Raw genomic sequence first — 57,379 nt, forward strand, 5'->3', positions numbered from 1 at the left:
CACAGCCCATGGTGACATTATCGGCACGCACAGGGTGCGGGTGACGCATATACGTGCGTGCGGCGGTCGAGCAGGCGAGTTGCCGCGCGGCCAGCGGGATAGGTTTCGTTAATCTCCGCCAGACGCTACGACCCGCCGGCGGATGGTGTTCGCCTGCTGGCAGGCCCCTCTCCTACCTGGGGATGGCGGTCGTCAACCGGTCCGCCGCCCAGATCTTCGGTGTGGATCCGCCACCGCACGACGCTCCGAGACCCTTCTCGCCGGCCGCTCCTGACGGGTCAGGTCTGTGATCGAAGCGGCAGCGTCTCCTGCTGTGAGACTACTCACCAGGAGCGGGCTCCGCGTCCGGCAGGCCGTCGAGGACTGGGTGCACCAGCGCCTGCTCATGGGGCTGGCCCGTTCGAGCTACCTCGATGCGAAACCAGGCCGCCAGCGCGAGGTTCGCCCCATTATTGCTGAGGCACTCGCCGCGTACCCGGTTCGACGCCGAGGACCCAATGAGCGGTCTGGGGAGCGACGCCACAGAATGGGTCGTGGGCGCCCGGACCTGCGAGCCGTAGAGGCCGAATGGTGGTGACGAGGACCATACGAGGACGCCAACCATTACCCTGATGTCGTGTCCTGTATCGTCACCCGTCTCATGGTGGCAGCCTCCGCTGCTTACCTCCTCTGAGGCCTCGTGCACGACGAGTTAGTGACGTGGCTCGTCGTCGCGGTGTCCGTCATAGCCGTCCTCGCGTGGTCCCAACCGCATGGAGCTGGCTGGCGCCTGGGCAGCCAATGCGGGCCTGCATGTGGGAAGCGCAAGCGGACGGGCTCGTCAGCGCACCGGCCGGTTCTAACGTTCGTGGATATGCCGACGGGCAGAACAGAACTCTCTCTTGACCCTACCGAGGAGGAAAACCGATGAACACGACAACAAGTCCAGCCAGGGTGGCGTTCTTGATCTTGAGTGATGATCCTGCCAGGGTGCTTCCTGGCTTGGTGATGGCGGCGCGGATGAAAGCGAATCGTGGTGCGGACGTGCGCGTCCTCTTCTTCGGGCCTGGTGTGAAGCTGGCAGCTAGTGGGACGGCCGATGAGCAGCTCGACGCCCTCCGTGCGGCTGGTATCGGGGCGAAGGCCTGCTCGGCCAACGTCGAGCAGTACGGAGTGGCCGCCGAAATTGCGACGCGCCCACTGGAGCTGCTCGCCGCAGGAGCAGAGGTCGAGGAGTACGCTCGCCAGGGCTATACGGTGCTCAGTTTCTGATCTTCTGTCAGGGGTTTCGGCACCGCCGAGCGCAACCCGTTGAGCCCGTCAGGCGGCCCCTTCGGCGCTGGCCGCTGCCTTTCCAGGCGACGAAGCCATCAGCAACTTCCCTCCACCCCGAGATGCTGGGCGCGGTCAGACGGCGGCCAAACACCGGAGGGCCGCGGTCAAGGCGGCAACCGAGCTGAAACCTGACACCATCCTCCTCGACCTGTCACTCCCGGACACCGCAGGGAAGACATTCTCGCCGACCTGTTCCGAGCGTCCCCCGGCGCAAAGATCGTCATCTTGTCGAACAACTCGAGGATCGCAGGGCCCGACTTGGTGGCCGAGGGAGCAACCGGCTTCATCGAAAGGGACTCGCGCCATCAGCGCTCGTAGAGCAACTCTCCACCGTGTTGCAGAGACCCCTCACCCTCACCGCTGCCCTCCCGGAATTTTGAGGGACACGCCAGGGTCAACCGGCGCTTCGGTTCCGCAAATCCGGGCTCAGATAACATCGAGCTCTTGGTGCATCCCGTCGGCGTAGTGGTTGGGGAAGTTGCAGATCAGTTCGTAGTGGCCGGGCGGGAGAGTGATGGTCACCCAACTGACGGTACCGGCGGTGATGCCTGCGCCAGTCCCGTTCGTGCAGCTGTTAGACGCTTCGCCGAGGCTCCCTGTCTCGCTGACCTTGCCGTCCCCGCCTGGCACGCGCAGGCCGGCCGTAGCACCAGCGGCAAGTGGGAGGATCACCAGCTCGTGGGTGCGCCAGCCTACGTTGGACGCAACGAGCGTGATCTGTCCTGCAGCGACGATATCCGGCGTGGCGTGCAACATCATCAGTGCCCCCCTTGGAGCGGTGCCGCCCATCATTTGGGTCATGCCCATGTCAGCCAAGGTCACGTCAACTCGTTTCCCCGGCAGCGACGGGGGGGTCGAACAGCTCAGGCGGCGGAAGTGGTAGCCCCCGGGGCCGGAGGACATCCCGGTAGCAGCAGGAGAGGGACCTGAGCTGCCGCCCATCATCCCGGCGCTGGCCGAGTAGCCGACCGAGCCGCAGCCGGCCGCCGCGAGCATACCGATGAGCGCTCCGGCGAGCGCAGCCCTCCTGTCCCAAGCCGAATATGTGATCACCTGAACACTTCACCACCCTGCGAGCTTGTTCAAGCAGAGCACAAGGTCACATAGTCGCCGGGAGCTCGATCCGACCGGCGCCTATCTCGGTCACCTGGGCGCCGCCCTCGACTACCGGGACTGGCACCGCTTCGCCGTCCTCGTCATCGACGACGCCCGGCCCGGCACGGCGGCGCCCCGTGACGTCATCGCCAACTACAAGGACCAGGAGATTGGCGTTGCGGACGCGTCGAGCGTGGTTCTGGCTGACCGGTATCGGACGCGTACGATCGCCAGCCTGGATCACCGGCACTTCGACACTCTTGGGTCGCTCGATGGCGGCTACTTCGAGGTGCTCCCGCGGGTGGGTTGACGGGGCCCCCGGCGCCCCTCACCGGGACGGGGTTCTCGGGACTCGGCGGTCGAGGTCATGCGCCGAGTGGGGCCGCCCAGGCGGCTGCATAGAGCAGACGCCGTGACCGGCGGCTTCGTCGCGTCTGAGACCGAGGGTCACACGATGGTCCTAAACCCCCGCCACCAAGTAGGGGCATTTTTCGCGCCTCTTTGCATATGCACAAGCCGCTGACCAGCATGTTTGGGTCGGCGGCCTGTGGTTTATGGGGTGAGTTTGTGGGGTCCTACTCAACTCCCGCATAGGGCAAAAAGGCGGCGCGCCAGGGCACGGGCGGGCCGGCACGCTGCGGTTTCGTGCATCGAGGTGGGCAGCCTTCGAGTGCTGCACAGGGCATGCACTAGGCAGCGCCATGCAGCTGCCCTACTCAATGGCGCTCGGAGTCCTCGGCACCTCAGGGGCGCTGATCGTGCTGCTGGCCGGCGATCGGGCGCCCCTGGCCCGCTGTCGCTGTCGCTGTTCCGCCGTCGACCGAACGCCTCCTCAGCACCTGACCGGGGCCGTTCGACTCCGCCCCGTAGCGGGATCGGCGACCGGCACGGTGGGCGCCGCGCCACCGCGGCTCTAGGTGCGTGATCGTGGTACGTGGCCGGTGGGCGGCTGGCCCTTGCTCCACCCTCGCGTGGGATGGGCAAGAGCGTCCGGTCCCCCGGCTGCGAGCGGCCCGGTGAGGTAGCGCTGGACGCTGCCGGCGAGGTCGGCGACGAGGGACTCGGGGTCCTCGCTGGCGATCGGCTCCAGCCTGAGCACGTATCGGCACAGGGCCACACCTAGCAGTTGGGCGCCGACCAGCCCTGCTCGGCGTTCACCATCGGGGCCGCCCGCCACCGCGCTGACGGCGGGCACGGCCTGGGTCCTGAAGATCTCCCGCATGCGCTCGGCGCCCCCCTCGTGGGTGGTGGCGGTCCGGAGCAGCACCACCAAGGCGTCGTCGGCTCGCCCGCCCTCCCACAGCGAGACGAAGTGGCGGGCGAGGACCTCGCCCAGACGCCCTGGTTCGACCCCATCCAGGTCCGGCAGGCGCAGGTCGATGTCGGCGGCCGCGGCGAACAGCCCCTCCTTCGAGCCGTAGTAGCGCATCACCATCGAGGCGTCGATCCCCGCGTCTGCGGCGACGGCCCTGACCGTCGTGCGCTCGTAGCCCTCGGCTGCGAAGCGGGCCCGCGCCGCGTCGAGGATCGCCTGGCGGCTGCGCTCGGAGCGGGCCCCGGGCCTCGGCCAGGGGCCAGGGGCCGATGTCGGGGCGGTGGGCGCACTACTGGCCATGGCGATCACCATACCTCACCGTGCGTTGGCCAACCAGTGTTGACTCCGATCCCATCGAGCCGTATCCTGGTCAACGGCCGTTGGCATTCGTCCTCGGCGGAAAGGAGCCGAAATGCAACCTCGCCGGATCCTTGGAGCAGCGGTCCTCGGCGCGGCACTGGTGTCGGGGTGCTTCGCGCTGTCCTTCGTCGGCGCCCTGCATGATCCGAGGCCCCACCACCTGCCCGTGGCGGTGGTCGCCCCCGCACCGGTGCGCCACCTGCTCGCCGCCGGGCTGGGCGCGCACGCCCCCGGCGCCTTCTCACTGCGCTACTACCGCTCGGCCTCCGCGGCGCGCTCTGCGGTGCGCGACCGAGCGGTGGACGCGGCTTTCGTGGCCAGTCCAAGCGGGGCGCGCCTGTACGTGGCCGGCGCGGCCGGCCAGGGTCCCCGCCAGGTCATCCAAGGCGCATTCGGGGCGCTCGCCGGCGCGTCTCATCTCTCCGTGTCCACCCAGGATCTCGTTCCCCTCGGCGCTGGCGACCCCCTCGGGCTGTCGACGTTCCTGATGGTCCTCGGGATCGTTATCCCAAGCGTCGGCGCGGGCGCGGTGGTGGGCCTCGCTGCGGGCCGGGCCGGCACCGGCCAACAGGCCCTGGCGCTCGTCGCTGCCGCAGTGGGGGTGGGCTCGGTGGTCACCTCGGTGGTAGACGGCTGGCTCGGCGCGCTGGTCGGACACCCCCTGGCACTGTGGGGCCTAGCGATGCTCGCCTCCCTCGCGGTGTCATCGGCGACCGCAGGACTGGCCCGGGCCCTCGGGCCCCCCGGCGCCGCGCTCGGGGCGCTCGTGGTCGTGGTCGTTGGGATGCCCGCCACCGGCGGCCCCGCGGGCCTCGGGGGCTTCTTGCCGGCCTTGTTCCGCCCGCTGCGCCACGCCCTGCCACCAGGAGCCGCGCTCGAAGCGCTCCACGGCGCCCAGTACTTCTCCGGCCACTCGGTTGCCGGGGCGGCGTGGGTCCTCGCCGCCTGGACCGCCGGTGGCCTGGCGTTGCTCGCCGGCGCTTCCGCGGTCCACCACCGCCTTGCGGTGAGCGCTGCGGGGAAGGGCTCCGAGCGCCCAGTGAGCGTGGTGCGCGATGACTCCGGCACGGTCGGCTGACGGCTTCGGCCGGCAACACGCGCCAGCGGTCGCGCCGCACGTCGAGACAGCTGGTCGATCCTTCCCAGCTCCCTGTCTCCGCCAAGCTGGACCCGTCGCATCCACTGTCGTTCATCGGCTGACTGGACAGGATGCCCTGGCTCTCGGGCAGCCGGTTTACGGGCCAGCGGCGCTGGCGGTCCTCCTCTTCACATACGCAGCGCGTGGTGTCTCGCCGGTCGGTCGATCGGGTGAGGCATGACCGACCACAGATCGGACCCGAAGGCGATCAGCACACGATCGTTCGCCGACATGTCTGACCGTTGGCGTCCACCTCATCGCCTCGTCGGTCTGGTCGGGGGGCGCTGGACTCTGGCGGTGCTCGCCGAGCTCTCCGATCGCGGGCGGCGCTACCAGGATCTTCATGACTCGCTGGAGGGGATCTCGCACAAGGTGCTTACCGACACGCTGCGACGCGCCGAGCGCGATGGCCTGATCGGCCGTACCCTCGATCCTGGGCGGGTCGACACCTCGACGCTCTACGAGCTCACCGCTCTTGGCCGATCCCTCGACGAGCCGCTCGCCGCCCTTGGGCAGTGGGTGGACGCGAAGTGGGACCTCGTCGATGCGGCCCGCCACCGCTGGGATGTCAAGGCGGACGGTCGGTGAATGGCCACCCTTGTACTCTCTTTCCGGTTCCGGCGGGCACTTCGAGGTGAGCCAGCTCTCGTTGAAGTGCCTTTTGGATCGGGTGTATGGCTGGTAGTGGAGGAGACAACCCCTCATCCACGGTGTGGGGATCATGCTCCTGTGGAGGTCATCGCCCATGCGACTTGGTCGACGAAGTGGTCACTCGAAGATTCTCGCCGTCGGCGTGAGCCTGTCGGTCCTGTTGTCGGCTTGCGGCACCGCCCATCCCTCGGCTGGATCAAGGTCGCGTGCCAAGGCGACCACCTCGTCGACCACTTCAGCGATCTCGACGACGCTCGACCCCACCTCCATCGCTGTCCTTTCCGCCTACCGGGCGGCATCGGGAGCGTTCGAGCAGGCTCTCGCGACAGCGAACCCCGCAGATCCGGCACTTGCGACGACCATGGTCGACCCGCAGCTCCAATCTGTGAAGGCGAACCTGCTCGCCGACCAGCGTCAGGGGATCGTCGGGCGGGGATCGGTGACCCTGCACCCGAAGGTTGTCGCGCTTTCTGGCTCTACCGCAACGGTGATCGATTGCGCCTACAGCACGACTGAGCTCGTGTACAAGGCGACCGGTAAGCCGGTGCCGCCGGTGACGCCGCCGGAGAACGACGGGATCCGAGCCACGCTCGACCTGACCGGCGGCTCGTGGAAGCTTGCCAAGCAGACCGTGACGGAGGGGTCATGCGCGCCGGGCTCATGATCGCCACCACGGCCGCAGTCGCCGCGACGATCCTGGTCGTTGGCGCAGAGCCGGCGTGGGCGGGCGACGGATATGGCCAGGACAACTATTCGAACGCGCAGGTGTCGGGCGGGCAGTTGACGGTGCAGGCCGGCGTGACCGAGTGGACCCCGCCGTCGAGCTCCTCCTGGGCGACTCGGGCCCAGCCCGATCCGCCGGCGGACAAGCCGAACCCGAACCAGCCCTACGGATGCACCTACACCGCCGACCCGCAGGCCCAGCAGACCCTCGGCGCCGGGGGGCCGACGCCGGGCCAGTGGATCATCCCGGTGTGCGCGGGGCCGGGGGTGATCGACCCGATGCCGCCGTTTTGGGTTTCCGGTGCGAAGCCGGTTGCGGTCACCGTGCAGGTCGCGCCGATCGTGGTGGCGGAGCAGGCCGCGAAGACTCTCCCGCTTTCGTCGCCGGTGATCGAGATGGCCCCGCCCGACGGCGCCTCCCAGCTGGTGCGCGTCGCGACCTGGCTGTGGGTGAACCCGGCTGGCTGGCGGCCGGTGAGCGCGTCGGCGACGGCGGGGGCGGTGACGACGACGGCAACCGCGACGCCGACGAAGGTGGTCTGGGTGATGGGCGACGGCTCCACGGTCACCTGCGACGGTCCCGGCACGCCGTATGACCCGTCGGCGCCGAACGCGTCGTCGAGCTGCTCGTACACGTGGACGACCGCCGGCACCTACACGGTGACGGCGACGACCTACTGGTCGGTGACGTGGAGCGCGGCGGGGGCGGCGGGCGGAGGGACTCTCGGCGTCCAGGCCGGACCGCCGGCCCGGGTGACGGTGCATGTCGTCCAGTCCCAGGCGATCAACACGGCGAGCAGCGGAGGCGGCTGAGGAAAGGCAGGCCCATGGCGATCACGACGTCTCGACCCTCGACCAACGGCCGCCCTGCGGCCGGCGGCGCCAGCACTGGGGGAAAGCCGGGCCGCCGCCTTGGTGGCGGTCCCCGAGGGGGCTCGGGTCGCCGGCGCCAGATGCCGCTGGTCGTGGTGGGGGTGCTGCTGGTGGTCGGCTGCGCCCTCGGGTTCGCCGACGCGTCGCTGAGCCTGGCGAGCCACCAAGACGTCCTCGCTGTCGCGCAGCCGGTCGCAGTCGGCCAGGTCCTGACTGCCGGAGACCTGCGGTCGGTGCGGGTGTCGACTGGCGCCGGGCTGGCGGTGGTGCCGGCAGGAGAGGAGGCGGGCGTGGTGGGCCGGCCGGTCGCGGTGCCCCTGGTGGCGGGGGCGCTGCTCGTCCCCGGCGACATCGGTACCGTCTCCCCGGCGGCCTCGGGTGCGGACGTCGTCGCGGTCGCGCTGAAGGCGGGGCTGTTCCCCCCTGACCTCGCCCAGGGCGACCGGGTGCAGATCGTCCCGGTGGTCACCTCCGCGTCGAGCACCCCGACAGTGTCGGGAGGCCCGGTCGACGCCACGGTGCTCGGTGTCCAGGCGGCTGTCGCCTCCTCGAACGCGGACACGGTGTTCTCGTTGCAGGTGGCATCGAGCGAGGCGGACGGGATGGCCTCGCTCGCGGCGGCGGGCGACGCGAGCCTGGTCCAGGTCGGGGCGGGAAGCTGACCATGGGTGCCGTCGTACTTGGGTCGGTCCGCTCGTGCGGCACGACGACTGCGGCGGTCGCGTTGGCGGCCACCTGGCCGGCGGGGCGCCGCGTTGTGGTAATAGAGCTCGACCCTGCCGGCGGCTCATTGGCGGCCGCGTCGGGGTGGGCGGGGGAACCGAGCCTGGTGACGCTCGCTGCTGCCGCCCGGCGCGACTCCGACCCGGAGGCGATCTGGGCGCACTGCCACCAGCTGCCTGGCGGCGTCGCGGTGCTGGCGGCACCGGCGTCGGCCAGCCAGGTCCGCAGCTCGGCGGGGATGCTGCGCGGGCTGTTGGACCGGCTCGGCGAGCTCGACGCGGACGTGCTGGTCGACGCCGGCCGCATCGACCCCGGCCGCGTCGACTCCGCCACGGCCCTGCCTGGGGTTGTCGGCGGTGCGGGGCGGGTCGTGCTCACCGTCCGGCCCAGGCTCGCCGACCTGCAGTCCCTCGCCACCTTCGTCGAGACCCGTGTCGACCCGGACAGCCGGCTGCGGGCGAGCCTCGCGTTGGTGTTGGTCGGCGACGGCCCCTATCCCGACGCCGAGATCACGGAGGCGCTCGGCGTCGACGTGCTCGGACGGATCCCCTGGGACCCCCAGGCCGCCGAGCTGCTGACCGCGGTGTCGGCGTCGGACCGGCGGCTTCGGCTCTCCCCGCTGGTGCGTGCGGCCCGGAGCCTCGCCGAGACCCTCGTGGACGAGACGGCACCGGATCTGGTGCCCGAGGGCGGCCTCGACCAGACGCCGCCACCATCCGGCGCCACGCGAACCCGATTGCTGCGGCGGTTCCGGGCGCCCGCAGCTGTTGCGACCGCGGGCACCAGCGACGGGAACGCCGCCGCCTGGGACGCCGCCGCCTGGGACGGCGTACGCACCAATGGCAGCTCGCCCGGTGGGGAGGTGGCGCGGTGACCACCGAGCACCAGTCGCTGGGCCATCTGCTCGCAGCCGGGGGAGGCGCTGGTGGCCCGGCGGCTGACCGGGACCTGGTGGAGGGCCTGCGAGCCGACGTACTCGCCGCGCTGACCGAGCGCACCGCGGCCCGCCAGGCGGCCGGAGGCCTACCACTCGGTCCGGCCGACGAGCAGGCGCTGGGTCGCCAGCTGATCGCCGAGGCCCTGGAGCGCCGGGCCCGCCAAGCGCTGTCGGCCGGGGACACGGTGATGTCCGGGGTCGGCGAGGACCGCCTCGCCCGGGCAGTCTTCGACGCGCTGTTCCGCCTGAACCGCCTGCAGCGCCTGCTGGACGACCCGGGGATCGAGAACATCAACGCGAACGGCTGTGATGTGGTGTGGGTCCGCTACGCCGACGGACGCCGGGAGCAGGCGGAACCGATCGCGGAGTCCGACGCCGAGCTGGAGGACATGCTGCGCACCGCGGCAGCCCGCGTCGGGATCGGCGAGCGGCGCTTCGACCGGGGATCGCCCCGGATCTCGCTGCAGCTGCCCGACGGCTCCCGGCTGTTCGCGTTGATGGCGGTGGCGGCCCGGCCGTGCGTATCGATCCGCCGGCACCGCTACCTGAAGGTCACCTTGGACGACCTGATCGCGACCGGCACCGTCGACATCGCGCTTCGCGAGTTCCTCCGGGCGCTGATGGCGGCGAAGAAGTCCTGCATCATCTGCGGGGGGACCGGGGCAGGCAAGACCACCCTCCTTCGGGCGATGGCAGCCGACATCCCGGCCTCGGAGCGGCTGATCACCATCGAGGACTCCTTGGAGCTCGGCCTGGACCGCTACCCCGACCTGCACCCGGACTGCATCGCCTTGGAATCCCGGGAGGCGAACCTCGAAGGCCAGGGCGGGGTCAGCCTGGCGGAGCTGGTGCGCTGGGCGCTTCGCATGTCACCTGACCGGGTGATCGTCGGCGAGGCCCGAGGCGATGAGGTCCTCGCTCTACTCAACGCCATGAGCCAGGGCACTGACGGGTCGATGGCCACCCTGCACGCCTCGTCGTCGCGGGGTGCGTTCTCCAAGCTCGCCACCTACGCCATCCAAGCCCCCGAACGCCTCCCCTTGGAGGCGACGAACCTGCTCGTCGCTAACGCCGTGCACTTCGTCATCCACCTCGCACGCGACGGTGAGCGCCGGGTGGTCTCCTCGATCCGGGAGGTGACCGGGGCGGAGGGCCCGATGGTCGCCTCGAACGAGGTCTTCCGGCCCGACCACAGCCGTCGGGCGGTGCCGGGCGCCCCCCTTCGCAATGACACCCTCGACCAGCTGGTAGCGGTCGGTTTCGACCCTGGCCTGCTGGAACGGCCGGAGGGGTGGTGGGAGCAGTGACCGCCCTCGCCGGGCTTCTCGGGGCCGGCGTCGGGCTGGGGCTGGTGCTGGTCTGGGCCGGCTGGCACGGTGTCAGCCTTCCCCGCCGGACTAGAGCGTCGGCGGGTCCGAGGGCCGAGCGGGCGACGTTGCGCCTCGGCCTCGCCGCTGGTGCTGCGGTGCTCGTCGGGGCGGCGACGGGCTGGCCGGTCGGGGCGCTCCTGGCCGGGCTGGCCGGGTGGGGGCTGCCGGGCCTGCTCGCGGGACCGAAGGGACGTGCCGGGGGGCTGGCCCGGGTGGAGGCGGTGGCCGGGTGGGCGGAGATGCTGCGCGACACGATGGCCGGCGCCGCCGGGTTGGAGCAGGCGATCGTCGCCACCGCACCGGTCGCGCCGCTTGCGATCCGGGCCGAGGTCGCCACCTTGGCGGTCCGCCTCGACGGCGAGCGGCTCGCCCCGGCGCTGCGGGGCTTCGCGGATGAGGTGGCCGACCCGACCATGGACCTGGTCGTCGCCGCGTTGGTGCTAGCGGCGGAGCATCAGGCGTCCCGGCTCGGCGAGCTGCTCGGCTCGCTCGCCCAAGCCGCCCGGGACCAGGCCACCATGCGCCTGCGGGTCGAAGCCGGACGGGCCCGGGCGCGTACCTCGGTCAAAGTCGTTCTCGGGGTGACCGCCGGATTGGCGCTCGGCCTCGCCGTGTTGAACCGCTCCTATCTCTCCCCTTACGACACCGCCGTCGGCCAGCTCGTGCTGCTCATGATCGGGGCGATGTTCGCCGGGGCGTTCACCTGGCTGTCGCGCATGACCCGCCCGGCCGCCCCCGAACGGTTCCTCGCCGCCGGGCACGCCGAGCCGGCCGTCGCCCACGGTGTCCGGCCGTGATCACCGCCCTGTTGCTCGGAGCGGGCACCGGGCTCGGGTTGTGGTTGGTGGTGCGCGGCCTGTTCCCGCCCCGACCGTCGCTCGCGGATGCCCTCGCCCAACTGAAACGAGTACCACAAGCGTCCCCGGTGCTCGCCCCGGTCGCCGACGGCGGCATCGCCGCCCGGGTCGGCGCGCCGGTCGCCGGGCTGCTCGGCCGCGTCGGGGCGGGCTGGCTGGTACCGGGCAGGATCCGCCAGGACTTGGCGGTGCTGGAGCGCAGCACCGAGCGTCACCTGGCCGAGAAAATCACCCTCAGCCTGGTCGGCCTGCTCGTCGTCCCCGCCATGGCCGCACTGCTGGCCCTCGGCGGAGCGCGCCTGCCGCTCGCCGTGCCGGTCTGGGGGGCGCTGGTGCTCGCAGTGGTCGGTTTCGTGATCCCCGACCTTGGCATCCACACCGACGCCACCCGACGACGCCGCGACTTCCGCCATGCGCTCAGCTCCTTCCTCGACCTGGTCGTGGTCGCCCTCGCTGGCGGCGGCGGGGTCGAGAGCGCGCTCGGCGACGCCGCGAGCATCGGGGCCGGCTGGCCGTTCGCCTACCTGCGCCGAGCCCTCGACCAGGCGCGCCTCGCCCGCGAAGCACCGTGGGCCGCGCTCGGACGGCTCGGGGTCGAGCTCGGCGTCGGGGAGCTGTCCGAGCTCGCCGCCTCGGTCGCCCTGGCCGGCACCGAAGGCGCCAGGGTCCGCGCCAGCCTGGCCGCCAAGGCCACCTCGCTTCGCACACACCAGCTCGCCGAAGCCGAGACCGCCGATCAGGCCGCCAGCGAACGGATGAGCCTGCCCATCGTGCTGCTCTTCGCCGGGTTCCTGTTCTTCATCGGCTTCCCCGCCGTCGAACGAGTCCTCCACAGCGTCTGACCATCCATCCAACAAACAGAAAGAAGGCCAATACCGTGTTCCCCGAGCTGACCGTCCTCAAGAACCTCATCGGGGTGCTCTTCGCCCGATGGCAGGCGCTGCGAGCCGACCCCGAGGCCGCCTACTCCACCGAGACGGTGATCGTCACCGCCCTCCTCGCCGCGCTGGCCCTCACCGCCGTCGGCATCATCGTCGCCAAGGTCGTCGCCAAGGCCAACAGCATCACCACCGGCCCCTGACCCCAACGGTGGACAGCTCTGTAGGGAGGCCGAATTCATGTCGGTTGGGCCGTCTTCTTGTCGGTGGCGTGTCGCTCGCGGCTGGATTCATGTCGGTTGCAAGCCGCCTCCTGTCACCTCCCGCCCGATCCGAGCGCCCGTGCATGGACGCAGGTCACGGCGTTGACCAGCTACTTCGCGACTCGCCCCAGAGCCACACCCGCCGACACGCGGCGACGTCCAACTCGCGTCGGCCAGATGAGAAGTCCCGACCATGACCGAGGAAACCGACAAGTCGATGGTCTTTCGGTCGCGACGGAGAAGGGAACCGAACGATGTTCTCCCTGGACCGAACCGACAAGAAGCCTGCCACAACCGACATATTCGCGGAATCCCTACAAGCTCCTCCTCCGCTCGCGCTCGACGGTTGCGGCCACGCTGTCGATGGCGGCCGGCACGGCACCGGCGCGCTCGGCGGTTTCCACGCTGGGGCGGTGAGAGCGGCGCGGTCGCAGCCGAGCTGGTCATCGCCACCCCGCTGCTGCTGCTGCTCATCTTGGGTGTCGTCCAGTTCGCCCTGTGGGAGCACGCCACCGGTATCGCCGAAGCGGCAGCCCAGCAAGGCCTCTCAGTCGCCCGGCTCCAGGGTGAGACCGCCCAGGCCGGCACCGCCGAGACCCGCACCATCCTCGACCAGCTCGGCACCGGCGTCCTCGTCGCCCCGCAAGTGACCGCTATCCGCACAGGAGTCACCACGACGGTGGTGGTCAGCGGGCACGCCGAGAGCGTCGTCGGCATGTTCACCCTGCCGGTACGTGCCACCGCCGTCGGCCCGACCGAGCCGCCCGCGACCGTGACCGCGGCCGGAGCCGGGCCGTGAGCGCCCGCGCGGTGACCGCGACCGCCGGTCGCTGCGGGGCAGGTCGCTGCCGGGGACTTGGGGACGAGCGGGGGTCGGTGACCACCGAGCTGGTGCTGCTCACGCCGTTGCTGATCCTCCTGCTGCTGTTCGTCGTCGCCCTCGGCCGCCTGGCCGGGGCGCGCATCAACGTCGACGGCGCCGCCACCCAGGCCGCCCGGGCGGCCTCCATCGCCACTACGCCCGCAGAGGCCACTGTCGAGGCGCGCCAGACCGCTATTTCTGCGCTCGGCTCCGACCACGTCACCTGCGCCGACCTCCAGGTCGCGACCGATACCGGCGCCTTCGCCCCCGGCGGCTCGGTCACGGTGACCGTCACCTGCGCGGTCACCCTCGGCGACCTGACCGGGCTGCGCCTGCCCGCCACCCAGTCGATCGCCTCGACGGCGACCTCGGTCATCGACACCTACCGCTCCATCCCCGGGCCATGACATACAGCCGCCTGCGGGCTCGGCTCGGCGACGGTGAAGCGGGGATGGTCACCGCCTTCGTCGTCATCTTCACCCTGGCAATCCTCGCCATGGCCGGCCTCGTCACCGACGGCGGCCTCGCGCTGGCGGCCAAGGTGCGCGCCGTCGACGACGCCCAAGCCGCGGCCAGAGCCGGAGCCCAGGCCATCGACATCCCCCTCTACCGCCAAACCGGCCAGATCACCCTCGACACCTCCCAGGCGATCGCCGACGCCCAAAGCTTCCTCGCCGCGGCCGGCGAGCACGGCACCGTGACCGTCACCGGCGAGACCGTCACGGTCACCGTGACCATCACCCGGCCCACCCAGATCCTCTCGATCGTCGGCGTGAACCAGCTCACCGCCACCGGCTCGGGCAGCGCCACCGCCCAGCAGGGCCCCTGACATGGGCCGCCTCGCCGCTGCCGCCAAAGGCCTCGCCGCACTCGTGCTCCTCGCCGCGCTCGTCGCCGGCGTCCCGCTCGTCCTGTGGCACTTCGTTGGCTGGCCCCTCCCACACCACATCCCCTCGCTGTCGACGATCGGCCACGCCGTCACCCGCCATGGCATCCCAGCACGCACCCTCGTCGAAGCGCTCGCAGTCGTCGTGTGGATCACCTGGGCTGTCCTCGTCGCCTCGGTCGCTGCCGAGATCCCCGCCGCGCTCGGCGGCCGGCGCGCCCCGAGGCTCCCTATCGCCGGCGTCTTCCAGCCCGTCACTGGCCGCCTCGTCGCCGCGGTCGTCGTGGCCTGCCTCGCTTTGGCGCCGCGGCCCGCGCACACCGGCACTCTCGGACGCGGGATGGCCGCGATCAGCCTCCGGCCGCCAGTCGCGACGCTCGTCGCCAACGACGGCACCATCACCGACACCGACCTCGCCGCCGCAACCCGCCCCGTTGCGCCGGCCCCCGCGCCGCCCATCCCTGCACGGGCGACCACCACCGACGCGCCGCCTGGCGCCGACGCGTCGGCCATGGCACCCGTCCCGACGGCCGCCCCAGCCACCTACATCGTCCAGCGCGGCGACACCCTGTGGGGCATCGCCGAGCGGGAGCTCGGCGACCCGTTGCGCTGGTCGGAGATCTTCCAGCTCAACGAGGATCGACCCCAGCCCGGCGGGGTCACGCTCACCGACCCGCATTGGATCGACCCCGGCTGGACGCTCCTCCTGCCCGCCCCAGCCGCCGCCGGGTCCGCCTCGACGCCGGCACCGCCGACCAGCCAGTCGCACCAGTCGCCCGCCACCGTGCGTCCGGCGACAGTGCCCCCGTCAACATCCCCACCGGCGACCACGCCACCGACCACGTCGCCCAGCACCGGGGCTCCGCCGACCACGACGCCGTCCGAGCTGTCACCGACGACGGCCCCCCACCGCGTCGACGCGGAGCCCGTCGATCGCAGCGGAGAACCGGTGCGACTGCCGTCAGGCTCGGTCGTCGCCGGCTCGTTCGCCGCCGCTGTGGCCGCCACCGTTGCCATCGGGCGGCTCCGTCGCCGCCACGCCTACCGCTACCGGCCACCCGAGCCGGGCCGCACCCTCGCCACCGAGCCGGCCCGCCCCACCATCCACCACCTGCGCCAAGCGGCTGCGGCGACCGCGCCGCTCGACGGGTCGGGTCCGGTCCCGGTCATGCCGGTCGGCGAGGAGGAACGAATCGGCGACCCCGGCCACCTCGACGTGGCGTCGCGCGGCAACGAGGTCGTGACCATCGAGCTCACCGACCTCTCCGGCGTCGCCCTCGTCGGCCCGGGTGTCGACGACGTCGCCCGCGCCCTGCTCGCCGCGCTCTTGGTCCGGGCCGAGCCGGGCGCGGCCGAGGTGCTCCTCACCGACGACCTCGCCGAGCGACTGCTGCCCGGCCTGGATCCGAACCGCGCCATCCGTCGGCTAGTGACCACCGACCAGGCGGCCCGGGCCGTCGAGTCCGAGCGCGTCGCCCGCAGCCGGCGCTTCGAGGCCGCCGGAGCGGCCGACGCCACCCAGTTCCGGGCCGAGAACCCCGAGAACCCGCTGCCGTTGCTGCTCGTGCTCCTCGACACGCTGCCCGCCGAGTCACTCGGCCGGTGGGCCGCGCTCGTCGCCGACGCCCCCCGCCTGGCCATCTGTGTCGTGTCCCTCGCGCCGTCGCCGATCGCCGCCGGACAGCTGCGCATGGACGCCGCCCGCCGAGTGCTCGACGCCACGCCGGTTGACCGTCTCGGAGCGCTGCTCGGCACTCAGCTGTTCGGGCTGCGCGCCGACGAGGCGACCGAGGTGATCGCCGCGGTCGCCGAGGTGGCCGGCGAGGGCGACCTCGACGAAGAACCCTTCGCCACCAACGCCACCGTCATCCCCTTGCGGGCCGACGGCCCGTCAACCGACGACTTATCAACCGACGACCCCGGCGAACCGTGGCCCGAGCCGTCACCGTCTCTCTCAGCGAACGGAAGCGGCGACCGGCAGGCGGAGCGGCCGATCGCCGTGCGGATGTTCGGCCACTTCGAGGTGGCGGTGCACGGCGAGGCGGTGGTGACCGGGCTGCGCAGCCGGGCCCGCGACGTCTTCGCCTGGTGCCTGCTGCGCCCGGAGGGCGCGACGAGCGACGAGGCCGTCGACGCCCTGTGGCCCGACACCGCGCCCGGCCGGGTCCACGGCCAGTTCTGGAGGTCCTTCTCCGACCTGCGGGCCCGGCTCCGAGAAGCCGGTGGCGGCGACCTCGAGGTGCTCACCAAGGCCGGCGAGCACTACCGGCCGTGTAGCACCGAGATCGCCTGTGACCTGTGGGAGTTCCAGGCCGCCCTCGGCGAGGCCGCCCGGGCCGACGACGACGAGGTCGCCCGGGCCGCGCTGCGCCGGGCGGTCGAGGTTTACCGGGGCGACCTTCTGGCCGGGATGGACCGGCCCTGGGTCGAGCCGGTCCGCCAGGACCTGCACCGCCGGTCCCTCGACGCCCACCTGCGCCTGGCCGAGCTCGAGGAGCAGACCGGGCGCCCCGACGCCGCGGTCGAGGTCCTCGAACAGGCCATTACCCGGGACCGCTACGCCGAGGAGCCCTACCGGCGTCTCATGGTCCTCCACGCCGCCCACGGCCGTCCCAGCGCGGTCACCGACGTCTGGCGCCTCCTCCAGGGCCGCCTCGCCGAACTCGACCTCGACGTCGAGTCCGCCACCGCCGGCCTCTACCATCAGCTCACGGCCGACCAGCAGCCCCGGCCGGGCCCCGACCGAGTGCGCTCGCCGCGGTGACCGGCGACCCTCTCGCCCCCGCCCTGGCGTCGGCACCCTGGCGGGCGCTCACCCTCACCTCGATCGCCGCGGTCGAGTTTGCGCTCGTATGGCGGTTCGGTTGGACGGCGCCGCTTGCCGCCTACCTCTACTTCGGGATGGTGGTGACGGTCGCTGTGGTGATCGACGCCCGTACGCTGCGGATGCCCAACCTGCTGCTCCTGCCGTCCTATCCGATCGGCTTGGCGCTTCTTGGCGCCGCGGCAGCAGCCGACGGGCGGTGGTGGCCGCTCGGGCGCGCGGCCATCGCCATGGGGGCCGTGGCTGGCTTCTACCTCGCCATCGCCCTGGTGGCCGGCGGGCAGCGGCTCGGCCTCGCCGATGTCACCTTGGGCGGCCTGCTCGGCCTCGTGCTCGGCTGGGTGAGCTGGTTGGCGCTCTCCACGGGGGTGATCCTCGGCTGGGTCATCGCCCTGGTCGCCGTCGTGGTCTGGCGCCCTGGTTGCCGCCCGGGCCGAACCCCCGCCATACCGGCGGGACCGTGCCTGTGGCTCGGCGCCCTGGTCGCAGTTCTCGCCGCCAGGTAGGTCGCCGCGGGCCGCCCGCAGCGTCAGCGCGCGGCGGCGCCAACCAGATCGGCGAGCGCCAGGTTGGCCACGAGACGGGCGAAGCGCCGACCCGCAGCGGGCCGAAGGACCACGACCCGCACCCCCGCGCCGCCCAGCTGGGCCAGAAGTGCCTGCAGCTCACGGTGGTCCGGCGACAGGCGTCCGTACCCGTCGGCCACCACCAGGTCGAAGTAGCTCCGCGCGTCGGCCAGCATTCGGGACAGGCCCGGCCGGACAGTGCCGGTGCCCTGATCCGCGTAGGTGACAACGTGGCACCACCCCGGCTGGCGGGCTACCTGCGCCGCGAGGCTGGCCACCTGCCAGTCAAGCCTCGCCTGCCCGGCGCGCCCGGGCGCCTCCCGGGCGTAGATCGCGACTCGCCACACGGTCGTCTCCTTCCTGATCACCTTCCGGTGGCGATGAGACCTCCGCTGGGCCCGGATTGCAAGGCCGCGCAGCTGGATCGGGCCTTCTTACGCCGATACCAGTCCTTCCGGCACCAGCTCCGGGTCGCATGTTTCTCCGCTGCGATCCTCGCTCACGCCACCGGGTCAGGCATGCTCACAGCAGCGCGTGCTGCTCTGCCACACGACCGCAGACCTCGTCCCAGGTAGGAAGCGGTCCGGCGCCGAAGTACAGCTCGGGCATGGTCGACTCGTAGGCGGCTCGGAGCCGGGTCGAGATGTCGCTGGTCGGATCGAATGCCGGGCAGCTGGCAAAGCCGCCCGCCGGGCGAACCTCGATGCCGTCGCCGCCGAAGAAGGCCCGGTTGATCTCCTCGACGCTGCGCATCACCTGTTCGGTCTGATCTCGATCCGCGAGCAGGTCGAGCACCTGTCGGTCCCCCATGAGCTGGTAGACGTCGTAGAAGTGCCGGCCGCTGCGCCGGTCGATCGACCCGCCGGTGCCGGCGGCGAGCTGCTGGGCCAGGGCGTGGATGAGGACGAGCTTTTCGAGGAGGGTGCGTCCCGGATGAAGAACGGCGACCTCGAACGGCTTCAGGTCGTCGAACTCGCCGAGGTCGGTCCCAGCGGCCTCGAGCACATCGCCGAGGAGGGAGCTGATCGGCACGGGCGCGTGGGGATGGGGCCCTCCCCGGACACCCATCTCGAGGAGCACGCTGGTGCGGATGAGCGCGGTCGGCGCTCGGGTGGCGGGGTAGGCGATCTCGTAGGAGCGGTGCCGGCCGGTCTCGCTTCCTCCGACCCCAACGGCGGAGCCGCCGACACCGGTGGCCGATGCGTCGGCCATGGCCTTCATGAGCCTGTCGGTCGTCCCACGCCCCCGCTCTCCCGGCAGGACGAGGACGTCGATATCTTCGGAGAATCGCTCCACCAACCGGTAGCCCTTGGAAAGGCTGGTGCCGCCTTTGAAGATGAAGTCACCGCCGAAGTCACGGCCGAGCAGACGGAGGACCTGGCTGACCCAGTAGTCCTTCTCGACCGCGGTGGGGCTGATCCCGAGCCGCTCGGCGGCGGCGTCGAGCGTCGGGGCGAACTCACCCAGGTCAGCGAAGCGGGCCACCGCCTCAGCCGGCGAGGGCTGGATCGCGGCGGACGGACCGGCTGCGCGCCGGGCGGACGACGTCGGTCATGTCCGCCCGTCCGAGCGCGGCGAGGAGGCGGCGCAGCCGCTCGCGGACCCGGGGCGGCTCGGTATCCGACGCCCGAGCGACCCGGTCGAGGCGGACCGTGCCATCGTTGGCGAGCCGAGCGATCCGCGCGACGGCATCGACGGGGGGGACCTCCACGAGGCCGTCCCAGTCCCGCAACACTTCCAACAGCGCGACCTCGGTCGGGCGCAGCCGCTCGTCGCGACGCTTGGTGCTGGCCGCCCGGCTGACGTAGCGGACAGAGCCGGGACTGCGAGGTGATCTGCCCGGAACGGCGACCGCCTCCCGGCGGGCCACCTGGGTGGACAGGCCGAGCGCCACGGCGGCGCTCCATCCGGCCGGACCGGAGCCCCTCCCGCCCGTGACCGCGCTGGCGAGGCGACCCGCCGGCGGGGGAGCCATGCCAAGCCGGGTCGGCGTGCCGCGCCAGTACAGGCCACGCCGGACACGGCGTACCTCCCCGGAACGGGCCATCCGCGACAGGGCTTGGGCGACCGCGTCGGGGGAGCCGGCGAAGTCCTCGGGACGCCAGAAACGGTCCCGCGAGGCGAGGACCCGCTTGCGGACCTCCGGTGCCACGCTCGTCGTGCTCATGGTCGACATCGTACCAGCAGTGTCGGCAAAGCGATACGCGAAGTTGACAACCTAGTGCCTCTCACGCCGCCGGGTCGGTGACGCCGACGACGACGTCGGTCCCCCAGGACGCCCCTGGGGTAGTCGGCGTGGCCTCGACCCGGACGTCCGCGCCGGTGTGAGGGGCATCGACCATCTGGCCGTTGCCGACGTAGATGCCGACGTGGGTGACGTCGCTCGGTCCGCCGCCGAAGAAGATCAGGTCACCTGGCTCGACGGGGTTGCCGGGTCCGAGCTTGGTCGTGCGGTCGTACTGGTCCTGGGCGACCCGGGGAAGGCTGATCCCGGCCACCTTGTAGGCGGCCTGGACCAGTCCGGAGCAGTCGAAGCCGACACCGGGGGTCTCGCCGCCCCAGATGTAGGGGGTGCCGACCTGGGCGAGGGCCCAGTCGACGGCGACGCCTCCGGCGGTGCCCGCGGCGACGGTCTGGGCCTGGGTCTGGCCGTAGGTCTGTGCGAGGGACATGACCTCGCTGACGTACCAGGTCGCGTGGTTGTAGTCGAAGATGGCCTGGTTGAGATTGGCGCCGTTGGCCGCGCCGTTGGCGCACAGCATCCGGGCCGCCGCGTACACCGCGTCGGTCGGGTCGTAGGGCGACGGCGGGGCTGCCCCGCCGGGCGGGACCGGTTGGTCGTATTCAGCGAACGTGGAGGCGAGCTCCTGCATGTCACCTTCCGCACCGGCCGAGTTTGCGCCCGAGTGGACCCCGGGGAGAGTGGAGGTGCCGTTTCCGGATTCGACGGTGCCGATAGCGGCGAGCACGGTCCAGGGGAGCCCCGGGCAGGTGGTAGCGGCCTGCTGGTAGAGGGCGAGCATCGCCGGGGGAATGGCGCTCGTGGCGCTCGCCGAAGGGGCCGCTGCTCCGCCGCCGAGGAGCGAGGCGATCCCCGCCCCCGCTCCTGCGGCGAGGAGCGCGACGAGGAGGCACAGCCCGCCGGCCACGGCAGCGAGCTTGGTGGCCAACCCGGAGGCGGCGCTGTCGTCGAGGGCGATGCTCACGCGCCAGCGAGGGACAGCTCGACCAGGCGGACGCGTGCCGTGCCGGTGGACCTCGCGGGGAGCCACACCGGGCCGTCTGGTGCGCCACGGCCGGCCCGGGCGGTGGTGGCGACCGGGACGACCGGGTGGCGGAGCACCCGGCGGGCCTCGGCCTCACGGCGCGGGCTCGGGAAGCTGAACAGGACCCAGTTCGGATGCCCTGCGGCGGCGGCGAGGCGGGCGTAGCCGTCGAGCTTTCGGGCGAGGCGCTCCAGGCGTTCGGTGCCGTTGTCGTACTCGATGAGGAACGGCAGGCTCGTCGCGTGGTCGGTCCACACCCCGTAGCCGTCGGGTCGGACGACCTCGCCCCACTCCGCGGCGCAGCGCCGCTCGGACCACCACTGTTCGAGCCGGCAGCCTTCCCGGGCGCGCGCCGAGCGGGCGAGGGCGCAGAAGAGGCCGTTGGTGCCCACGAGATGGGCAAGGCGCTGGCTGGCGGCGAGGTCGTAGACGAGGCGGCGGCGCCAGGCGAGGTCGGCCACCTCGACGCCGTGCTCGGCGGCTATGAGGGCGGCGCCGAGCGGGCCGAGGACCCAGTGGAAGGGGACCGGGCTGCCACCGCGCCGTGGTCGGAAGCGATCGAGGACGTCGAGGGCGTACAGCTCGGCGAGGCGCATCCGGGCCCGGCGCTCCCCGGTGAAGCAGACGTCGGCGACCTGGGAGCTGGTGAGCACCCGGTGGTCGTCGAGGAGGCGGCACAGATGGCGGTCGCGTTCGGTAAGCCGGCCGAGGACGGGGAGCAGCCGGGAGTCGAGGTCCCGCCAGCCACGGCGGCTGGTGTCGCTCGGCCCGCTGCGATGCGGAGCGCCGTCGGGCTGTGGCGAGAGGCGATGCGGAGCGCCGGACGGCGCCGGACCACCTGCCGAGACGGATGCGGGCGGGAGCCGAGCTGCCGAGGACCGAGTCGTCGACGACCGAGCGGCGCTGGCTGGAGCTGCCGGCGATGCCGGTGATACCGGAGCGGATAGACCAGCTGCCGGCGTGAGCGGCCCAGCGGCTCCAGCCGAGTCCGACCCAGTGCCAGCCGACGCAGTACCAGCCGACCCAGTGCAGACCGGCCCCCGGCCGGCATCATCGACCACGCTCACACCCCCCTACCCCTTGAGTCCGCCGGCGCGGTGGAGCCCTCTCCGGCGCCGTGTGCTGGTGGTTCAGCCGGTCCCGAGGGCTCCGATCCAGGTCGGAGCCCCTCGTGGAGCCCCTGACGGAGCCCGTTATGGAGCCCCTCGTGGAGCCCCTGTTCGACGTCGCCCGCTCCGGCCCGTGACTCGGCCTGTCGGGCGGCTCGGGCGGCCCGTGCAGCGGCGATGGCGGTGACCGTGCCGGCGCTGTCGTTGCTCTCGCCCTCGGCGGTGGCGGTACGCGTGCCGGCGGGAAGCGTGCGTCCGGCGAGGGGCTTCGTGCCCTCGGGCCGGGGCCGGTGATGCGCAGCCCGGTTGGCGGCGCGGACCGCGTCGGCCCGGCCGGGCTGGGGTGGTGGTGCGGGTCGGGTGCGAAGGGTGAAGGCGGGGGTCTCCTCGCCGCCGACGACGAGGCGTGCCGCCGCGACATACGCCCCGAGGTGGGACAGGTCGTGCTCGGAGACCTCGGGAGCGACGTGGCGCGAGAGCGCGTGGGCGTCCTCCGGGGACATGGAGAACCACACCTTGGTCCTGGCATTGGCCGAGACCGCGTCGCGCAGCTCCTTGGGGAGCTGGCCCAAGTGCTGGTGGGCGAGGACCATGGAGAGCCGGTAGCCCCGCGCCTCGGCGAGCATCTCGTCGAAGGATCGGGGGAGGTGGAGGAAGTTCTGGGCTTCGTCGACGACGAGTGAGGCGTCGACCCGGGCGGCCTGGCCGAGCCGGGCCCGATGGGTCGCGGTCTGCCACACCTTGGCGACGACGAAGGAGCCCAAGAGCCGTGCGGTCTCCTCGCCCAAGATGCCCTTGGGGACCCGGACCAAGCAGATGCCGCCGTCGAGGACCTGGCCCATGTCGAAGCTCGAGTCGGGGCGCCCGACGACCGAGCGGACGAAGTCGCGGAGCAGGAACGCCCGGAGCTTGTTCATGACCGGGCCGATGACCTGTGCCCTGCTGGCCTCGGACATCTGCTCGTAGGACTTCCAGAACCCGCCGAGCCCGACCGTGTCGGCCGAGACCACCGCTATGCGAGGTGCCCGGAACTCGTCGTCGGACAGCAGCCGGGGCACATCGGCGAGGCTGGTCGAGGTGCCCGTGGCTGCTGCGTGGCGGAGCAGGGTGAGGCACGCGGAGCGCAGCACGTCGTCGGTGCGCGGCCCCCAGAAGGCGGAGAAGATGGAGCGGAAGATCCCGACCAGGTTGTCGACCGCGAGATCGGGGTCCGGTCCCGACAGGACGTTGAGGACCGGGGCGGCGTCGGGGTCCTCGGGATCGACGAGCACGGTGCGCGCCTCGGCGCCTTCGGGGAGACGGTCGCATAGGTCGGTGATCAGATCGCCCTTCGGGTCGATCACGACCACACCGCGTCCGGCTTCGACGTCTTCGAGGACGAGGTTGGTGAGCAGCGTGGACTTGCCCGAGCCGGTCGCTCCCATGACGTGCAGGTGGTAGCGGGCGTCTGCGACCGCCAGGCTGACCGGTCGGCGCCCGCCGGCCTGGGCGTCGCCGAGCACCTTCGGCGCCGAGGTTTTCCGCGGCGCATCCGGCCCGGTGACGCCAGCAGGGGCGGGGCGGGCGACGGCAGGTGGTGGGGGCACGGCGTTGGCGCCGGCCCGCGCCAGGCCCGGTACTGCGACATCGGTCGGCAGATGTGCGAGGGCGGCGAGCTCGGCCACCGAGACGAGGTTGCCCTTGCCGAGCCGGCGACCGGCGAGGACCTGGGCGGGGTGGGCGAGGCGGTGGCGCTCCAGGCGGTTGCGCCCCGAGAAGAGCGCGAACGCGGTCGCGACGGCATGGGCCCGGCCGCGCAAGCGGGCTTTGGCCTGGCGGTCGGTGGCGGTGGTCGCTATGGCGTAGCGAACGGCGATCGCCCAGCACGGCTGGGCGGCCTTGTCCAAGATGTCGGCCACGTCTGCCGCTCGGGTCGGGTCGACGGCGGTGGGCTTCGTGGCCGGTCCGGGGGTGAGAAGGTCGAGGAGACGCGCGGTTCTGGTGGCGGGACGCCCGGCACGGCGTGCCGTGGCGCTCTTGTGGAGGCGGGCGAGGCGCCGGCCGGTGACGGGCCGGGCGAGGACCTGCACACACGCGGTCTCGCCTTCGCCGAGGGCGGCCAGGGCGCCGAGGAGCGCCCGCAGGGGGTCGACCTTGTGCTCGGTGCGCAGCATGTACTGCTCGCCGGCAGCCAGGGTGAGGCTCCCGCCGGTCGCGACGCCTGATCCCACCAGCGGTGGGGTGGCGGGCACGGTGTCGGTGCGTGCTCCGGGCCAGGCGGCCTCGACGGCCCGCTCGACGAGGCCCGGGGGGATGCCGCCCGGCACCCACAGCGAGATGGTGAGCCCGGCGTCAGAGGCGACCAGCTCGAAGCCGAGGTGCGGCTGGCCGAAAAGCACGCGGCGCCACGCGGGGCGCAGCAGGGCGACGAGGTTGGTCCACAAGGTGGCCGCCCCCTCGGGATCGACGACAGGCGGGCTGAGCACCTCGACCAGTCGGGCGCCCCGGGCCATCCGCCGCCCCTGGGCGGCCCGTGCGGCCGACAGCGCCAGCAACCCGGCGACACCTATGCCGAGGGCGACCGGGCCGGCCGTCGTGGCCACGTGGGCCAAGACGTGGGCAACGTGGTGGAGAAGGCGGGCGGTGGTCGGTCCGGGGTGGGCGAGGTAGCGGGCGAGCGGCCCCGACGGCAGGTGGGGCACCGGCGGCGGTGGCTGGGTCACGGGGGTGGTCGGGGCGGTGGGCACTGGGTCCTCCTGGGTGGCTGCGTTCGAAGTGGCTGCGTTCGAAGTGGCTGGGTTCGATGTGGCGGTGGCGATCAGGGCTGGCGGGTGGTGGAATCAGAGGTCGGGGACGTCGTCGAGGGCGTCGCTGATGCCGGTGCGGCAGATGGCGTCCTCGGCCGGGCTGGCGAGCGCGCGGAAGGCGACGCGGTCCTGGCCTGCAGCAAGCAGTCCGTGGCCCCTCGCCGCGCCGAGGAGGTAGGCCCGCTCGCCGGCCGACAGCCCGAACGCCGCGGCCAAGGTGTCGATCGACTGGGGGGCTTGGCGGAGCAGGATCTGGGTGGCGGCGTTGGCGACGACGGCCTGGCCGAGCGGGGAGCCGAGCAGGTCGGCGGCGTCCTGGGTGACGACGGTGAGTCCTGCCCAGTGCTTGCGGGCGGACTTGGCCATGCGGAAGAGGAACTCCGCCCCCGAGCGCTCGGCCATGAGCAGCCACGCCTCGTCGACGATCACGAGCCGCCGTCGTCGCTTGGCCGGGTCCGACACCCGCCGCCAGATGGCGTCCAGGGTGAGCAGCGTCCCTGCGGCCTTCAGCTCGTCGGGGAGGTCTCGGAGGCTGAACACGACGAGGTGCCCGTCGGGCCGGGTGGTGGTCGGCCCGTCGAACAGCCCCCGGTGCGTCCCCGACACGTACGGGGCGAGCCGGGCGGCGAGGGTGTGCGCTGCCGGGTCGCCGTCCGCGTCGAGCGCGGCGGCGAGGTCACGGAGCAGTGGCGCGGGGCGGGCGTGGCTGCGGGGATCGGCGGTGATCCCCGCCGACTCGTAGGCCGAAACAATCCCGCGGTCGAGCGCGGCGGCGGTCGCCGGGTCGGGCTTCTCGCCGAGTAGCACGGCGACGAGGGTGTGGATGAACAGCGCCCGGCGCACCACCGGACCCGAGGCCAGCGCCCCGTCTGGCTCATCCCCAGGAAAGTCGCCGCCGCCCTCGCCGTCACCGCCCTCGGGCCCGGCGTCGAGGTCGAAGGGGTTGACCCGCACCCCGGGGGCACCGAGATGCACGTAGGCGCCGCCGACCGTCTCGGCCAGGCGGCGGTACTCGTCTTCGGGGTCGACGACGGCGATCTCGATCCCTTGGTAGAGGGAGCGCAGCGCTTCGAGCTTGGTGAGATAGGACTTGCCCGCGCCCGAGCGCGCCAGGATGACCGAGTTGTGGTTGTCCTGGGCGAAGCGGTCCCAAGAGACGAGCCCGGTGCCACTTTGGGTGGTGCCGTAGAGGACGCCGGTGGCAGCCGACAGCTCGGCGGAAGCGAAGGGGAAGCTGGCGGCGAGCGCGTCGGTGTCGAACGCCCGGTGCTGGCCGAGGGCGTCGACCCCGAGGGGCAGGGTGGACGCCCAGCCCTGCAGGCTGCGCCAGGTAGCCGGCCGGGCGTCGAGGAGCACCGACGCGCACAGGGCCCGCACCCGGGCGCACTCTGCCTCCAATGCCTGCTCGTTGGTGGCGTGCACGGTGAGGACGAGGCCGACCCGGAACAGCTTCTGCTCGCCCCGGGCGAGTCCCGCGGCGAGCTCCCGGGCGTCCTCGGCGGCGACCTCGACGTCCGGATCGGCGAGGCGCCCTTTGGCTGCGTCGGCGCGCCGGCCCGACTCCAAGCGGGCCAGCTGGCGACGGAGGCGCTCGGCGGCGATTTCGGCGGGGACCGGCTCTATGTGCACGGCGACGTCGAGGCGTCCGGGGTGGGCACACAGCGGCTCCAGCCAGCCGCGCCCGACCTCCCGGGGGTAGCCGGTGATGGCGAAGCTGCGGCACCAGCCGTCCCCGACGCGAAGTGCCCGCGGGTGGATCTCGATCGAGTCGGGCCCGAACGGCGTTGCCGGCTTAGCGCCCGGCCGGGGGATGCGGGAGAGCAGCTTGCTCATCGGGTGGCTCCTTCCTGAGCGGGGTCGCCGGACGGGATTGGATCGTCGAACGGTCCGGCTGTGGGGGCCCGATGGGCAAGGGTGACCGGCTCGTCGATCCCGCTTGACGAGCCCGTGAGTCCTCCGGGCCTGGGCGGGCCGGCCGGGTCGAGGCTGCGGGCGAGGACACCGCTCGCGGCCACCCCGTCGAGGACGCAGAGGCTGACCCCTGCCGCACCCAGTGCGGTGACCGCCTCGGCGGCCCGGCGTAGGAGGCGCCCGGCCCCATGCCCGTCGGTGCTGGCCTGGCCGGCCGGCTGGCGGAGCACGACGAGCACCTCTCGGCGGAGCAGGTCCCGGCTGGCGGCGAGATCGGCGAGGAACGCAGCGTGGTCGCGGGCTGCCCGCTCCAGGGCGAGATGCGGGAGGCCGGGCGCCGCGTCGAGCAGCGCGTCGATGGCGGGGCCGACGTCGAGGGGCTCGGCCCGCACGAGGACCTGGACCGGATCTGCGAGCGAGCTCAGGAAGCGGGCGAACCCGGCGAGCAGGGCCTCCTGCTCGACGGGGGTTCGGAGGCTGAAGGTGACTGCGCTCGCTCGGCAGATCACGGCCAGGCCGTCGGGCCCGAGGTCGACCACGCCGTTGGCTCCGATGCCGGCGAGCGGGAGGCGCAGCGGTGCGGGCAGCGCCGACGGCTTCGAGCTGGCCGCCTCGGCGAGGAAGCCAGGGACAGCAGGGACACCCTCGGGTGCGGGGACGAGCCGGCGGGACGACCTGCGATGCTGCCATGCCGCAATCACCCAGCGATCCGCGGGGACGCCTTCCACCCGCCCCAGTGCGAGGAGGGCGGCGACGGCGCCTATGGGGATGGCGACGGCGCCGTAGGCAACGGGCGGGACGAGGTGTCGGGTGGCGGCATAGCCGGCCCACAGGGCTATGGCGGCGACAGCCAGGATGGCGAGCTGGCGGGCGGTCAGCCCCGCCAGGAGTTTGTCGGGGCGGTCGACGTCGGCGGGGATCCGCACCCGGCCGGTGTCCTCGTCGCGCCGGCGACCTCTGGCGGCGGGGCTCACAGCCCGACCCCGGCGGCGAGAGCCTTGGCGCCCTTGTAGATGATCACGTCTCGCACGACCCGGCCGATTCCGCCGCGGCCCCGGGACCCGGAGAACACGACCCGGCTCACCCAGCCGGGGATCTTGACCAGCACCCAGCACAGACATGCCGAGACGAGCAGGTCGACGACCCCGCCGGTCGAGGCGATGCCAAGGTTGGCCGGCCCGCCCGAGGCGAGGAACACCCGCAGGGCGGTGATCAAGACCAGCGACTGGGCGACCTGGACGGCGAGCGTGCCAGAAAAGGCCCGCCACCACAGCTTGGCCAGGCCCTCGGTCTGTGGGAGGGCATGGCAGACGAGGCAGATCGGGGCGGCGACCACGAGCAAGATGACCAAGGCGAGGCGCACCACGTAGGTGGCGAGCAGCACCACCGCGAGCACGGCGACCACCCCGCCCAAGAGCACGACGAAGATCCCACCCGAAGCGAGCGAGCCCAAGACCAGCTGGCGGAGCACCACCGCGGCGTTGGCCGCATCGACGCCTTGGCCGAGCACCGCCGCGGACAGCGAATCGGCGGTCGTGATGGCAAGCCCGGCGAGACCCAGGCTGGCGTTCACCGCCACAGCGGCGACGACGATCCTGGGCAGCACGTCACGAAGGGCGGTGCGGGTCTGGAAGGTCTCGTAGCCCATGACGATCGCCCCGCCGGCCAAGACGAAGAGGACCAAGAACGCGTCGGCGATCCCTTCGGCCATCCGCCACAGCTGGCCGACCCGGCTCTGGGCCGTGACGTTCGGGGTGGCGAGCAGGGTGTGGCCGAGCAGGGTGAGGACCGGGTCGAGCGCGTCGGTGACGAGGCTTCTGAACCAGTCGTCGATGGCCGCTTCGATGTGGCCGGTGATGTCGAACAGCCCCGGCGAGGGCTGGGTGCCGCCGCTCACCGTCCCGCCGCTCCCCGACACTGGCGAACTCGGGGCGGTGGTGCCGGAAGGGCCGACCTGGATCGGTGGCGGGCCCTCGCCGGTGGTCCCCGAGCCCGACGTCCCCGAGCCCGATGTGGCAGAGCCCGATGTCTGCGAGCTCGCGGTCGTTGCCCCGGAGGTCGCAGCGGGTGCGGGCGCGCTCGGGGCGGTCGTTGTGGGCGAAGCCGTGCGAGCGGCGGTGAGGACGACCGCGGTCCCTGCCGTCCCAGTCCTGTCGCGAACGGAGGACGCCATGTGATGCCCGCCGGCGCCGAGGGCCAAGACGGCGAACACGACGCCGGAGGCGAGGATGACCGGATGCTGGGGCCGCCAGGCGGGGAGGCGTAGCATCACCCGTGAACCAGGGAGGCGAGGATGGACACGATGAGCGGGGCCAGGACGGCGAGCGCGTAGCCGACGGCCGCGGACTTGAGGGCCGTCTTCGCCTTCTCGACCTGTCCGGGGTCCCCGCCGGCGGTCAGGTAGCGCAGCCCACCGATGGTCAGGAACAGCGTGGCGACCCCGGCCAGGATCCCGACGATCCAGGTGGTGAGGTTCGAGATCAGCCCGCTGAGGGTCTGGGTCCCGCCGCCGGCCGCGTAGGCCGGCGAGGCGAGCACCACGGCGAGGGCACCGGCGAGCAGGCCGGCCACGACCAGCCGTCTCGCCATCTGCCGCCCGGGTCGTCGGCCGCCCGGGTGGGCTGCGGCGTGGGTCGCCCCGTAGGCCCCTCGAGCGGTCGGTCCTCCGGTGGCCTGTCTTGTGCCGGCCTGTCTTGCGGCGGGCGCTGCGTGGGTGGGTTGTATGCGGGCGTGATGTGTCGTGGTGGCCTCCTTGGTCGGCTCCCCGGGCGCTGTGCCGGGGTGGGGTTGGGGGTCGCCCCGGTGGTCCGGTTAGGACCGGGGTGGGCACTCTCACCCCCTCGGTGGTGGGCTCGAGCGACGCTTGCCCGGTCGCCGGTCCGCTGGCCGGCCGTGCCGGGGACGACCCCTACTAGAAGAACAAGGGGTCTCGGCCGCTTTTCCAACAAAATCGAACGGCTCGTACCAGTCCGAGTTCAGGTAGTCGCGCAGCTTGACCTCGGCGCGGCTTCGACGCATCCGGCACGTCTCGTAGTCGAGGCCGAGGTCCTCGGCGATGGCGGCGAGGTTGGCGCCCTCGAGGCGGGTGGTGGCGATCAGCTCGGCATCGGTGGCGCTGACCACGTCCGCAGCGACGGCCCGGGCGAGGACGATGTCGGGATGCCCCCACGGCCGGGGCGGGGCGGCGGAGACCGGCTCGGTGCCCGGCCCGGCTCGCTCGGCCAGCTCGGCCCGGAGCAGCCGGGCGGCGCCGGTGCGGGCCAGCCAGCACAGCCAGGACGCCAGGCGGCCCCGGCCCGGGGTGGCCCTGGCCACGGCGGCCAGGAACGCGGCGAGAGCTTCGGCCTCGATCTCGTCGGCCTTGTCCGGGCAGGCTTGGGTCAGCGCCCAGACCGCCCGGCGCAGCCCGGGCAGGAGCACCCCGGCCAGGCCGACGCTCCAGCGGCCGCCTTCGGCCTGGGCTCGGGCGACGAGTTCGCCGACGACGGCGTCGCGCATGGCGAACGGCGTCGACGGGTGCAGCAGCCGGGCTTTCAGCTCGCCGAGAGGGACGGGGCGGTCGGGCAGACCGGGAAGGCCGGTGCCGTCCAGGGCGAGGGGGCGCGGGCCGGTCGTGAGGAGATCGAACGTCTTCTCCAAGGTGTCGAACGGCGAGTCGGTGAGGATGCGGCGAGGGCACATGGGCGGCTCCTTCGGTGAGGTGGGCCGTCATCGCGCCACGCAGGTGGACCCGGATCAGTCCCGGATCGCTCCCACTTCGCCTGTCCCCACCGACCTCCCGCACGCGGGACCAATGCGGGAGCTCTCCGCGGAGTCGGGAGCGTCGGTGCAGGTCAGCGCGGTGGGACTTGCTCATCGCGAGAGGTGGGACCTGCCGCGGGACTCAGAGGCTCGGACGCCGCCAGATTTTTCTGTCCCGCCGCTTGCGTCGCCCTGGTCCCACGGGTGGGACCTCGACTCCCGCGCTCTGTCTGCACCCGAAGTCCCACATCTGGGACTAGTCCCACCCGGTCGGGATGCCTTCTCCCGGCGGGCCGGGACTACAGGGGTTCGGCGATGCGGTAGCGGCGGGGCTTGTCACCCACGAGGACCACCTCGCCACGCGCCGCCATGGTCGCGAGCGAGTTCGAGATGGCACCCTGGGAGCGGTCCAAGGCCTTGCCGAGCGCGGCCGGCCCGAAGGACTCGCCCGGGCGGGCGGCGAGGTAGTCCCGCACGAGAGAGCCCAGCTCGCCCCGCCCCAGCCGACCAGCTGCCGCGGGAGGCTCGGGGGTTTCCTCGCCAGCGGCGGGACGAAGCTCGCCGCCGCCGGGCTCGCCGCCGATCAGGTCGGCGGCGGCAACCTCGGGCGTGGCCACCGCCGACCAGCGGTCCGGGGCTCGCCTGCCGGCTTCCCGGCCGCCCGGGGTGCGGCGCACCGAGCCGCCCGCCTCCAGCGCGGCGAGCCGCTTGGCGGCGGTGGACTGGCCGATACCGAGGGTCTCGGCCAGGTCGGTGGAGGTGACCTCGGGGCGGGCGGCCAAGGCGTCGAGGATCGTGTCGTCGGTGATCTGCAGCGGGCGTGCCATGGGGGCTCCTTTGGGGTCGAGTGGGCTCTTCCTCGAAGGACCTACCTCCGTCTCCGAGCCCACCTCAAGGCCAAAGAGAGGGTTCTCGAACCCCGTCGACGGCCGAAAGAACCGGCGTACGCGAGAGGGATTTTGTTGGATACAGGGGCCGTACCCCCTGTTCTTTAGATGACGCTTGTCCGGTCCTGGGCCGCCCATGACCACGACCACCACCCCCCGCTGTCCCTCCCGACCCGACCGACCCGATGTGCCGCTCGCCATCTGGCCGGTCGCCCAGGCCACCGCCCAGTGGCAACGGGCCGGCCGCTACCTGCCGGCCTGCACCGCGCACCCCGGCAAGATGCTCCCCGAGCTCGCCCGGCGCATCGTCACCGAGTACTCCGAGCCCGGCGCTCTCGTCCTCGACCCGCTGGCGGGGATCGGCACCACCCTCGCCGAGGCCGCTCTGCTCGGCCGGCGCGCCGTCGGCGTCGAGCTCGAGGACCGCTGGGTGGCCCTCGCCACCCAGAACCTCGACCACATGCTCGACGGCGGCCACAGGCACCTCGCCGAGGTCCGCCAGGGCGACGCCCGGCGGCTGCCCGAGCTGCTCGGCGAGCTCGCCGGACAGGTCGACCTGATCGTCACCTCACCGCCGTACGCGTGCGACGCCGGGGTCATCGACAAGCGGGCGTGGCTGGCCGGCCGGCGCCTCTGCCCGGACGACACCCTCAACTACTCGACCGATCGGGCCAACCTCGGCCACGCCCGCGGTCCGGCCTACGAGACGGCCATGGCCGAGATCTACGCCGCCTGTCACGCCGTGCTGCGACCCGGCGGCCATCTCGTCGTGGTCACCAAGAACACCCGAAGGAAGGGCCGCACCCTCGACCTGGCCGGGCTCACCGTCGCGCTCGCCACCGCGGCAGGGTTCACCTACCGCCAGCACGTCATCGCGCTCCACGCTGCCATCCGCGACGGCGACCTCGCGGCCCGGCCGTCGTACTGGCAGATGACCCAGATCCGCCACGCCCGCCAGCGCGGCGAGCCCGCCCACCTCGTCGCCCACGAGGACGTCACCGCCTACGCCAAGAACCAGGAGACCGCCGATGCCCGCTGACCTTCCCCTCTCGGTCTGGCCCACCGCGCAACGCAACGCCCGCTCGCAGCGCAAGGGGCGGTACGTGGAGATCTCCGGCCACCACCCGGCCAAGATGCTCCCCGCCATCGCCCAGCGGGCCATCGCCACCTACACCAAGCCCGGCGACCTCGTCCTCGACCCGATGGCCGGGATCGGATCCACCCTCGTCGAGGCGGTCCATCTCGGCCGCGACGCCCTCGGCGTCGAGTACGAACCGGAGTGGGCCGACCTAGCCAAGGCCAACCTCGCCTACGCCCACTCGAACGGCGCGACCGGTCACGGCGAGGTCGTCTGCGGCGACGCCCGCCACCTCGCCGGTGTCGTCGACCCCACCGTGCGCGGGCTCGTGGCCCTGGTGCTCACCTCCCCGCCCTACGGGCCGTCCCTCCACGGCCGGGTCACCGCCCGGCCCGGGTTGGGCATCACCAAGAGCCACCACCGCTACTCGACCGACCCGGCCAACCTCGCCCACGTCGGCCTCGACGGCCTCCTCGACGCCATGGGAACCATCCTCGCCGGCTGCGCTCGCCTGCTCCGCCCCGCCGGCGTCGTCGCCATGACCGTGCGGCCCTGGTGGCGCGCCGGGCAGCTCGTCGACCTCCCCGGGGCCCTTGTTCGAGTGGGCGAAGCATCCGGGCTGGTGCTCTACGAACGTAACGTCGCGCTGCTGGCTGGGCTGCGCGACGAGAGGCTCGTGCCCCGCAGCTCGTTCTTCGCCCTCGAGCAGGTCCGCAAAGCCCGAGCCGCCGGCGTGCCCCGCCTGGTCACTGCCCACGAGGACTTTCTGGTGTTCCGGCTGGCCCGGACCGTTGGCGACCGGACCGGAACGGCGACCCGGCAGAGGGGGGCCAAGTGATCCTGGTGCCCCGAATCCTCCTTCTGCCGCAGGCCTTGACTTCCTCGACGGAGATGTGGCCTCCTCCAGTCGAGCCCCCAACCTCGGGGAATCTCCGACATCTACGAACCGGGAGGAAGGCCGAGCAGCCATGTGGGAGCGACATGTCACGGACGCCACAAGGTCCTCGGCGACCTTCACCCGTTGCGCCCACCGGCCTGGCACCGCGGTGCGCTCCCCAAGGATCGACGGCCGCTCCGCCCCCGAAGCGGCCGGCCGCGCCGAAGGTGGACGCGCCCGCTCGGGGCGGGGAGGGGCGGCGGTGACCGAGCAGCTCGTGAGCCAGCAGGAGGCGGCCCGAATGGCCGGGTGCAGCAAAGACACCATCGTCAGGGCTCGCAGGAACGGCCGGTTCCCGAACGCCCGGCTCCGGGATCATCGCTGGACGATCCCGACCGATGATCTGCTCGCGGCGGGCATGTACCGACCCGCCGATCAGGACGCATCGGCTCCATCAGCGGCGGTGGACGCGGGCCGGCCGACGGTGCCGATCGCGGTGGAGCTGGCCCGCGCCCTGGCCCGGGTGGCGGCGCTGGAAGATCTCGTGGCCCGCCAGGACGACCAGCTGGTGTTCCTGCGGCAGTTGACCGTCGAGACCCTCGCCAAGCGGGGTGCGGACTGATGGCCCGGCCGCTCAACGGCGGGCTGCGCTTCCAGCGCGGACGGTGGTGGGCCAGCGTCCCGGACAAGGCGGCCACCTCGGGCCGGCACTACGAGTCCTTCCTCGCTGAGGACGACGCCCGGGCCTGGCTGGCCCAAGCAGTCCCGGCGGTGCGAACCGGGCGGCCGTTGCCTGACGCCGAGCGGTTCCGTACCACCAAGCCCGCCCGGCGGACCAAGGCGTCGGCCAAGCCGGCACCGGCCAAGATGCAGCCCGACGTGGCCTCGGTCGCCAAGGCGTGGATGGCGGCCGCCTACGAGGACCTCCGCCGAGGAGGACCCGACCGGGCCGAACGGGTCCGACGCATCGTCGACGGCTACCTCGTGCCGTGGTTCGCGCCGCGGACCACCACGGTCTCGGACATCACCTACTACATGGCGCACGACTGGCTGCTCCACCTGGTCGGCAGAGAGCACGTCCCGACGACCCGGTCCGCGTCGCCCGGGCTTCCCCCCCTGCCAGCCAGCATCGACCCAGAAACCGACGAGTTGGGCTTGGTTGCGGTGGCGCGGTTGTGCGGGGTGAGCTTGCCGACGGTGCGCCGCCGCTGGCGCCAGGGCGAGCTGCCCGGCGCCTACCGCGACCCCGCCGGCCATATCCGGGTGCCGGTCGCGGCGCTCGACGGGGCGCGCGACAAGCGACGGCGGGCGCCGGCCGGCCTGTCGCAGCGGTACGTGTCGGACGCCTTGTGGGTGCTGCGCCGCGTCCTTGGCTTCGCCCGGGCCAACGGGCTGTTCCCGCCCGGGTTCGACCCCACCGAGAGCCTCGACGCGCCGACTCCTGATCCGTCAGCGGCCCGCACTCGCCGGCCCACCCGCCAGCCGAGGCCGCTCACCCTGCCCGAGTGCGCCCGCATCGCCGCCCACCTCCACCCAGCCCACCAGGTCGTGCTGTGGCTGCAGCGCATCATGGGCCTGCGCATCTCCGAAGCTTTCGGCGTCCTGCTCGGCGACGTGATCGAGGTGGGCGACACCGCCCTACTCGCCGCTCAAGGCCAAGGGGGACGGAAGTTCAACGTCCGCGACGACCACGGCGTGGTCGTCGCGGTCCCGTACAAGGCGACGATGAAGACCGCGGCGGGATCCCGGGTCCTCGTCGTGCCGGCCAGCATGCTGGACCTCATCCACGCCGCGGTCGAGGCGTTCCACACCGACCCGGCCACCGGCACCGTCAACCCGGCCGACCGGCTGGTGCCGGGCATCTACCAGAAGAACCGCTCCGGCCAGGAGGGCTACCGCCATGCCTTCGAGGACGCCCTGGTGGCCGAGGAACTGTCCACGGCCGACCTCGGGTTCCGGGTCTCCACCCACCTGCTGCGCAAGAGCCTCGCCACCGACCTGGCCTGGCAGGAAGGGATCGAGGACACCGTGCGCCGCCGGTTCATGGGCCATCGGGCCGGCGACGACGTGTTCGGTCGGATCTACACCCTCGACCACCCCGAGATCGCCCCGCTGGTCAAGGTGGCTGCCATCCTCGACGACAAGGTCACCGCCAGCATCGGCACTCTGCTCACCCCGACGACCCGCAAGGTGGCCTGGGGCAAGCACAACCCGCTGCGGGACCGGGCCGAGGACGTCAACGCGACGCTCGCCACCGCTGGCTGGCTGGTCAACCCCGGCACCGCGGATGATCCTTTGTGCGACGCCGAGCGGGTCGCCTCCGAGCTCGACATCGCCAGGACCACCGCCCGTCGGTGGATGACCGACGGCACCCTGCCCACCCTCGTCACGGCCGACGCCCAAGGCGTTCCCCGCCGCTACGCGCGGCTCAGCACCGTGTGGGCGCACCGGGACCGCCTCGCCCAGCGCATCTTGCTGCCCGATCTCGCCGAGCAACTCGGCCTCCGCTACCACGAGGCCTACAGCATGATCCGTCGCCTCGACCTCGACCTCGACCTGGAGCAGCACCCGACCAGCCGCGTCTACGAAGTCACTCCCGACGCCGCCGGCGCGCTGCGGGCTGAGCTGGAGCGCATCCAGGCACTGCACGGCCGGTCCATGAAGCTCCCTGCCGCGGCCGTCCAGCTCCACCTGGCGGCCAGCACCGTGCGGATCTTGGCGGAGCGAGGTGATCTCGAAGTCGACCCCGAGACCGACAGCAGCGGCCTGCGCTTCGTAACCCGTGCCTCGGTCAAGCAGTACTGGATCGCCCACCACGAAGCAAAACGCCGCACCGTCCAACCGGTCGCCGCCGTGCCCGTCGCCGAAGTCGCCCGCTTCACCGGCGAGACCTCCCGAGCGCTCATGGACCTCGTCCGGGCCGGCGTCCTCGACCAAGTTCCCGGCCGGCGCACGGCCCAGCTCACCGCCACGAGTCTCCGCGCCTGGATGGCCAGGCGCGACCCCGACCTGGCTGCATCGACGAGCGACGATCAAGCGACCGTCACCGCGCTGCGACCGGCCGCCCAACCGGACCCCGCACAAGCCTCGTCCGATCGGGCCCGTCGGGCCGGCCAGCGGTGACACGCCTGCACAAGCCGCGACGCCGGCATAACGCATCTCTTGACAAGGACGTCAGAATATCCGACACTAGATGTCGTGAAGACCGACATCCCTTCCGTGGCTCCACCACCGCCACTGCCGCCAGGAAGCGCTCCGGGGGGAGCGACCGTCCTCGTGGGCGTGGCCACCAGGACGGTTGATCAGCTCGAGGCGGACCTTACGGCCCTACTGCGAGCGGCACAGCCGAATCGGCGACTCACCGAGATGGCGGACGACGGTTCACCGAAAATCCCGAGCCTGATCGCCGTCTTCCTGATCAACCAGGTCGGGACGTCGGTCGGCCGACCAAAGCTTGTCAACTTGTCGCAGGTCAACAAGGTCGACCTGCGAAGCATGGGCGGCGTGGCCCGACTCGTTCATCGGACGCTGCACTCGGTCCCGGCAGGGCCGTTGGCCTCATGAGCGAGTTCTTGCCCGCAGCGGCTTCGGTCAGCGAGGCCTGGCTGCTCTCTCTGGAGCGAACCGCCGAGACCGACGGCGGCCGAGCAGTCCACGTGGTCTCGACCGTGACCGAACCCGGAACCGAGATCGCTTCGATCCGACGCGTCTTGGACAACGCGCTCGACGCGGCTGGCGCCCAATCGGTCGACACGGTGGCAGAGACCATCTTCCCTGCCTCGCTGTACCCCGATCCGGAACGGGACTGGTCACCCGAGCTGCCGACAGCGGAGTGCGCGCTGCTCGACGCCGCCGCCGAAACGCTCTACGAGGCGTACACGGGCATGTTGCCGTTGTTGCGCACGGTCAACGCGAACAAGAGCGGCACCTACTTCTCTCGCATGATCTCATGGCCCGGCAAAGAAGCGGGAGGGATAAACCAGCTGGCGGCCAGGATCGAGCGACTCCGCGGCGAACAGCTGGCCGGCCGCCGCACTCACAATGCGCTCGACATGGACGTGGCGGCCGACGCGCTCACCGACGAGGAGGACCTTCGCGGGCTGCAGGTCTACGCAGCCGCCGACCGACGCATCCGAAGCTTCCCCTGCCTGACTCACGTCGATCTGACGTTGTACCAGGGTCGCCTGCACGCGACGGCCGTATACCGACACCAATACCTGTTTCACAAGGCGTACGGAAACCTGCTCGGATTGTCGTGGCTGATGCAGTTCCTCTGTCAGCAGACCGGCCATGAACTCGGCGAACTCGTGGTCCACGCCACCCTGGCGGACACCCAAGGCCGGGCCCGCGCACTCAAGCTGGCCCGAGATGCCCGGGCGGCCTCCGATTTGGACGAGCCCGTCACCGTTGGAGTTCACCGGTGACCGCCGTGTCGCCGAAGCGCGCCCTGCGGTCAGCCTGGAGTGCCAGCGTGGACCTCGTCGACCAAGCGGCGGGAGCAGGTATCGACCTGGTGGAGGTCGAGCCGCTCCGCCTACTCATCCAAGCCGGCGGCGATGTATTCCTTGAGGCGGCCTGGACCGCCCGGGAACAGCGAGACGCCAACAATCAAGCGGAAGGGCTAGCCGGGAAGTGGGCGGCGAAAGAGGCCGTCATGAAGGTTCTCCAACGAGGCATCGGCGATCTCGACCCCCGCGACGTGGAGATCGTCACCGAGCCATCCGGGGCCCCGAGGGTGGAACTCCACCGGACTGCGCTCAGCATCGCCAAGCGACGTCGGATCACGACGTGGCACGTCTCGTTGACCCACGAAGGCGGATGGGCAGCGGCGATCGTCTTCGCGTCCTCGCTGCGCGCCACTCTCACCGGAACTGATGTCGGCAACCACGAAGGGAGGAACCATGCCTGAGCAGAGGCGACCAAAGACACCAGTCGCCGCAGCAAACGACGATGATAGCGGCGAGAACGACGACAGCGAAGAGCAAGCAAAGATCGGCGCACGGTTGAAGGAAGCGCGCGAATACGTCGGGCTCCTTCAAGAGGACGTCGCCTCCGCGCTCGGCATCCCCCGGGCAAGCGTGTCGGCTATGGAGTCCGGCAAGCGCCGCGTGACCGGGCTCGAGGTGCGGCGACTCGCCCGTATCTACCGCAAGCCAGTCGGTTGGCTGCTCGGCGAGGACGACATCGAGCTGAGCGACGCCGAACCACTCTTTCGGGCCACCGAGTCGCTGTCGGACCGTGACCGAGACCAGGTACTGCGCTTCGCCGAGTTCCTTGCCGCCGCCGGCAAGCCAACCGGTGCTGGAGGACAGGGCGAGCCGCAACGCCCCAGGCCGCGGGCACGAGGCCAAGGCCGCGAGACGGAGTCGTGATGCCCCCGACCGGCAACCCGTGGCAGCGCTCGCTTCAGGCAGCAGAGTCCGCCGGGCGACTGCTGGACGAACTGGGCCTCGACGCTACCCGCCAAGTCGATGTGTTCTCGATGTGCGAGGACCTGGGACTGTGGCTCACGTTCATGCCACTGGACGGTTTGCTCGGGGCGTTCGTTCCCGAGGGCAGCGGGGGAGTGCTGATCACCGACCGACGACCGATCACCGTGCAGCGCTACACCGCGGCCCATGAACTGGGACACTGGCGCCTTGAGCACGGTCACGGCCTCGCGCTCGACGGCGAGGAGCACGTGTTCGGAACGACGCCACACGAGCGGGAACGCTTGGCGCAAATCTTCGCCGCCAACCTCTTGATGCCACCACCACTGGTCCTCTCCTTGCTGGCCAGGATCGGCGTCGGCGACGACGTACCGGTCGGTCCACGAGATGCCTACTTCGTCGCCCGCGAAGCTGGGGTGAGCTACGAGGCAGCGGTGCGACAGCTCGCCAACCTCCAAGTGATCACCGCGGCGGACGCCACCTTGCTCTTGCCACCCAATGTCCGGCCCCTCATGGTGAAAAGCGAACTGGCCGGCGGTCGGCGCCCCGTCTACGGCTACGCGGATGTCTGGCCGGTGGACGAGGCGTGGAATGACCAGGTTCTCTCGCTACGCACCGACGACGAGGTAGTCCTCTCTTTGCCCGAGAACCGAAGCAGCGGCTATCGATGGATGTTCGACAACGAGGTGACCGAGGTGGTCCCCTCCCCCGAACCGCCGCCGTTCGCTGATCAGCCTTCATCGACCACAGAGACCGACACCGCCCAACGGTTCGTCGCAAGTGCCCGAACGGCCCGACGGGGCCGTGCGCCAAGCGCTGCTATCGACCGGGTACGACACCTCCCCGCGGATGAGGCGGCGAGTTCGGTCCCCGAGCGGACGCTGCCAGGAGGTGCAGCGGTGGTGGGCGACAGCTACCTCGCCGGCCGCCACGGTACGCCACAACGGCCCCGGGACACGCGACGCGCCCGCCTCGCTGTCGCAACTGGGGACAACGACGCCGTCAGCGCCCCCGTACAGTCTGATCAGCCGGGCGCCGGTGTTCCCGAGCCTCGAAGCGGTCCCGAAGAACTCATCGCGGCAACCGGCCGACGCCTACTCGGCGTGCGTTTCGTCGAAGCCGGCCCCAAGACTCTGCACCTCCAGCACCGCAGCCCCTACAGCGACGCGCCCGCCGTCGAGGAGTACGTGCTCCACGCCCTCGTCGAACCCCGCCGAGAGGGATTCTCCATCGACCAGCTCGTCGAGGACCGCGAGGAGCAATGGGTCGGTCCGGTCCGAGACCGCAAGCTCCACGCACCCGCAGCGATCATCGACGACCGCGACAGCGACTGACCCCGCACCGCTTTCGAGAGTCCGATGACTTCCCACGCCCAACGTCTCGCTGCCAGCCGATCCCGACCCGCCGTCGACCTCCGGCACCTTCTCACCTCCCCGCTCAGGGCCCAAGGACCGCGCCCACTGTGCGTCCCGTTCTCTCTCTCCGCTGCCCACGAAGCCGCCCGAACCCGGCTCGCTGCCCCCGGCGCCGAGATGCTCGCCGTCGAGCCGCTGTGGCAACACTGCCTTCACCACGGTGGCGCCGGCTACCAAGGAACGACGCTGGCCGCCGGAGGATCCGCGCTCAGAGCCAAGGGTCAGCCCACCGAGAACTACTGGCCGTACAACCAGCGCCTTGGCGCCGGGACCGAGCCCGAACCGGTCGGAGCAGCGACGGCTCCGTGGTACACCGGCGCCATCATCGACACCCCCCTCGCTCACGACGGGATCGAGGCACTCGTCGAGGACGCCCTCGCGTCAGAGATCCCGGTCGTTTTGGTCATCGAGCTCACCGACGAGTTCGAGCACCCCACGCCCACCGGCGAGATCACCGTCCCTCCGCTCACCGCGCCCGTGAGCGACTACCACGCCATCCTCACTCTCGGCGCCGCCACCAACGCGTCGGGGACACAGAGGCGCCTCCTCGTCCGCAACACCTGGGGCCCAGGCTGGGGAGCAGGCGGCTACGGATGGCTGCCGCCCGACTACCTGATCGCCTTCGCCGTGCAAGCCACCGCGATCGACCCGACGTCACTGGCAGCAACACCACCGACCAAGGGAGCAGCACCGTAGTGGAGCTCAACGACTACCAGGATCAAGCGGCGGAGACCGACGTCCTAACCGGTGACGACGACCTCTTGCCCTTGCTCGGCCTCGCCGGCGAAGTAGGCCAGCTCATCGCCGAGTACAAGAAACGACAGCGCGACAAGACCGGCTACCGAGCGTTCCGCGAGGAAGTTCACGAAGAACTGGGAGACATCCTCTGGTACGCGGCGGCCCTGGCTCGCTACAACGGCTTCAACCTCGACGAGATCGCCCGAGAAAACCTCACGAAGACCCGAGGCCTGTTCCGTCCCCCGGCGCAACTCCCGCCTCACGACCGCTTCGACAGCGACGCGCCGGGCGACCAGCAGCTCCCCGTCCGGCTGACGGTCACCTTCGTGGAAACCGAGGAGACGACCCCACGAGGAGAGACGTTGCAGCGGGTACGGATGTACCGAGGCGACCAGCCGGTCGGTGACCCCCTCGACGACAACAGCGAGAACAACGACGACTACCGCTACCACGATGTGTTCCACCTCGCCCACATGGCGATTCTCGGCTGGTCACCGGTGATGCGCCGACTCCTTCACCGCAAGCGATCAGAGCTTCCCACCGTCGACCGGGTCCAAGACGGAGGCCGAGCCGCCGCCATCGAAGAAGGGCTCACCGCGTACGTGTTCACGATGGCCGCCGAGCACAGCTTCTTCACCACCCTCGCCCACGTCCCGCCCAGCGTGCTCAAGACGTGCTCGAAAATGACCTCCCACCTCGAGGTCGCAGCCAGGTCCGCCGCCGACTGGCATGCGGCAATCCTCACTGGCTATCAGGCCTTCGGACAGGTCGTCGAGAACCGCGGGGGCGTGCTCACTGCGGACCTGGACAACCGAACCTTGAGCTACGACGGACCGGCCACTGCCATGGATGTCGGATCGTAGCGAGCCTGCGGGAGATGGGGTTTAGGCGGTCTGCATCTGAAGCTGCTGGTTGCCGGGCACGACGGCACCCAGTGTGGGTAAGCCCCACTTTGGCGGGTAGCCGACGGCAAGAGGCGTATGGTTGGGCACGTACCGCTGTTTGATCCGCGTCCGGCCGCTAGAGCCCTGCAGCTCGGGATGGGCCACTCGGGCGTACTTGGAGACCTCGCAGAATAGGTTCTGACAGTCGATCAGCTGCAACGGGCGACCCCACAAGGACTCGAACTCGATGTCGAGGGCGGCGAGGCAGTCCTCGGCCGCGTCGGCAACTGCCCGGATGACATCCTCCGCGCCGAGGCCGTCGGTGTCGACGAAGCACTTGGCGATCCCGTCATGGGCGCCCGGCCCCGCCACCACGAAGTCCATCTCCGAGAACGGATACAGGGCGCTGTAGTTCAAGTCGATGGCGAACTGGAAGGCCAAGAACTTCCCGAACGAGTGCACCCCTGCCAGGGTCGAGTACAGGTCCGCCAGGGTCGGCGCGCCAACCAGGTGGTCAACCGTGCCGTCGACGAGCAGCCGGCTGAGCAGCTGCAGGTGGTTCGCATGCTTGCGTTCCGCCCCGAGCTTCGGGCTCGGCATGATGTACGCCGCCGAGTACAGACGATTCCCGGCGGCGAGACGGATGTCGAGCAACTGCGTCAGTCGGTCCGCGTCGAAACTCGCCGCCGTGATCGGGCCGATGCTCTCCTCTAGGTAGCGCCAGGTCTCAACGCGGTTGAAGATCTTGAACAGCAAGATCCGCAGCACGGTCGATCGCTCGTCGACCTGGGCCCCGTAGATCACCTCGTTGATCAAGAACTGACTCACTCGATCAGAGGCCCGGTAAGCGTTCGTGAACCGGTGCGACGCCAGGACGGGATCATCGGTCCACGGGGGCTGCTCATCGCGTAGCCGGCGGTAGAAGATCTGTTGACGCTCGGCCGCCAGTCGCCAGTAGGAGCGGAACGCCTCCGTCACCCGAAGTACCCGGCGTCCGACGATGACCCGCATCGCCGAACCCTCGGTCACGACGCTCACCATACGGGTCGGGTGTGACGGCCGTCGAAGTGATCGTCCATGGGTCCGATCATCTCACACCGAAACACAGAAGCACGGTAATACAGAAATACGGCTACGATCTCTCGGCGTGGCGCCTCCTGCCGCATCCCACGCTCCGCAACCGAAGCGGCTCACCCTCGACCTCGCCCCAGAGGTCCACCGAGCGCTCAAGCTCCGCGCGGTTGACCTCGACGTGTCGATGGCCGAACTCCTGCGAGCCCTCATCGAGCAAGCGCTCAACGAGCCGTCGAAGCTCGCAAACCTGGCGGACGACCTCCGCACGAAGTGACAGACAGGAACAGATGTGGCCCGGCTTCCCGCGATACGCACGCTGACCGACATGGTTCGGAGTCACCAACGCGCCCGGGTCACCGCAGGTGACTCTGCTGACTACCTCGTCGCGCATCAAGGCGACGTGGCCCAGTTCGAAGACGTGGCGCACCTCCCGTCATCCACCGATCTTGACTACGCCATGCCTGCAACGACCGATGCCCAGATAGCCACCGCCCGCCGCCTCGGCCACCACCTTGTCGTGGTTCGCGCTGCCCTCGACGAAGAACTCTGGACGCGCCAGATCTTCGTCGACACCGAAGTCCTGGACGAGCTTCTCTACTGGACAGTGCGGAATCCCGACATCAACGACCTCGAAGGACACTGCCGCCGTAGAACAAGCGCTTCGCGAGCAGCTCACCTACTGGAACGAGCTGCTGGTCGTTGATGTGGACCCCCAAGATGTTGCTCAAGCCCTACGCCGTCCTTCGGTTCACGCAGTTCATCATTCCTACCCAAGGTCCTCCGAGTGTTCGCTGCAGAGACTCGTCCCTGCTGCCGTAGGGCTGGGCGGGTTGGTCATTCTGGCGATCCTGACGACCCAAGTGCACGGTATCCCTGGATGGAAGACGCTCGCCGCCGTGGTCGGCGTGCGCGGGATCTCCATTGGAGGCGTGCAGGCGTCACTCAAGAACGCCACGCAGTCCCTCATTCGGACGACTGCATGCTGACCTCTACTCCGACCCCGTCACGACCGCGATCAGCTCGCTCCCCTCCCTGGGAAAGGAGGAGAAAGGCGGCGGTACGAGAGGCGGTCGGGGCTCGGACCGTGACCGCCGCACTGCCGGCGCAATAGACCCGTCGGCCATCGCCGACCTCTATTCCTGCTCGAAACCCTGGTCGGTGAAATGAAGAGTGCGGGCGTTCTCGGTGACAGTACGGATGACCGGCTCGTCGAAGCCCTCGGGAGCACTGGCGGAGATCTCGATGGTGATCTCGACAGTGGCCGACGCGTCGCCGAGATGGGCGATGACCTCTTGGACGACCCGACCGAACTCGAGGCTGAGTCGTTCGGAGCGCAGCGCGACGCTCCCGTGGAACCGTCGAGGCTTCGCGGGCGATGTCAGCGCGCCGGCAGCCAACGGTGTCGATGCCGGCGAATCGGCGGCGCGCCCGGCCGAGGCAGCCGTAGCGATGGAGGCAGCGGCAGCAGCCTGGCTGCTGATGGCTTGGTCATCGACGCGAAGCTGTGCGGCAGCGACGTCGGGTCGCACGAGCAGCGTGGAGACCGACACCGCAGCGCCGCCACCGGGACCGACGACGAGGCCGAGGTAGCGCTTGGTCGTGGCGTCGTAGCCTTCGGCGAGGGCGAAGCCCTCTTCGGACCAGGCGAACCCGGCAGGTCCGTCCTGCACGCAGCGGTGCAGCACGAGACGGTCTCGCAGCCGGGGCAGGTAGGGGTAGCGGGCGAGGGCCTCCCAGAGCTCTTCGACCGAAACGTGGCCCTTCTCCCACAGCGAGGCGAGCGGGCCGCCGAGCACGAGGGTTCGCAGGAGCGAGGGGGCGTAGACCAAGTTGAGGTGGCCCTTGTCGATAAGGCGCCGGGCGGTCCGTGCCGCGAGGTCGCCTTGGCCGTCGATGCGCACCGCGTCGAGCACGATCGGTCCAGTGGGCTCCGGCTGGGTCGGCACGAGCGCCCAGCCATAGGTCTCTGCTAGGCGGCGTTCGACGGTTCCTTCGGTTTCCTCGGCCTTGGTGGCCGCCTGGGCGGCCTGCTGGGTGCCGAGACCAAGCTCTTCTGCTTCGGTCGAGATCGATCTCCACGCGAGTGCCTCGGCCATCCCCTGGCGCAGGTCGTCGACGCGCCGGTTGTCGGCAGCGAGGAAGGCCACCATGTTGCGATAGATGCGCGGCGCGGTGCCGCGGTGCTCGAGGATCTCGCGCGCGGCGCCAAGCGCGGGCGAGTCGTCGGTCTTCACGACATGGGCCGCCTGTGGTGGGAGCACGACGAGGCGTACCCGGTCGTCGTCGTCGACGTCGGCTGAGCTCGAGGGGGCGACGTGCACGCCGGTGAGCTCGCCCCGGTCGCGTTGACGCCGGATTCGCTCGCAGAGCGCTGCATCGAGTTCCGCGATGCCGGTGGTGAGCCAGCGCTCGGCGCGGTCTCGGGCCATGCGCGCCACGGAGGGCGAGAGCCCATACCAGTAGCGGTCCCGGTCGACGTAGAGGTAGGTGGCCCGATCCGACAGCCTGGCGAGCGCGTCGGCGTAGGTGGCGACCGCCTCGCCTGGTGCGGCACATCCGAGGCGCACCCGGGCGGCCTCCACCCCTCGGTGCGGGGAGTGCACGGTCGGTGCCGAGCCCAGGAACACCGCCCGGGCGACCTTTCGCGCCGCGCCGTAGCGGCCGAGATTGGGATAAGTGGCGTCGAGCTGCGCAGGGAGCGATCCCGTGCCGTCCACGTCGGCGTCCATCACCGGCTTCCAAGAGTCCTCCAGGTTGCGGGCGAGCTCGGAAGCGACCGGCGCGTCGTCGAGGGGGATGGCGCCGGGCAAGATGAGCGGCGACTGGTCACCCCCACGCCACAGCGCCCCAACGACCTGGGCCATGAGGCGCAGTACTCCCCGGGTGCGCTGGAAGCGCTCCAAGGTCGACCAGTCCTCGTACAGCCGGTCGAACAACTCGGGGTGGATCGGATAGGCGGCACGTAGCCGGCGTTCGTAGGCGGCTTCCCGGCACTCGGCGGGGAACTCAGCCGCTTGCGAGCGGTACGATTCGGCAAAGGCCCGGGCGGTCGCGTCCCGATCGGCGAGCCCCGAGGCGTCGAGGGGTCGGAACAGCCGGCGCCGGACGATCTCGAAGCCTTCTTCGGCCGACGCCGGCCTCCACGACGACTCGACCCGGCCGATCACGCTGCGCAGTCGTCGCAGTGCCTCGGCACCCCCCGGACCACCGAGCTCGACACTCGATCCACCACCCGAGCCGCCACCCGAGCCGACAGCGGCGGGCTCGGTAGCCACAGAAGCGGGGAGGCTCACGACCAGCAGGGCCTGGTCGGTCGAACGTGCCGCTTCGGTGAGCGCCTGGGCGAAGGAGACGTGCGCCTCGAAGCTGCCACCGACGAGACGCTCGTCGGTCGCATACAGCTGGCGGGCATAAGCGACCCACTCGTCGACGAGCACGAGGCACGGCGCGCACGCCTTGAACAGCTCCGCCAGCGCGTCACCCGGGCTCGTGCCAGTGCGGTCCGCATCGGCGACAAGTGCGTAGCCGTCCTTGCCGGCGAGCTGCCACGCGAGCTCCCCCCACAAGGTCGCCACCTCGGTCCCGTCGGGCTTGACCGACACCTGCCCGGGTGCGATCCGGGTGCCGACAAGTGCCGCCCTGGCCACCTGGGGCAGCTGGTCGACCCCGGCGGCCCGGACGAGGTCTTGGACCTCCTCGGGCAGCTCGGAGAGTGCGGTTCCTGAGCACAGGTGCCAAAGAGCGATGAGGGTGTGGGTCTTGCCGCCACCGAAGGTCGTCTGCAGGTCGACCACCGGCACGCCATCGGTGCAGGCGAGGCGCCGGGTCGCCTCTAAGAGCAGCTGGCGCAGACCCTCGGTCAGATAGGTGCGGCGAAAGAACTCGACCGGATCGGCGTACTCGGGGCCTCCCGAGCCGGCCGCGACCTGGTGCAGGTCAGCGGCGAACTCGGCGAGGCCGTAGCGACCCTGGGCGACGTCGTCATGGGGGACGATCACCTCACGCCATGGGCGAAGCCCCGCCACCGCCCCGGTGGTTGCTTGGGTTGCTGCTCCGGCCTTGCGGGTCTCGGCCTCGTAGCGAAGCCGCATCAGCTCGGTCTTGGAGCGGCCGACCTCTGCGGCCTCGCCGGCGTCGACAGCGACGAGCACCCGCTCGATCGAGTCGAGGGCCCGGTAGGTGTCGTCCGCGTTGAACGCGTCGTTGTGCGCCCAGCGGTTGCGAACGTCGCGCAGCTCGAACACGAGGTTGCGGTCGGTCCGGGTGAGCCGGCTGCGAAACGCGGAGTCCCACGCTTCGGTCATCACCTTCAACAGAAACGCCGGATCGCGAAGCGACGCCGGCGCGGCGTTGCGCGGGCCGGATTCGACGAAGCCCTCCAGCCAACCCTCACCGTGCAACGAGGCCATCTGGCGGTCGACGAACGGTGCAAGCCCCGTGGCCAGCGCCTCGAAGGCCCTGCCGACCCGCTCCCGGTTACTGACGGCCACGTTCTGCTCCTAGCTCTCGTCGCACCTCGGCCACCACCTGTTCGGCAAAGGCCGCCAGACTTTCTGCAAGCTCAGTGTTCGCCTCGGCGAGGTCATCCGCGTAGCGCCCGTCGACCGCCCACGGGTTGCACCACGCCAACAGCTGTCGGTCGAGCTCGACAAGGCGTCCCAGCCCAACGCACGAGTCGTGCAGGACAAGCAGGTTGTGGGTCTTCTGGAACGGCACGCCTACGTCGATGAGCGTGGCTTTCAGGGCCTTCTCGACGACGAGATGGGAAAGAAAGCACACCATGCGTCCGGGGGATTCGGGGTCCCGGGCGACGGCGCGCATCGCATGGAGGTCGTCCTCGACGTTCGCCAGCCACCGGCGGGCCTCGTCGAAGCTGTTGTCAGGCAGCTCGGGCATAGACGACCCGTCCTTCCCGAAGCGGCCAATAGTGCATCGAGCCGATCACGTCGTGACGGCGCTCGCACTCGCGGCGGTCGGTGACAAAGACCTGGACCGGCACCGCCCCACCGAGGGCGCCGTAGAGTGCCGCCTCCAACTCGTGGCGCTTGGCGTAGTCGATGGTGGAGAGCACCACCATCAGGTCGAGATCGGAGTCCGGGCCGTCGTCGCCGCGGGCGACAGAACCGAAGAGGAGCACCTGTTCGGGGTCACATGCCCCCACGACTGCGTCTACGACATCGGGGACCCACTCGGACAAGGTCCGACCGTCGTAGCGGGCCTTGCCGTCGCGTACCTCGTAGGTGACCGGGCTCATGACCCAAGCTCCGGCTGGACCGAGCCCGGCGAGCCGGCGCGACGCAGGATCTCGGGCCACGAGGTGACCAAAGCGTTGAACCCGAGGGCGTCTTCGGCCCAGCCCCGACGCTCGCAGATCGCATAGAGCCGATAGGCGAGATCACGCGCCGCCTCGCCGAGACCACCGAGACGGCGTACCAGGTCCGCGGCACCAGACTCGCTGCCGTCGTCCCACAGTGCCTTCACCAGCTGCTGGGTCACCTCCCACACCGGCATACGCTCGTCGGTGGTCGGATCCCAGTCCGCGGCAAGCTCGGCACGCCGCAGCAGCCGGACCCGCCCGGCCCGAGCGACGAGGATGTCGGCCTCCTCCAGGCCCTTCACCGACACGTTGGTCGCTCGGGCCAGGCCTTCTGCGGGGTCGTAGCCCGCCTCGTCGAAGCCGTACTGCTCGAACCACTTGATGGCGAAGCGGGTATCCCCGTCGAACTCACCCTCCTGCTCGGCAAGCACCTCGTCGAGCACCTGGTTGATGAGCGTCAACGCGCTGCGAACCGGCATCGTCTCGCCGGTCGGCTCGACGATCTTCGCGTAGCGGGAGAACACCGCCATGCCTGGTCCGATTGCAGCCTGGGCGAGGTCCACCGGAGCGATGTTGCCCTGCTGGAGCTCACGCAACGCCTTGGGCAGCTCGGCGTGAAGGGCTGCGAGAAAGCCCCGGCGGTCGGTGATCCCAGCAGTCTCACTGCGTGGACGGCAGGCGAGAACGATGGACGACGCGAGGGCGTTGCTTGCGTGATTGCGCATGCGGTTGCCGAGTTCGGTCCGCATTGGCCAGGTAGCAGTGACAGCGAACCCCGAGCGGAGTAAACCGGCAAGCATCGTCTCCCACCCGGTAGAGGCCACGCCGCTCTCGTCGTGCTCGGACTGCTTGAATGCGTAGAAGACGGTCAGCGGGTATGAAGGGTCAGCCGCCTTGCTCAAGTTCGCGAACACTCGTTCGAAGCCTTCCTCGAAGAGCTCTTCGGACTTCGACTTGTCGCCACCGCTGCGGAACGGATCGGCGACGAGTTCAGCACTTTTCGGCGTGAGCATCGTCGAGAACAGATCCGGATACATGGCTGCGAGAGAACGGCGGAGCCAGACGTAGAAGAAGTCGGAGAGAGCGGCATACCCGACGTTGTCGTAATAGGGAGGATCGGTTGAAACCGCAATACGCGCTCTGTCAAGAGGTTCCCGAGCGTCTCTCTGTTTCGCCGTGCCAACAGGAGCCGAGGGAGTTCGTTCCATGGCTGCGATTACGGAACCGACGGCATCCGTGAAATTGCCGGACGAACCTCCGAATGGTTGACCTTCGGCAAAGTCCCAAGTCATCTGAATTGCCTGCCGCGCAAAGGTATTGCGAATGGCCTCCATCTTCGGGCTGGAATCCCATCCACTAATCGACGAGTTCCGATCAGCCACGCGGTCGACGGCCAGTGCCAAGTACGTTGCCACGGCATCCGCGTACAGCGGTTGTCCGCCATCGGCGAGGACTCGTTGACGTGCTTCACTAACCAGATCTGAAAAGGTACAGAGAACGGTCAGCTGACGATTCGTGAACAGGTGAGCGTGGCGAGTCATGCCGTAGCCCTGGACTCGGAAGCCGAGAGCTTGCTCCGGCAGCTCGGTCTCAGGAGCGCCTTCAGGCCGGGCAACGTCGGCCGCCTTCCTGTGCGCCGGGTCCGGCGGGAGGTAAATACGCTGGCGATCGCCGTCGGCAACGACCGCCATGAGCTGTACGTCCATGTGGCCAGCCTTGCCCTCGGCACGGATATGGGCGAGTGGCACCGGCGTGTTGCACACGAGGCAGATCGCGCCAGTGCGTCCGACGGTGCCCTCAACGGGAGGACCAGATGACCCGTGGCCGATCTCAAAGCGCACCCTGCTGTCCTCGACCACCGGGCGAACCCAGGTCTCCTTGCCCTTCTTCTTGCCAAGCCAGAAGGAGCGAGCCAGCGGCATCGTGGCTTGGCAGGCCGGGTTCGGGCATGTGACGGTACGCGCCCAGATCCACGCGATGACCGTCGCCGTGCGGCCGTCGGAGAGGGTGGCCTGTGGGTAGAGATGCCCGATACGACGCTCTGCCTCGTCGCGCATCCACGCCCCGTAGTAGCGGACGTCCTCGGCGAGTCCCTGGGCGCCTTTCCAGCTCTCGATCGCGAGTCGGCCGTCAGCGTTGCGCGAATGGATAGGAGGCTGGCCGGCGAACTTGGCTGGTAGCTCGATGAGGGCCTTGGTGATCAGCACCGCGACCGGGTTCAGGTCGCTCCCATGAGCGACGAGCCCGAGGCGCTGGGCCTCCAGGGGGATCGAACCGCCCCCGCAGAAGGGGTCGAGTACCTCGGGCGGATTGTCTCCACAAGACCGGCGGATCTCCTCGTGTGCTTCGGCCAGCACCGACTCGTCTTGAGTGGCTTCCCACGGCACGAGACGCTCGATGATCCGGAAGAGTCGTTGGCGTTCTTGTTCCTGGGCTTCCTCGGTGGGGAAGCGATCGGGATGGGCGGAGGGGTCGTCGACGAGCTGCGCGAAGAGCACGGCACGGCATGCTGCGAGCGGCCGGCGTGCCCACCACAGGTGCAGGGTCGAAGGATGTCCGTGGCGGATGGACTTCTCCCGGGCAGCCTCGCGGTTGATCGCTTCGAGGGGAAGCGCCACCTCGATGAGCTTGCGTTTGTGCGTGTCGACGTGGCCCATGTCAGCCCTTACCTAGGAGCCCGGCTATCCCATCGACCACTGTGAGCACGGGGTTCGTCTTGACACGCCGCTTGTGGCAGGCGAGGGCGATAGCAGCGCTCACGACGGCCAGGTCCGGTCCGTAACCGGCGTAGGCCAGGATCGGCGAGAGGATGTCGCGGATCTCGGTCTCGTTGGGTCCGTACCACGTACCGCAGAGCTGCACCTCCGCGAAGCGGGCATCGGAGGCGATCTCGGTGGCGAGGGCTTCCTTGTCCCACTGGCGACCGGGCACGTACTGGCTCCATTCGACCTGCTTGGCACCGATGAAGTGCTGTAGCGCCTGCTGCTGGGCCTCGGCAATCATGTGCTTCCCCCTCCATCGGTCATCGTGGCGTCTCCGCGGTCTCCCAGAGCTTGTCCCAGTCGAAGGTGGTGCTCCGTTCGGCGAAGTGCAGCTGGCGGGACTTGCCCGCGAACGGGTCGCGCAGGTAGCGGACCTGGCAGGTTCCGTCGGTGCGCACCTCGACGAGCGCGAGGAGGTAGTGGTCCGCGGCGTTCAGGCCGGTGAGGATCTCGTTGCGAGTGACGGTGACCGTCGTCGAGCCTTCGATGCGCCCCTTCACCTCGATGAGCAGGAGGTGGCCGTCGGTGTCGACGGAGCGGATGTCGAAGCCGGGGTTCGAGTGCGCCATCTCCTCGGCTCGCCGACCGATCCGGGCTTCTTCGTCGAGCACCGCCCGCACCGCCCGCTCTTCGACCTCACGGGTCTCGCGAGCAAAGCGGCTCACGGCGGCCGCCTCGGGGTCACCGAGGGAGGCGAGCAGTCCGGCCGGCACGACGAGCGCCCCGCCGACGAGGACTGGAGGGAGGGCTTGGAGCTGGCGTTCTTCTTCGAGCTCGCCGAGACGGCGGCGCATCCTGGCGGCAAGCTCGTCGGCTCGGGCCTGGGCGCGTTCGGGATTCATCTTCGGCTGGCGCCCAGCCGCGGCCTGCTCTTTGAGCACAGCTGCTCGTTGGTCCCAGTAGTTGATCTCCCGGGTGAGCCGGGTGCGCACCGCGGTGATCGTCCGCTCGGCGCGGTCGTCAGTGCGGGCAGCGACCTCGGCGAGATGCTGAGGCACGATGTACTCGATGCCGTAGTCGAGTGCCCGGCGTTCGAGCCCGGGGCCGGACAGCCAGTCCTCTCCGAGGACCCGCTTGCAGGTCACCAGCTCGTCGGGGGTAGCCGGGCGGTAGTCGAGGTACGGCGCGTACCCGCCCGGCGAGCCGTTGCCGTCGCGGTCGACGCTCACGAACTCGAAGCGCCGGGAGACGACATGGTCTCGTCCGCCTTGGCCAGGCCGGGCGTCGGTGATGGTGTGTTCCAGGTAGCACAGCACCCGGGGCACCTCTGTGGGGTCGGTCTCGTCGATCAGCACCGCCCCGGTCGAAAGGAGCGATCCGTGGCGTTCGATGGTGAGCGCCACCACTGCGTCGAGGAGGGGATGTCCGGGGGCGACGAGCTCGGCGGGGGGCCGGCCGGGCTGGTGGATGAGCGTCTTGTCGAAGCAGATCCGCTCGTAGCGGCGCAACACCGGCCGACCCGAGCGGGCGGTGCGGGCCCGGACCTCGGCGGGCACGTGGGTCACCTCGTAGCGATCGGGCTCGCGCTCCACGAGTCGGCCGCCCAAGGTCGCCAGCGCCTTGTCGAAGAAGGCGTGGACATAATGCGGCTGGAGCCGACGCGCCGCGGCCTCTTCCATCAGCAGACGCAGGCGGGTGACGTCGGCCTCGGAGAGGACCTCGGAGGCGAGCGCTTCGGCTGCGATGAGAGCGCCGATGCCGTCGCCGACGTGGGCATCGATCACCTCTTCGAGGCGCGCACGGACATCGGGACGTTCGCCGTAGCGGATGGCCTCGATGAGCAGGTCGCGCAGCGCCCGGCCGGACATGGCCTGGCCGAGAACGTCGAAGACCTGGCCGCCGAGCGCCTGGCGTTGCTCGTCGAGCTTGTGGAGCAGTAGTTGGTACACCTGGCCTTCGCGGGTGCCTGCGGCGACGAGGTTCCACATGTGGCAGACCTCTTCTTGGCCGATGCGGTGCACCCGCCCGAAGCGCTGCTCGATGCGGTTCGGGTTCCACGGCAAGTCGTAGTTGACGACGAGATGGGCCCGCTGGAGGTTGATGCCCTCGCCAGCCGCGTCGGTCGCCACCAACACGACGCAGTCCGGGTCGGAGGTGAAGGTGTCCTGGGCCACCCGGCGCTGCTCGCGGCGCATCCCGCCGTGGATCGCCACGACCGCTTCGGGGCGCCCGAGGAAGCCTTGGAGGCGACCGACGAGGTAGTTGAGGGTGTCGCGGTGCTCAGTGAAGATGAGCAGCTTTCGCCGGGTGCCGGACTCCTCGAACATCTCGGGCTTCTCGGCGAGCAGGCCTGCGAGCTCGATCCACTTGCGGTCCGTGCCCGAGGCGAGCACCGAGCGGGCAAGGCTCTCCAGATGCGACAAGGTGGCGACCTCGGCCTGGAGCTCGACAGCGGTCTCGGCCGCGGAGGCTTGGTCGACGAGCTGTTCTTCGACCTCTTCGAGCTCGGCGGCTTCCAGGTCGTCGGTATCGAAATCGTCGGCGAGATCCTCGCCGAGACCGAATCGGGCGACGTCGTCGCCGGTCGCATCCGGCTCGGTACGGTCTGCTGCGGCGCGCAGCTCGGCGAGGTGGTCTTCGAGGCGCTTGCGCCGCCGAGCGAGGGACTGGCTGATCGCCTCCGGTGAGGACGCGAGGCGACGCTGCAGGACGGTGAGCGCGAAGCCGACCACGTTGCGCCTCCCCGAGGTGAGCCGCTCGGCCCGGTTCATCTCCTCGGTCACATAGGTGGTGACCGCCTCGTAGAGATCGGTCTCGGGCGCAGAGAGCTCGAAGGGGACGGTGTAGGCGCGCCGCTCAGGGAACAGCGGCCGGCCGTCGAAGCGCAACAGGTGCTCCTTCACCATCCTGCGCATCAAGTCGGTGGTGTCGATCTCTCCCGATGCGGAGCGGCGGCGGCCTTCGAAGCGGTCGGCGTCCAACAGCGCCAAGAACAGCTGGAAGTCCTCGTTCTTGCCGGCGTGCGGCGTGGCCGTGAGCAGCAACAGGTGGCGGGTGGTAGCCGAGAGAAGCTTCCCGAGGCGGTAGCGGCGGGTCTCGCGCACCTCGTCGCCCTCGTAGTGGGCCGACATGCGGTGCGCCTCGTCGACGACGACAAGGTCCCACTCGGTCGCCTCCAAGCGAGCCTGGATGTCGTCGTTTCGCGACAGGTGGTCCAGGCGGGCGATGACGAGGTCGCGCTCCGCGAGCGGGTTGCCGGTATGGCTCGCCTCGATGGCGTCTCGAGTCAGGATCTCGAAGTCGAGGGAGAACTTCTCCGCGAGCTCGTCCTGCCACTGGGCGACAAGACCACCCGGTGCGACGATGAGGCAGCGGGCGACGTCAGCTCGCAGCAGCAGCTCTTTGATGTAGAGCCCGGCCATGATCGTCTTGCCGGCCCCCGGGTCATCCGCGAGGACGAAGCGCAGCGGCTGGCGGGGGAGCAGCTCGCCGTAGACGGCACGGATCTGATGGGGGAGCGGCTCGACGAGGGAGAGGTGCACGGCGAGCAGCGGGTCGAACAGGTGCGCCAGGCGGATCCGACGCGCCTCGGAGACGAGGCTGAACAGCTCGCCGTTCGCGTCGAAGCTCCACCGGACCCCGGACCCTCGGACCTGGAGCGCCTCCTCGTCGGAGCGGTAGAGGAGGCGCTCGCCGACCCGGCCGTCTGGGTCGCGGTAGGTGAGGGTGACCGCCGCTCCGCCGTGCCAGGAGAGCGCTACGGACGTGACGTCCTTGGCGAGGACGACCCCGCCGATCACCGAGCCGGGAACGAGGTCCTCCAGCTGGGCGCTCACGCGCTCCTCGCTTCGCGCTCGTGGTGAGACGGTGACGGCAGTGGCATCGGGTCCATCGTCGCAGGTCGCTGCGACGCTAACGCTGGCTCCGACTGATAGACGCCGTGCTGGCTGGCGTCGAGGCTGGTCGCGATGTGACCGAGCTGGACGACCAGCGGTGCGAGAAGGGGCGGGAGCAGCTCGGCGACCGTCCCGGGGACGAGCGCGCGAAGCGCCGGGGGCAGCAGGTCCAGCAGGTTCGCCACGACCGGGATCGCGGCTTGCAGCTCGTCGAGCGGCGTGTGCTCGGCGACTCCGGCCAGCTCGTCGAAGGAGAAGGCACTGAACACGGCGTCCATGAAGCGAGCCGCCTGAACTCGCTCGTCAGGCGGCAGCTCGGCGATTGGCAAGCCAATGCCTGCGAGCAGCTCGATCGTTGCCTGGTCGTCGGCGACCTCGCCGCCGAGCTGGACGAGGAACAGGTTCGTGAGCACGCCGCGGGCAACCGCGGCCGGTGGCTCTCCCTGGGCGACCCCGGAGCGCTTCACCTGGGCGGTAACCAACACCTCGAGCCGGCGGCCGGCCACCGTCGAGAGCAGCTGGTCAACGCCGCGCTCGGCCACATCCAGCTCGTCGCTGTCCGCGGGCACCTCGACGGTGAGCGCCCACCGGTAGGCGGCGCGGATCGTCTCCTCGGGCAGGTCGACGCCGCCGGCGAACAGCGAGAAGGCGACTATCTGCCACGGCTGGCCCCGCCGCATGCGCTTCGCCACCTGACAGCAGCGCTCGGCCATGTCGTCGGGGTAGACGACCTCGGTGCCTCGGCCCCGCCCGAGGAAGCGCCGGTGGCCCCTCGGCACGAGCCCCACGCGCCGCCAGTCCTCCAAGCGGCGAGGCGAGCAGGGCACCCCCTGGGCGCGCAGCTCCGCTACCAGGGCCTTCGTGGCACGGGAGGGCGTAGCGGGGCGCGGCACGGGAGTGATCTTACATCCCCCGGTTGAGGCCACAGAGAGGGTGTTGGGCCCTCTCGTACCCTGAACGTCACGACCTGTCGCATCGGCGGCCGGTCCGTCACGAGAAAGGAGGTGATGAAGATGGCCAACCAAGACAAGGGCCGAATCGGCCAGCTCGCGACCTGGGCCGCCGCAGCCCTCGGGCTCCTCGGGCTCGTCGCGGGAGTGTTCCGCATTGGGCTCCAGCGACTGCTGTGGGTCGCCGGCTGTGCAGTGGGCGCAGTCGGCCTGTGGAGCACCTACCCGTGAGCGGGCTGACCCTCGTCATCGCCCCATGAGATCTGGCCTTGGCCCCTGGGGCGATGACGGCCGGGTGAGCGAGGATTGGGACCGTAGCGAGGAGTGACCAGCTGAACTCGCGGCCGCTCCGGTACACGGATCGACCGAGTCCGGGAGGGCGTCACACGACGCTGGTAGAACTCTCGTGTGGTCCAGCGCTTCCCGGTACAGGTCGATGCCGATCAGTTCGACCGGCTCGCCCGACCTACTCAGCCGATGGCCGGGGTCGTCGAGCTGATCTGGAACGCTCTCGACGCCGAAGCCGATGTCGTCACGGTCACCGTCGCGCGCACCGACCTGGACGGCGTCGACATCGTCCAGGTCCAAGACAACGGTCACGGCCTGACCCATGCGGAGGCGCTTCGCGACTTCCGCCGCCTCGGTGGCTCATGGAAGAAGAGCCGCTCGGTGTCCAAGAACGGCACCCGGCCCCTCCACGGCAAGGACGGGGCTGGCCGGTTCCGCGCCTTCGCCATCGGGAGCCTCGTCGAATGGACCACCACCACCGCCGAGATCGACGACTCGCTCGTCCGAACGAAGATCACGGGTTCACTCGACGCCTCCGAGTTTACGGTGAGCGACCCTGAACGACTCGGGTCGGGATCAGCTGGGACCACCGTCAGGATCGCACAACCGCGTGAGCACGCCCACCGGCTCCTGGCAGACGCCGCCTCGTCACAGGTCGTCATCCAGCTCGCGGTCTACCTCATCAAGTACCCGCAGGTCGCCATCACCTACGACGGGAAGACCCTCGACCCGAAGGCGATCCTCGAACGGGAGACGAGCATCGAGTTGGACAGCGCGCTCGGCGGTCACCATGGCGCGCCGCTTCTCACGATCATGGAGTGGAGACCAGAGGCCAAGTCGATCAAACCATCCCTGATCCTCTGCGACGCCAAGGGCGTCGCCCTTCACGAGATTACCGAAGGTATCGACACCCGCGCGGGGCTTCCCTACACCGCTTATCTGATGTGGCCGGGATTTGCCGAGCGCGTCAACGAGCTGCCACTCGCCGAGTTCGATAGCGAGACCGTCGCGCCCATCCTCGATGCCGCTCGTGCCGCCATCCGTGATCACATCGATTCGCGTCTCAGCGAACGTCGCGTCGAGCAACTCGAACGATGGAAGGCGGAGCGCGTCTACCCATACTCGGGCCAGCCGCAGACCCAAGCTGAGGCCAACGAGCGCCGCGTCTTCGACGTCGTCGCTACCGCAGCCGCCCCGGCAGTCGCACGCGAGCCGAAGGCAGCGCGCCTCTCCCTTCGCCTGATCCGAGAAGCACTGGCGCAGCCGCCTGGTGCGCTGCACCGTGTGCTGAAAGAGGTTCTCGATCTGACGGGCGAGCAGCTGGCCGATTTTGACCACCTGTTGGAGCGGACGACCCTGGCTTCGATCATCTACACGAACAAACTGGTCACCGATC

General features: G+C 70.6%; 56 protein-coding genes (1 of these 56 running past the window's edge). 33 read left to right on the top strand and 23 right to left on the bottom strand.

Features of this window, described 5'->3' with window-relative positions; translation table 11 throughout:
• Positions 1-906 precede the first annotated feature (906 nt).
• Complete coding sequence (locus K6U06_RS12270; protein WP_262322223.1) at positions 907-1,251, top strand: DsrE family protein; 345 nt, start codon at positions 907-909, stop codon at positions 1,249-1,251.
• A gap of 489 nt (positions 1,252-1,740) precedes the next feature.
• Here K6U06_RS12270 and K6U06_RS12275 read toward each other — a convergent pair whose 3' ends face one another.
• Positions 1,741-2,136, bottom strand: a complete 396-nt coding sequence (locus K6U06_RS12275; protein WP_262322224.1) for a hypothetical protein — start codon at positions 2,134-2,136, stop codon at positions 1,741-1,743.
• Positions 2,137-2,392: 256 nt separating this feature from the next.
• Between K6U06_RS12275 and K6U06_RS12280 the strand changes: the two genes are divergently transcribed.
• Entirely contained in the window at positions 2,393-2,719 is a 327-nt protein-coding gene (locus K6U06_RS12280; protein WP_262322225.1) for a hypothetical protein, read from the top strand.
• A gap of 603 nt (positions 2,720-3,322) precedes the next feature.
• On the opposite strand, the gene K6U06_RS12285 is transcribed toward K6U06_RS12280, so the two are convergent.
• The gene (locus K6U06_RS12285) at positions 3,323-4,024 is read right to left on the bottom strand and encodes a TetR family transcriptional regulator (protein WP_262322226.1); all 702 of its coding nucleotides are present in this window, start codon (positions 4,022-4,024) and stop codon (positions 3,323-3,325) included.
• A 112-nt stretch (positions 4,025-4,136) separates the two neighbouring features.
• On the opposite strand from K6U06_RS12285, the gene K6U06_RS12290 reads away from it, so the two are divergent.
• The 15 genes from K6U06_RS12290 (at position 4,137) to K6U06_RS12360 (ending at position 17,575) form a co-directional block, all read left to right on the top strand.
• Positions 4,137-5,162: a hypothetical protein gene (locus K6U06_RS12290; RefSeq protein ID WP_262322227.1), complete on the top strand. Its 1,026-nt coding sequence runs from the start codon at positions 4,137-4,139 to the stop codon at positions 5,160-5,162.
• A gap of 291 nt (positions 5,163-5,453) precedes the next feature.
• Positions 5,454-5,810 carry a winged helix-turn-helix transcriptional regulator gene (locus K6U06_RS12295; RefSeq protein ID WP_262322228.1) on the top strand — a complete coding sequence of 119 codons (357 nt, stop codon included), beginning with the start codon at positions 5,454-5,456 and terminating at the stop codon, positions 5,808-5,810.
• A gap of 205 nt (positions 5,811-6,015) precedes the next feature.
• Positions 6,016-6,537: a hypothetical protein gene (locus tag K6U06_RS12300; protein WP_262322229.1), complete on the top strand. Its 522-nt coding sequence runs from the start codon at positions 6,016-6,018 to the stop codon at positions 6,535-6,537.
• Complete coding sequence (locus K6U06_RS12305; RefSeq protein WP_262322230.1) at positions 6,519-7,409, top strand: hypothetical protein; 891 nt, start codon at positions 6,519-6,521, stop codon at positions 7,407-7,409. Before K6U06_RS12300 ends, K6U06_RS12305 begins: the two co-directional genes overlap by 19 nt.
• A gap of 140 nt (positions 7,410-7,549) precedes the next feature.
• A complete protein-coding gene (locus K6U06_RS12310) occupies positions 7,550-8,131 on the top strand; it encodes an SAF domain-containing protein (RefSeq protein WP_262322231.1) in 582 nt (193 codons plus the stop codon).
• 167 nt (positions 8,132-8,298) lie between these two features.
• Complete coding sequence (locus K6U06_RS12315) at positions 8,299-9,066, top strand: hypothetical protein (RefSeq protein WP_262322232.1); 768 nt, start codon at positions 8,299-8,301, stop codon at positions 9,064-9,066.
• On the top strand, positions 9,063-10,436 hold the full coding sequence (locus K6U06_RS12320; protein WP_262322233.1) for a CpaF family protein: 1,374 nt from the start codon (positions 9,063-9,065) through the stop codon (positions 10,434-10,436). Before K6U06_RS12315 ends, K6U06_RS12320 begins: the two co-directional genes overlap by 4 nt.
• A complete protein-coding gene (locus K6U06_RS12325; RefSeq protein WP_262322234.1) occupies positions 10,433-11,296 on the top strand; it encodes a type II secretion system F family protein in 864 nt (287 codons plus the stop codon). The genes K6U06_RS12320 and K6U06_RS12325 overlap by 4 nt, the downstream gene beginning before the upstream one ends.
• Positions 11,293-12,198: a type II secretion system F family protein gene (locus K6U06_RS12330; protein ID WP_262322235.1), complete on the top strand. Its 906-nt coding sequence runs from the start codon at positions 11,293-11,295 to the stop codon at positions 12,196-12,198. The genes K6U06_RS12325 and K6U06_RS12330 overlap by 4 nt, the downstream gene beginning before the upstream one ends.
• Positions 12,199-12,233: 35 nt before the next feature.
• Positions 12,234-12,437: a hypothetical protein gene (locus K6U06_RS12335; protein ID WP_262322236.1), complete on the top strand. Its 204-nt coding sequence runs from the start codon at positions 12,234-12,236 to the stop codon at positions 12,435-12,437.
• A gap of 277 nt (positions 12,438-12,714) precedes the next feature.
• The gene (locus K6U06_RS12340) at positions 12,715-13,296 is read left to right on the top strand and encodes a TadE/TadG family type IV pilus assembly protein (protein WP_262322293.1); all 582 of its coding nucleotides are present in this window, start codon (positions 12,715-12,717) and stop codon (positions 13,294-13,296) included.
• 77 nt (positions 13,297-13,373) lie between these two features.
• Positions 13,374-13,766: a TadE/TadG family type IV pilus assembly protein gene (locus K6U06_RS12345; RefSeq protein ID WP_262322237.1), complete on the top strand. Its 393-nt coding sequence runs from the start codon at positions 13,374-13,376 to the stop codon at positions 13,764-13,766.
• The gene (locus K6U06_RS12350; RefSeq protein ID WP_262322238.1) at positions 13,763-14,188 is read left to right on the top strand and encodes a pilus assembly protein TadG-related protein; all 426 of its coding nucleotides are present in this window, start codon (positions 13,763-13,765) and stop codon (positions 14,186-14,188) included. Before K6U06_RS12345 ends, K6U06_RS12350 begins: the two co-directional genes overlap by 4 nt.
• Before the next feature lies 1 nt (position 14,189).
• Positions 14,190-17,009 (top strand): BTAD domain-containing putative transcriptional regulator, encoded by a 2,820-nt coding sequence (locus K6U06_RS12355; RefSeq protein WP_262322239.1) that lies wholly within the window; start codon positions 14,190-14,192, stop codon positions 17,007-17,009.
• Positions 17,006-17,575 carry a hypothetical protein gene (locus K6U06_RS12360; RefSeq protein WP_262322240.1) on the top strand — a complete coding sequence of 190 codons (570 nt, stop codon included), beginning with the start codon at positions 17,006-17,008 and terminating at the stop codon, positions 17,573-17,575. Before K6U06_RS12355 ends, K6U06_RS12360 begins: the two co-directional genes overlap by 4 nt.
• A gap of 23 nt (positions 17,576-17,598) precedes the next feature.
• Here the strand turns inward: K6U06_RS12360 and K6U06_RS12365 are convergent, their stop codons facing one another.
• The 5 genes from K6U06_RS12365 to K6U06_RS12385 all read right to left on the bottom strand — a co-directional run bounded on the left by K6U06_RS12365 (position 17,599) and on the right by K6U06_RS12385 (position 21,623).
• A complete protein-coding gene (locus tag K6U06_RS12365; protein ID WP_262322241.1) occupies positions 17,599-17,982 on the bottom strand; it encodes a recombinase family protein in 384 nt (127 codons plus the stop codon).
• 175 nt (positions 17,983-18,157) lie between these two features.
• Complete coding sequence (locus K6U06_RS12370) at positions 18,158-19,120, bottom strand: nucleotidyl transferase AbiEii/AbiGii toxin family protein (protein WP_262322242.1); 963 nt, start codon at positions 19,118-19,120, stop codon at positions 18,158-18,160.
• 4 nt (positions 19,121-19,124) lie between these two features.
• Positions 19,125-19,802 (bottom strand): hypothetical protein, encoded by a 678-nt coding sequence (locus K6U06_RS12375; protein ID WP_262322243.1) that lies wholly within the window; start codon positions 19,800-19,802, stop codon positions 19,125-19,127.
• A gap of 61 nt (positions 19,803-19,863) precedes the next feature.
• Positions 19,864-20,841: a C40 family peptidase gene (locus tag K6U06_RS12380; RefSeq protein ID WP_262322244.1), complete on the bottom strand. Its 978-nt coding sequence runs from the start codon at positions 20,839-20,841 to the stop codon at positions 19,864-19,866.
• Positions 20,838-21,623 (bottom strand): replication-relaxation family protein, encoded by a 786-nt coding sequence (locus tag K6U06_RS12385; RefSeq protein ID WP_262322294.1) that lies wholly within the window; start codon positions 21,621-21,623, stop codon positions 20,838-20,840. Before K6U06_RS12385 ends, K6U06_RS12380 begins: the two co-directional genes overlap by 4 nt.
• A gap of 74 nt (positions 21,624-21,697) precedes the next feature.
• Here K6U06_RS12385 and K6U06_RS12390 point away from each other — a divergent pair, with 74 nt between their 5' ends.
• Positions 21,698-21,865 (top strand): hypothetical protein, encoded by a 168-nt coding sequence (locus tag K6U06_RS12390; RefSeq protein WP_262322296.1) that lies wholly within the window; start codon positions 21,698-21,700, stop codon positions 21,863-21,865.
• 99 nt (positions 21,866-21,964) lie between these two features.
• Here the strand turns inward: K6U06_RS12390 and K6U06_RS12395 are convergent, their stop codons facing one another.
• The 4 genes from K6U06_RS12395 to K6U06_RS12410 form a co-directional block, all read right to left on the bottom strand.
• Positions 21,965-24,736: a type IV secretion system DNA-binding domain-containing protein gene (locus tag K6U06_RS12395; protein ID WP_262322245.1), complete on the bottom strand. Its 2,772-nt coding sequence runs from the start codon at positions 24,734-24,736 to the stop codon at positions 21,965-21,967.
• Between the two features lie 93 nt (positions 24,737-24,829).
• Entirely contained in the window at positions 24,830-26,629 is a 1,800-nt protein-coding gene (locus tag K6U06_RS12400) for a VirB4 family type IV secretion system protein (protein ID WP_262322246.1), read from the bottom strand.
• On the bottom strand, positions 26,626-27,681 hold the full coding sequence (locus tag K6U06_RS12405) for a PrgI family protein (RefSeq protein WP_262322247.1): 1,056 nt from the start codon (positions 27,679-27,681) through the stop codon (positions 26,626-26,628). Before K6U06_RS12405 ends, K6U06_RS12400 begins: the two co-directional genes overlap by 4 nt.
• Entirely contained in the window at positions 27,678-28,604 is a 927-nt protein-coding gene (locus K6U06_RS12410) for a hypothetical protein (RefSeq protein WP_262322248.1), read from the bottom strand. The genes K6U06_RS12405 and K6U06_RS12410 overlap by 4 nt, the downstream gene beginning before the upstream one ends.
• Between K6U06_RS12410 and K6U06_RS12415 the strand changes: the two genes are divergently transcribed.
• Positions 28,591-28,884 carry a hypothetical protein gene (locus K6U06_RS12415; protein WP_262322249.1) on the top strand — a complete coding sequence of 98 codons (294 nt, stop codon included), beginning with the start codon at positions 28,591-28,593 and terminating at the stop codon, positions 28,882-28,884. The two genes, K6U06_RS12410 and K6U06_RS12415, sit on opposite strands and share 14 nt — an antisense overlap.
• A 91-nt stretch (positions 28,885-28,975) precedes the next feature.
• On the opposite strand, the gene K6U06_RS12420 is transcribed toward K6U06_RS12415, so the two are convergent.
• The 3 genes from K6U06_RS12420 to K6U06_RS12430 all read right to left on the bottom strand — a co-directional run bounded on the left by K6U06_RS12420 (position 28,976) and on the right by K6U06_RS12430 (position 31,275).
• Positions 28,976-29,296 (bottom strand): pilin, encoded by a 321-nt coding sequence (locus tag K6U06_RS12420; RefSeq protein WP_262322250.1) that lies wholly within the window; start codon positions 29,294-29,296, stop codon positions 28,976-28,978.
• Between the two features lie 243 nt (positions 29,297-29,539).
• Entirely contained in the window at positions 29,540-30,388 is an 849-nt protein-coding gene (locus tag K6U06_RS12425; protein ID WP_262322251.1) for a sigma factor, read from the bottom strand.
• A 359-nt stretch (positions 30,389-30,747) separates the two neighbouring features.
• A complete protein-coding gene (locus K6U06_RS12430; protein ID WP_262322252.1) occupies positions 30,748-31,275 on the bottom strand; it encodes a MarR family transcriptional regulator in 528 nt (175 codons plus the stop codon).
• 196 nt (positions 31,276-31,471) lie between these two features.
• Here K6U06_RS12430 and K6U06_RS12435 point away from each other — a divergent pair, with 196 nt between their 5' ends.
• From K6U06_RS12435 to K6U06_RS12485, 11 genes are all read left to right on the top strand, one after another.
• Positions 31,472-32,374 carry a TRM11 family SAM-dependent methyltransferase gene (locus K6U06_RS12435; RefSeq protein WP_262322253.1) on the top strand — a complete coding sequence of 301 codons (903 nt, stop codon included), beginning with the start codon at positions 31,472-31,474 and terminating at the stop codon, positions 32,372-32,374.
• On the top strand, positions 32,364-33,251 hold the full coding sequence (locus tag K6U06_RS12440) for a TRM11 family SAM-dependent methyltransferase (protein WP_262322254.1): 888 nt from the start codon (positions 32,364-32,366) through the stop codon (positions 33,249-33,251). The genes K6U06_RS12435 and K6U06_RS12440 overlap by 11 nt, the downstream gene beginning before the upstream one ends.
• A 301-nt stretch (positions 33,252-33,552) precedes the next feature.
• Positions 33,553-33,912, top strand: a complete 360-nt coding sequence (locus K6U06_RS12445; RefSeq protein WP_262322255.1) for a helix-turn-helix domain-containing protein — start codon at positions 33,553-33,555, stop codon at positions 33,910-33,912.
• Complete coding sequence (locus tag K6U06_RS12450; RefSeq protein WP_262322256.1) at positions 33,912-36,413, top strand: hypothetical protein; 2,502 nt, start codon at positions 33,912-33,914, stop codon at positions 36,411-36,413. Before K6U06_RS12445 ends, K6U06_RS12450 begins: the two co-directional genes overlap by 1 nt.
• A gap of 159 nt (positions 36,414-36,572) precedes the next feature.
• Positions 36,573-36,854, top strand: coding sequence for a hypothetical protein (locus K6U06_RS12455; RefSeq protein ID WP_262322257.1), 282 nt, complete (start codon positions 36,573-36,575; stop codon positions 36,852-36,854).
• Positions 36,855-37,000: 146 nt separating this feature from the next.
• On the top strand, positions 37,001-37,714 hold the full coding sequence (locus K6U06_RS12460; RefSeq protein WP_262322258.1) for a hypothetical protein: 714 nt from the start codon (positions 37,001-37,003) through the stop codon (positions 37,712-37,714).
• 47 nt (positions 37,715-37,761) lie between these two features.
• Positions 37,762-38,199 (top strand): holo-ACP synthase, encoded by a 438-nt coding sequence (locus K6U06_RS12465; protein WP_262322259.1) that lies wholly within the window; start codon positions 37,762-37,764, stop codon positions 38,197-38,199.
• Positions 38,192-38,662: a helix-turn-helix domain-containing protein gene (locus K6U06_RS12470; RefSeq protein ID WP_262322260.1), complete on the top strand. Its 471-nt coding sequence runs from the start codon at positions 38,192-38,194 to the stop codon at positions 38,660-38,662. Before K6U06_RS12465 ends, K6U06_RS12470 begins: the two co-directional genes overlap by 8 nt.
• Complete coding sequence (locus K6U06_RS12475; RefSeq protein WP_262322295.1) at positions 38,662-40,053, top strand: ImmA/IrrE family metallo-endopeptidase; 1,392 nt, start codon at positions 38,662-38,664, stop codon at positions 40,051-40,053. The genes K6U06_RS12470 and K6U06_RS12475 overlap by 1 nt, the downstream gene beginning before the upstream one ends.
• Positions 40,054-40,077: 24 nt before the next feature.
• Entirely contained in the window at positions 40,078-40,830 is a 753-nt protein-coding gene (locus K6U06_RS12480; RefSeq protein WP_262322261.1) for a C1 family peptidase, read from the top strand.
• Complete coding sequence (locus K6U06_RS12485) at positions 40,830-41,735, top strand: nucleoside triphosphate pyrophosphohydrolase family protein (RefSeq protein ID WP_262322262.1); 906 nt, start codon at positions 40,830-40,832, stop codon at positions 41,733-41,735. The genes K6U06_RS12480 and K6U06_RS12485 overlap by 1 nt, the downstream gene beginning before the upstream one ends.
• 21 nt (positions 41,736-41,756) lie before the next feature.
• Here K6U06_RS12485 and K6U06_RS12490 read toward each other — a convergent pair whose 3' ends face one another.
• The gene (locus tag K6U06_RS12490; RefSeq protein ID WP_262322263.1) at positions 41,757-42,785 is read right to left on the bottom strand and encodes a nucleotide kinase domain-containing protein; all 1,029 of its coding nucleotides are present in this window, start codon (positions 42,783-42,785) and stop codon (positions 41,757-41,759) included.
• Between the two features lie 118 nt (positions 42,786-42,903).
• On the opposite strand from K6U06_RS12490, the gene K6U06_RS12495 reads away from it, so the two are divergent.
• Entirely contained in the window at positions 42,904-43,104 is a 201-nt protein-coding gene (locus tag K6U06_RS12495) for a hypothetical protein (protein WP_262322264.1), read from the top strand.
• A 159-nt stretch (positions 43,105-43,263) separates the two neighbouring features.
• On the opposite strand, the gene K6U06_RS12500 is transcribed toward K6U06_RS12495, so the two are convergent.
• The 8 genes from K6U06_RS12500 to K6U06_RS12535 all read right to left on the bottom strand — a co-directional run bounded on the left by K6U06_RS12500 (position 43,264) and on the right by K6U06_RS12535 (position 55,638).
• Positions 43,264-43,470 (bottom strand): hypothetical protein, encoded by a 207-nt coding sequence (locus K6U06_RS12500; RefSeq protein ID WP_262322265.1) that lies wholly within the window; start codon positions 43,468-43,470, stop codon positions 43,264-43,266.
• Positions 43,471-43,963: 493 nt separating this feature from the next.
• Complete coding sequence (locus tag K6U06_RS12505) at positions 43,964-47,320, bottom strand: Swt1 family HEPN domain-containing protein (protein ID WP_262322266.1); 3,357 nt, start codon at positions 47,318-47,320, stop codon at positions 43,964-43,966.
• A complete protein-coding gene (locus K6U06_RS12510; RefSeq protein ID WP_262322267.1) occupies positions 47,307-47,726 on the bottom strand; it encodes a HEPN domain-containing protein in 420 nt (139 codons plus the stop codon). The genes K6U06_RS12505 and K6U06_RS12510 overlap by 14 nt, the downstream gene beginning before the upstream one ends.
• Positions 47,710-48,084 (bottom strand): nucleotidyltransferase domain-containing protein, encoded by a 375-nt coding sequence (locus K6U06_RS12515; protein WP_262322268.1) that lies wholly within the window; start codon positions 48,082-48,084, stop codon positions 47,710-47,712. The genes K6U06_RS12510 and K6U06_RS12515 overlap by 17 nt, the downstream gene beginning before the upstream one ends.
• The gene (locus K6U06_RS12520; protein ID WP_262322269.1) at positions 48,081-50,804 is read right to left on the bottom strand and encodes a DUF1156 domain-containing protein; all 2,724 of its coding nucleotides are present in this window, start codon (positions 50,802-50,804) and stop codon (positions 48,081-48,083) included. Before K6U06_RS12520 ends, K6U06_RS12515 begins: the two co-directional genes overlap by 4 nt.
• A gap of 1 nt (position 50,805) precedes the next feature.
• A complete protein-coding gene (locus tag K6U06_RS12525; RefSeq protein ID WP_262322270.1) occupies positions 50,806-51,150 on the bottom strand; it encodes a hypothetical protein in 345 nt (114 codons plus the stop codon).
• 19 nt (positions 51,151-51,169) lie between these two features.
• Positions 51,170-54,685 carry a helicase-related protein gene (locus K6U06_RS12530; RefSeq protein ID WP_262322271.1) on the bottom strand — a complete coding sequence of 1,172 codons (3,516 nt, stop codon included), beginning with the start codon at positions 54,683-54,685 and terminating at the stop codon, positions 51,170-51,172.
• Positions 54,682-55,638, bottom strand: a complete 957-nt coding sequence (locus K6U06_RS12535) for a hypothetical protein (RefSeq protein WP_262322272.1) — start codon at positions 55,636-55,638, stop codon at positions 54,682-54,684. The genes K6U06_RS12530 and K6U06_RS12535 overlap by 4 nt, the downstream gene beginning before the upstream one ends.
• 120 nt (positions 55,639-55,758) lie before the next feature.
• Here K6U06_RS12535 and K6U06_RS12540 point away from each other — a divergent pair, with 120 nt between their 5' ends.
• Positions 55,759-55,926: a hypothetical protein gene (locus K6U06_RS12540; protein ID WP_262322273.1), complete on the top strand. Its 168-nt coding sequence runs from the start codon at positions 55,759-55,761 to the stop codon at positions 55,924-55,926.
• Positions 55,927-56,103: 177 nt separating this feature from the next.
• Positions 56,104-57,379: the 5' portion of an ATP-binding protein gene (locus K6U06_RS12545; protein ID WP_262322274.1), read on the top strand. Its footprint extends 704 nt past the window's final position; only the first 1,276 of its 1,980 coding nucleotides appear in the window; its start codon is at positions 56,104-56,106; the stop codon falls past the right edge of the window.

Source organism: Acidiferrimicrobium sp. IK (assembly GCF_025499425.1).
Lineage (GTDB): Bacteria > Actinomycetota > Acidimicrobiia > Acidimicrobiales > Palsa-688 > Acidiferrimicrobium.

Excerpts from the sequence above, each read along its gene's own strand:
- K6U06_RS12270 (WP_262322223.1), top strand. The coding sequence starts at position 907 with ATGAACACGACAACAAGTCCAGCCAGGGTGGCGTTCTTGATCTTGAGT.
- K6U06_RS12450 (WP_262322256.1), top strand. The coding sequence starts at position 33,912 with ATGGCCCGGCCGCTCAACGGCGGGCTGCGCTTCCAGCGCGGACGGTGG.
- K6U06_RS12470 (WP_262322260.1), top strand. The coding sequence starts at position 38,192 with ATGCCTGAGCAGAGGCGACCAAAGACACCAGTCGCCGCAGCAAACGAC.
- K6U06_RS12375 (WP_262322243.1), bottom strand. The coding sequence starts at position 19,802 with ATGAGCACGACGAGCGTGGCACCGGAGGTCCGCAAGCGGGTCCTCGCC.
- K6U06_RS12420 (WP_262322250.1), bottom strand. The coding sequence starts at position 29,296 with ATGGCGAGACGGCTGGTCGTGGCCGGCCTGCTCGCCGGTGCCCTCGCC.
- K6U06_RS12435 (WP_262322253.1), top strand. The coding sequence starts at position 31,472 with ATGACCACGACCACCACCCCCCGCTGTCCCTCCCGACCCGACCGACCC.
- K6U06_RS12515 (WP_262322268.1), bottom strand. The coding sequence starts at position 48,084 with ATGAGCCCGGTCACCTACGAGGTACGCGACGGCAAGGCCCGCTACGAC.
- K6U06_RS12520 (WP_262322269.1), bottom strand. The coding sequence starts at position 50,804 with ATGGGCCACGTCGACACGCACAAACGCAAGCTCATCGAGGTGGCGCTT.
- K6U06_RS12295 (WP_262322228.1), top strand. The coding sequence starts at position 5,454 with ATGTCTGACCGTTGGCGTCCACCTCATCGCCTCGTCGGTCTGGTCGGG.
- K6U06_RS12355 (WP_262322239.1), top strand. The coding sequence starts at position 14,190 with ATGGGCCGCCTCGCCGCTGCCGCCAAAGGCCTCGCCGCACTCGTGCTC.
- K6U06_RS12525 (WP_262322270.1), bottom strand. The coding sequence starts at position 51,150 with ATGATTGCCGAGGCCCAGCAGCAGGCGCTACAGCACTTCATCGGTGCC.
- K6U06_RS12305 (WP_262322230.1), top strand. The coding sequence starts at position 6,519 with ATGCGCGCCGGGCTCATGATCGCCACCACGGCCGCAGTCGCCGCGACG.
- K6U06_RS12425 (WP_262322251.1), bottom strand. The coding sequence starts at position 30,388 with ATGTGCCCTCGCCGCATCCTCACCGACTCGCCGTTCGACACCTTGGAG.
- K6U06_RS12290 (WP_262322227.1), top strand. The coding sequence starts at position 4,137 with ATGCAACCTCGCCGGATCCTTGGAGCAGCGGTCCTCGGCGCGGCACTG.
- K6U06_RS12400 (WP_262322246.1), bottom strand. The coding sequence starts at position 26,629 with ATGAGCAAGCTGCTCTCCCGCATCCCCCGGCCGGGCGCTAAGCCGGCA.
- K6U06_RS12285 (WP_262322226.1), bottom strand. The coding sequence starts at position 4,024 with ATGGCCAGTAGTGCGCCCACCGCCCCGACATCGGCCCCTGGCCCCTGG.
- K6U06_RS12350 (WP_262322238.1), top strand. The coding sequence starts at position 13,763 with ATGACATACAGCCGCCTGCGGGCTCGGCTCGGCGACGGTGAAGCGGGG.
- K6U06_RS12540 (WP_262322273.1), top strand. The coding sequence starts at position 55,759 with ATGGCCAACCAAGACAAGGGCCGAATCGGCCAGCTCGCGACCTGGGCC.
- K6U06_RS12480 (WP_262322261.1), top strand. The coding sequence starts at position 40,078 with ATGACTTCCCACGCCCAACGTCTCGCTGCCAGCCGATCCCGACCCGCC.
- K6U06_RS12310 (WP_262322231.1), top strand. The coding sequence starts at position 7,550 with ATGCCGCTGGTCGTGGTGGGGGTGCTGCTGGTGGTCGGCTGCGCCCTC.
- K6U06_RS12510 (WP_262322267.1), bottom strand. The coding sequence starts at position 47,726 with ATGCCCGAGCTGCCTGACAACAGCTTCGACGAGGCCCGCCGGTGGCTG.
- K6U06_RS12430 (WP_262322252.1), bottom strand. The coding sequence starts at position 31,275 with ATGGCACGCCCGCTGCAGATCACCGACGACACGATCCTCGACGCCTTG.
- K6U06_RS12340 (WP_262322293.1), top strand. The coding sequence starts at position 12,715 with ATGGTCTTTCGGTCGCGACGGAGAAGGGAACCGAACGATGTTCTCCCT.
- K6U06_RS12440 (WP_262322254.1), top strand. The coding sequence starts at position 32,364 with ATGCCCGCTGACCTTCCCCTCTCGGTCTGGCCCACCGCGCAACGCAAC.
- K6U06_RS12475 (WP_262322295.1), top strand. The coding sequence starts at position 38,662 with ATGCCCCCGACCGGCAACCCGTGGCAGCGCTCGCTTCAGGCAGCAGAG.